Genomic DNA, 57,671 nt, shown 5'->3' on the forward strand with positions numbered 1-57,671 from the left:
TATATTAGGATTAAGTCCGTTTGATGATAGACCTGATGAAGGTTTATTTGGAGGCTGCAAAACTGCAAGTTGTACAAAAGCGGAAGTGATCAATCAAGTTATTTCTGACCGCTGGAATAGCGGGGCTATGAAAACTGATGTAATAAATGGCATCATTAATAACACAACTGGCAATATGTCAAACACAGCAGCAATCGCTACTCCAGTCTTAACAACAAAAGCTCGACCAAATGCTATTGCAGGTCTTGCTGGTACTGGAGTAAATGTATTAATCGGAGCAACAGATCCAGGCGTAGCTCAAGGAGCACATGTTTTAATTCAATTGAGGCCTGAGCGGATTCAAATTTGAAGTGCAACTTTCCATAACAGAAAAAGGCCAGTATGCGGTAGCATACGGCCTTTCCTGCAAGAAAGATTGCCATGAGCTACACACAACTGACCCAAGACGAACGATACCACATCCAATACCTATCCCGCCACCACACCGTCACCTAAATCGCCAAATGGCTTAACCGCCATAAAAGCACCATCAGCCGCGAAATCAAACGGCACTGCCCACAAGGGCAGCAATACAGTGCCGAAAAAGCCCAACAGCAAAGCCGGCTTACCAAGCAGCGCAAAAGAAAGCCCTATAAGCTCCATTCCCGGCTGATTCAACACATCGACACCCTCATCCGCCGCAAACTCAGCCCCGAGCAAGTGTGCGCCTATTTGCACAAACACCACCAAATCACACTCCACCACAGCACCATTTACCGCTATCTGCGTCAAGACAAAAGCAACGGCGGCACTTTGCGGCAGCATCTCGGAATAGCCGGCAAATCCTACCGTAAACGCTACGGCAGTACATGGAGCAGAGGCAAAGTACCCGACCGCGTCGGCATTGAAAACCGACCCGCCATCGTCGACCAAAAATCCCGCATCGGCGACTGGGAAGCCGACACCGTCGTAGGCAAAGATCAGAAAAGCGCATTACAGACCTTGGTCGAGCGGGTTACCCGCTACACCATCATCTGCAAGTTGAAGAACTTCAAAGCCAAAGACACTGCCAACGCCGTCATCAAGGTATTGAAGGCGCATAAAGCCAGAGTCCATACCATTACCATGGATAACGGCAAAGAATTCTACCGACACATCCGAATAGCCCAAGCATTGGAGGCAGAAACCTATTTTTGCCGCCCCTACCGTTCTTGGGAGAAAGGGCTGAATGAAAATACTAACGGACTCATCCGCCAATATTTCCCCAAACAAACCGATTTCCGCAACATCAGCCATCGGGAGATACGCAGGGTTCAGGATGAACTGAACCATAGGCCAAGAAAAACACTTGGCTATGAAACGCCAAGTGTTTTATTCTTGAATCTGTTCCAACCTCTACTGCCTGAGTGTTGCACTTGAAATTCGAATCTAAGCCTGTCTGAAAAGTTTCAGACAGGCATTGTTTGCATGATGAAACAGGCAGCGTTTACGAAGCTTGTTGTTCAGCCAGCAACACGGGCACGATTTTGTTTAAAGCGGCCTGCCAGTCGGACATGTTTAAACCCAGCGATTTGATTTTGTCACAGTTCATTACGCTGTAAGGCGGGCGGGCGGCCGGTGTGGGGTATTCGCTGGTGGTGATGCCGTTGGTGATGGGTACGCGGAAATCGCGGCCGCTTTGTGAAGCGGTTTGGAACGTGGCACGGGCGAAGTCGCACCAGCTCACGGATTTGTCGCCGCAATAGTGGTAGAGCCCGATGGGGAAGTTTTGCAGCTTCAGGGCATCGATGATGGCTTGTGCCAAGTCGCCGGCGTAGGTGGGGTTGCCGATTTGGTCGTCGACCACGCCTAAGGTGTCGCGGTCTTTGGCAAGGCGCAGCATGGTTTTGACAAAATTGTTGCCGTATTCGGAAAATACCCATGCCGTGCGGATAACCATGCTGTTGGGGTTGGCAGAGAGGGCAAGCAGCTCGCCGGCAAGTTTCGATTTGCCGTAAATGCCGACGGGGTCGGGCGAGTCGGTTTCAGTATAGGGGCTTTTGGCGTTGCCGGGGAAAACGTAATCGGTGGATACGTGCACGAATTTTGCGCCCACGGCTTGTGCGGCGGCGGCCAGGTTATAGGTGCCGGTGGCGTTGATGGCGAAGGCTTTGTCGCGTTCGCTTTCGGCTTTGTCCACGGCGGTGTAGGCGGCTGCGTTGACTACGGCATCGGGTTGGAAATTCTTTACCATATTCATCACGCTTGCGGCATCGGTAATGTCGAGGGTTTGGGAATCGGTGGCGATCAGTTCCCAGTCTTCCGGAAGGCGGTCTTTAAAGCAGCGGCCGAGCTGGCCTTTGGCTCCGGCGAGCAGAATTCTCATTTGTTGTATCCTTTTTTTGCGTGTAATCGTTAGTAATTTGGGCGACTATTGTAAAGCCTATTGGCAGAATAATACAGTAGCAGTTTGGTTTTGTGTTATCAGGCGGGATAAAATAGTTTTGATAAATGCCTGTCTGAAAAGGATATAGATGGATAACGTGAAAATGCTGGTGCTGTTCGGTATCACGGCGGTCATGGAAATTTTGGGCTGTTGGCTGCCTTATGTGTGGCTGCGGCAGAATGGGCCGCCGTGGCTTTTGCTGCCTGCGGCGGTTTGTTTGGCGGTGTTCGCTTGGTTGTTGACGCTGCACCCTGAGGCAAGCGGGCGGATTTATGCGGCTTACGGAGGTGTGTATGTGAGTGTGGCTTTGCTGTGGCTTTGGCTGGTTGACGGCATCCGTCCGCAGCCCAGCGACTGGTTGGGGGTGATTTTGTGTTTGAGCGGGATGTTGGTGATTATGCTCGGTTCCGACAAAGCTTGATTTTGCTTAATTTTTAGGCAGAATTGAAATTGTGAGATGTTTCAAATGTTAAAGCGGCTTATCCACATATTGTGCACATGGCTGCCAACATTTACTGTATATAGCCTGAATGCCTGTCTGAAAAAGCGGCATAAAAGTTATCTTAAAGCATATCAAGGGCTTGAACTCGTTTGATTTGCGGCTATGTTAATCATTGACTAAGAATATATGAATCACTAGGAAGGAGCTGCCATGCAAAACGTGCCGACTTTATCTGCCGAAGTGCGCACAGCCAATGCGCGCGCGCGTTTGCGTAAAAGCCGTATGTTTGCAACGGGTCTGCTGGTGTTCGCGTGTGTGCTGTTTGTGGTTGCCACGCTCTATATGGGGCACTATCCCGCATTGGGCTATTTAAAAGCGTTTGCCGAAGCGGCGATGGTGGGCGCGCTGGCCGACTGGTTTGCGGTAACGGCTTTGTTCCGCCATCCGCTCGGGCTTCCTATTCCGCACACGGCTATTCTGCCGAAAAACCAGCACCGTATTGCGGAAGAGCTGGGGCGGTTTATCGAACACAATTTTTTGCAGGATAAGCCGATTGCTTTAAGGGTTTATCAGGCCGAGCCGAGTGAAAAGCTGCTTTATTGGTTGAGCAAAAACAGAAAGCAATGGCTGCCCAATCTGGCTGCGCAAGTGCCGGCCTTGCTGAAAACGGCCAAGCCGGAGCAGGTCGCGCGCTTCGGCAGCCAGATGCTGATGCAGCAATACAGCGGCGACAAAATCGGCAAAACGCTCGCCGATATATTGGTTTCCATCAAAAGGCAGGGCTTGGACGATGTGTTGCTTTGCGCTTTGATGAAGCAGATCAGGCGCTGGTTGAAGCATCCCGAAACGCGCGCGATGCTGGAGCAGAGTTTGAACGAATGGGCAGTCAAAATCGAACGCGATGCGCCGAGCACATGGGACAAAATCAAAGCTTCGCTCAAAGGCACGCTGCTGGAAAAAGTGGACGGCTGGGTTTCGGAAAAAGCGTTGGACTGGGCAGACGGTTATCTGGCCGCAGCATTGGCCGACCCGCAGCACAGGCTGCGTCATTCCGCTTCGGAACAGATAGACCGGATTGCCCGCGCTCTGAGACATTCACGCCTGTGGCATAAGCGCTTGGAAGCCACAAAACGGGAGCTGGCGGCATCTCCCGCCTTGCAGGAAGCGGTAACAAGCTTGTGGCAGGGTTTGCAGCAATGGTCGCAAAGCGATGTGAAAAAAGCTGATTCGCTGGTGCAGGCGCAAATGGAAAAGCTGCTGGAGCATATGCTGCGGCAGGCGGCTGAATATCCGCAATTTATGCGGCGGATGGATGTGCGCATTTCGCTTATGGTGCGCGACTTTGTGCATAACTATAAAGACCGTGCCGCGGCTTTTGTAACCGAAAAGGTGAAGAGCTGGGACAGCGTGCAAATGGTGGAAAAGCTGGAATTGAGCGTGGGCAAGGATTTGCAGTTTATCCGCATCAACGGCACCTTGGTCGGCGGCCTGGTAGGGCTGGTGATTTATTGTGTGTCGGAATGGGTTTTGAAATAGAAAATAGAGTGGAATAACGAAGGAAAAATATCAATTATCCATTAATATTACAAGATTAATTTTATTGCTACTTTCGCTGCTTTTAATAAAACTGCCTCTTTTAAGCCGGAACACAGCAACTCCATAGCAAAGATTACGTTTCTTTGCTATATTAAAAACATTTGGAATCAGGTTAAAAGCGTTCTGGAAAAACACAACGGAATTGCCCCTTGCTTCCCGCTAAAGATGTAGATTTCATTTTAATTTTTAGCACACAGGCAAAACCGTTAAAACTCTGCATTTTTTAAGGTGTGGTTTAAAGCTCAATATAAAGCAACCTATTATTTATTTTAAGATTTTTTCAGACAGGCATCGACTATTTTCACGAAAGACAATATGCAAGACAACAGCTTAACCATCGCCCTATCAAAAGGCAGAATCTTTGAGGAAACCCTGCCCCTTTTAGCAGCGGCGGGCATTGTTCCGGCCGAGGCGCCCGAACAATCCAGAAAGCTCATCATAGAAACCAACCATCCCGAAATCCGCCTGGTTATTGTAAGGGCAAGCGATGTGCCGACTTATGTGCAATACGGAGCGGCGGATTTTGGCATTGCCGGCAAAGACGTGTTGATAGAGCACGGCGGCGAAGGCCTTTACCAGCCGCTGGATCTGCAAATCGCCAAATGCCGCATGATGGTTGCGGTGCCCAAAGGCTTCGATTACGCGGCCGCATCAAAGCCGGGCTGCCGCTTGCGCGTTGCCACCAAATACCCCGATATTGCCGCGGAGCATTTTGCAGCAAAAGGGGTTCATGTAGATATTATTAAATTATACGGCTCAATGGAGCTTGCACCTCTTGTCGGCCTGAGCGATGCCATTGTGGATTTGGTTTCAACCGGCGGTACCTTAAAAGCAAACAATCTGGAAGCAGTAGAACATATCGTGGATATTTCCAGCCGGCTGGTTGTCAACAAGGCTGCGCTGAAAACCAAATACGAATTAATCGAACCGATCATAGAAGCTTTTGCAGGAGTAGTGGCAAACGGCAAATAAGCTTTAAATTCAAACTGCATTACTATAAAACATAAGGCAAAGGAGATTTGGGATGAGCTATTTAATTGTCGATTTAAGCAAGTTGTCATTAAAAGGATGCAAAACCCGCATAAAAAAACAGGAAGGCAAAGTATTTCTTTTTGCCAAAAGCAAGAAGAAGCTGAAAAAAGCCAAGCGCTTTTCGGAAAAACACAAAAGCATTGACGTTATCCGCCTGCCTGAAAAAAAAGCTTCGGCGGCAATTGCAAAACATATCCGCAGCTTATTAAAAAATAACCCGCGCGCTAAAATTCTTGTGGTTTCACCGAGGAAAAAGCTGAAAAAACGCTGTAAAAAGCTGCAAAAGCTTTATTCGAAAGCGTGCATCCGCATACAGAAAAAATGCTGTCTCTCAATGAAAGACAAATTAAAAAACGATAAAAAAGCCGATAAAGATCAAAAAAATCAACTTAAACAACCTTTGTTTAAAGAATGTGAAACAGAAAAAGCGTCTAAAAACCTGCCAAAAGTTTCCGTAGAGCTGGAAGCCGAAAAGGTTTTAAAAGCAGTAGAGCATGTTTTGGATGACAGTTCTGCCGCTGAAATAAAACATGCAGAGTCCGAGCAGTTACAAGACGCCGAATTGGCCATCAAGAAAAACCAACCTAAAAAGAAACATGATTTACTGCTCTATTTGATTCAGAGCGTCAATGTAAACGAAGAAGCAGCAGCCGATTTAATTGACCAGCTGCAAAATACCGGCAAAATAACCATCGACGTAACGGAAAGCGTTAAATATTTATAAGCACCTGCTTAACGGCTTTAGACAGGCCTATGCCTGTCTGAAAACATTCAATCCATTATTATCCATCTAAGATGAAATAGATCATGAAGTTTCTCAGCACCCAATCCCCCAACTTCCAAACCGAGCTGAAAGCGTTGCTGGCTTTTGAAACCGCGCAAGACCCGAAAATCGATCAAATTGTTGCCGACATCTGTGCCGACGTACAAAAGCGCGGCGATGCGGCGCTAATCGAATACACCAACCGTTTCGACGGAATGAATGCACAAACTATGGCCGATTTAACGCTGAGCCAAGCCGACTTGCAGGCTGCTTTCGAACGTATTGCCCCCGAAGTTCAGACGGCCTTGAAAACCGCCGCCGCCCGCGTGGAAAGCTACCATCAACGCCAAAAAATGGCATCGTGGAGCTATACCGACGAAGACGGCACGCTGCTCGGCCAGCAGATTACCCCGCTCGACCGTGTGGGCATTTATGTTCCCGGCGGCAAAGCGGCTTATCCCAGCTCGGTGATTATGAACGCCATGCCCGCGCATGTGGCGGGCGTGCCCGAAATCATCATGGTAGTGCCCACGCCCCAAGGCGAGCGCAACGATATTGTGTTGGCGGCGGCATTTGTGGCCGGCGTAACCAAAGTGTTTACCGTCGGCGGTGCGCAGGCGGTGGCGGCTTTGGCTTACGGCACCGAAACCGTGCCGCAGGTCGATAAAATCACCGGCCCCGGCAATGCGTTTGTGGCCGCCGCCAAACGCCGCGTGTTCGGCGTGGTAGGCATTGATATGGTGGCGGGGCCGTCTGAAATTCTGGTGATTGCCGACGGCACCACGCCTGCCGATTGGGTGGCGATGGATTTGTTCAGCCAAGCCGAACACGACGAAATCGCCCAAGCCATTCTGATTGCCACCTCGCAGCAATATTTGGACGACGTTCAAGCGGCCATGAACAGGTTGATCGAAGACATGCCCCGCCGTGCCATTATCGAGGCTTCTTTAAACAACCGCGGCGCGATGATTCTGGCCAAAGACCTCGATGACGCTTGCGAAACCGCCAACTATATTGCGCCGGAACACCTGGAATTGTCGGTAGAAAATCCGCAGGAATGGGCACCAAAAATCCGCCACGCCGGTGCGATTTTCATGGGCAAATACACCAGCGAGAGCTTGGGCGACTATTGCGCCGGCCCCAACCATGTGCTGCCCACCAGCCGCACGGCGCGCTTCTCTTCGCCGCTGGGCACTTACGATTTCCAAAAACGCAGCAGCCTGATTCAGGTTTCCGAACAAGGCGCGCAAAAGCTCGGTCGGATTGCCGATGTGTTGGCACAAGGCGAAATGCTTACCGCCCATGCCAAAGCGGCGGAATTCCGTTTGAAGAAATAGTCCGGCATACTGATTTATTGAAACAAACAGTGCCCTCTATAATACGGAACACGCCTGACCACACTCAAAATCCTTTAAATTTTTAAAGGGTTTTGGGTATTTTGAATAGAAACACCGTGTCAGCCAAACTTGCTTTTGCTGCATCGTCGCAGCAACCCTCAAAACTTTGTATCCAAAATAAATTTATCTGCTGCGACTTCAGTACTCCGATTTTCCACGTCCCTAATCTGTTAGGAATTTTCGTGTTTAAACTCTGCAAACATTATTTTGACGGCATCGACGAAAACGGCAATGCCCTGATTGCCTATGCAGCAGAATTATCATTATTAGGCATCCGCCTGCCTTATTCTTCCGTGATGTTGCACAACGCAGATAATGTATTGTATGAACATGCCTGTCTGAAAGCTGCCCAACTCGGCGAAAACCAACGCGCGTTTATGCAGCCGCAATTATCCGTATCGGCGCAATGGCAGGCTTTGAATGCGCCTCTCAATCCGGCCGATTTATTGAATGCCGCCGCTTTTACAGACACAAACAAAGATGTGCTGTGGCATTGCCACACGCCCAAAGCCCGATTTTCCTGCACATTAAACGGGCAATTTTTTCAGGGATTGGGCTACGCAGAAACCCTGACGCTCACTTTGGAACCGTGGCGGCTTCCTTTGGACGAATTATATTGGGGGCGTTTTCTTTCCCCGTCCCACACGCTGGTGTGGCTGGAATGGCGCGGTAAAAATCCCTTGAAACTGCTTTATCTGAATGGAAAGTGCTATCAAGACTTTGTATTGAACCGACACAAACTGCTGCTGCCTGAATGCGGTTTATGTTTGGATTTTGCCGAACCCGCTATCGTGAAAGATGAGCCTTTGCTGGCTCTGGCTCAGCGCTTTCCCATACTCAACAGGTTGTTCGGCAGAGATTTTTTAAAAACCCGGGAAACAAAATGGAAAAGCCGTGCCCGGCTTGTTATGTCTGACGCACCGCCGGAAACCGGCTGGGCGCTTTACGAAAAAGTATTGTGGCGTTCTTAAATACCGCAACCCTTAAGCCAGCAGCACAAATTATTTTATTTGAAGAAAAACATGCCTCTAATCTTACAGAAAATACTTTACGCCGCCGTGTTTTGTTTAATTTTGCCCGTATTGTTGTGGCAGTGGGCGGTATATGCCGATGATTTTGTGACCCTACCCTTACCTGAAGCACAATGGATGGGCGGCATTATTGCTTCAGCGGGGGTTTCTTTGACGCTATGGGCCATGCTCGGCCTGTGGCGTACAGGAAAAGGCTTGCCGATGAATGCCTTTCCGCCGGAAGAATATGTATTTTCAGGCGCATACCGCGTATGCCGCCATCCGATTTACGCAGGCGCCGTGATGTTGTGCTTGGGTTTGGCCTGGCTGAACGGATCTCCGGCTGGTTTTTGGCTGGTTACGCCTCTGTTCACGCTTATGATCATAACTTATGTGTATGGATTTGAACGTGAAATCATCGAGCAGCAATTCGGCGCAAAACCTTTATTGCACAAAACATGGCTCAGCTTACCTCCACCAAACCTACGAAAGCCAGGCCTGTCTGAAAAAATACGCGCAGCCTTGCTGGTATTCCTGCCGTGGCTGTTCGGGTATGAGCTATTTGTTTGGGCGGGTATGCCTTCGGATGTGTTGTACAGTAACACCGTCGTTGACGATTATGTGCCGCTGCTGCCCTTTACCGTATTGTTTTATTTGCTCTCTTATCCGCTCATAATTTCGGTACCGTTTATTATCGGCAGCAACCAACGCCTACGCGAATGGATGACGGATGCTTTTTGGGGCATGCTCTTGATTTTTTACAGCTATCTGGTTATCCCGGCTGCGGTAGCTTACCAATCGTTACCTGATTCCTTGTTCAACAATATCATCGAATGGGGGCGGCAACATGATTCACCCATGGCTTCGTTCCCGTCTTTCCATATATTTTGGGCACTCATTGCCATACATTATTTTAACGACGCCTCCAAGCAATACCGCCCTTACCTTAAAGCCGCCGGTTGGTTGGTTATTTTAAGCTGTCTCACGACCCATAATCACACGCTCGCAGATGCCGTGGCCGCTGTTTTGGTTTATTGGCTGGCTCGGTATAGAAAACCGATTTATATCAAAATGCTGTATGTGTGCGAACGGATTGCCAACTCATGGCATGAATGGCAGTTTGGCAAAGTGCGCCTGATTAACCACGGGTTTTATGCGGCGATAGGCGGTTTTTTCGGCTTTTTAATGATGGCCTATTTGTTGCCAAACGATTTATGGGCAGTTTATCTGATTGGTTTTTCGGGATTTATCGGAGCAGGATTATGGGCCCAATGGGTAGAAGGATCTGCCGCTTTATTGCGCCCGTTTGGCTACTATGGCAGCGTTATCGGCATTTTGGCTGCGGTGTTCGCAGCAGGGTTGTTCGGAGCAGATATTTGGTCATTATTGGCAGCGGCGGCTCTAGCCGCATGCCCTATTCAGTTTTTCGGCCGCTGCCGCTGCCTAGTTCAAGGCTGTTGCCACGGGAAACCGACTGATGCAGCGGCAGGCTTACGGTTTACCCATCCGAAATCGCGGGTAAACAAACTGGCCGGTTTGTGCGGGGAAAATCTCTATCCGACCCAGCTTTATTCAATGGCTGCCAACTTTTTCACTTTCTTTCTGCTGTGGCGGCTTTATACATTGGAAATGCCCGCATCATTCTTGACCGGTATCTATTTCATTCTCACCGGCATCTTCCGTTTTGTAGAAGAATCGCTCCGTGGAGAGCCGCAAACGCCTTATTTTATGGGTATGCGCGTTTACCAATGGCTGGCCATTGCCTCTGTTTTGCTCGGTATCATGATGACATGTATTTCCTCAACCTCTTTGGATGCAGGCAATTTGAGTATCGGATTATGCATTCAAGCCTTCTTATATGCCTTGTTGATTTGGTTTGTATACGGAGTCGATTTCCCGGAGAGCAACCGCAGATTTTCAAGGCTAACCCAAGACTAAGCCAAAGAGTAAAGGATCAAAATCAGATTATGCTGCTTTCGGCTCTTTATCGGCAGGATGATTCATCAAATCTGTTTCTTCCCGCAAAATATCCAAAAGACCCAAACCAATCCGCTTGGCATAATTAATATCGTTCATTAAAGAAGTGGTCTGCCAGCTGTCGATTTCCCCTGCACGCAGCTTTTCCAACACGCTGGTTCGGAAAGCGGTATCCAGCATTTCTACATGCTGCGCCAATAACGCAATATTGTCGGTGCGCTCGGGGGAGTTGGCTTCGAGCAAAGATGTTTGGTAGAAATACTTCAAAGTATCGAACAAATGTGCCCGTAAATCTAAATATTCTTGATAAACAGGAGATTGCGGCTGTTGCAAATAATGCTGCATATTTTTTTGAATATGTTTGCTGCCTTTCACAATCTCCACCATTTGCATGGCAACCATGTGCGCATTCATCAACAATATTTGTCTGTCATCACGTTCGTCAATATCGGTTTTGCTGGTAAATTCGACCAACTCACCATAAAGCGGCTTAATGCGGTCTTGATAAAGTGTTTGAACATCAACTTTTTGCACTTTTTCAGGCAGGCCTAATTCATTGGAAGATACGTTCTCGTAAAGCTCTTGCTCAGAAATAAACAGCGCCTGGCAAATCACTTCCAAACTCAAGGTGTTTAAATGCTCGATTTCTTTGCACACCGCACGCAAAGCCGTGTCTCCCGAACGCAGCATGTTTTCATTCAGATACAGGGCATGCCGTTTGTTTTCCCTTTTCGGCTCTTGTAAACCCGCTTGGGCGCTGTCGGGCAAACGGCGCAACAGCTCGTCTGCCAACTGATTTTGAAACTTCCAAAACACAATCAAACCCAACACATTGAATATCGTATGGAAAAATGCCAATTGAAGCAGATTGCTCATACCTAGCCAATTACCTGCCGCCTGAACGGCAGATGTAATCGGAATCCACAGCAATAAAGATAAAAACGCCGTCACAACGTTAAACAGCAAATGCGCCATCGCAAGCCGTTGGCCGCCGCGATCACTGCCCAGCATACCCACGAAAGCCGTAGAAACACTCGTTCCGACGTTCGAGCCTATCGCAATCGCAAAAGCCTGAGCCAAACTGATTTGCCCGCCGGCCAAAGCCGCAAGTGTAAGAATCAAGGTTGCATGTGTGGATTGCAACACAATAGTCAGCAACAAACCGATGAAGCTGAAAATAGCCACTTCGGCAGCCCCTTGAACTTGAACCGAAGCAAAATCAAACGTGCTGCCTACACTCTGAAAACCGTCTTTAATCGCATCAATGCCTAAAAATATAAGCGAAATGCCGACCAAAACTCTGCCAAACCCCTTCATTTTGCCTTTAAAAAATCCGGCTAAAATGCCGAATACCAACATAGGCACGGCAGCAGGACTTAAGCTGATGCTTTGTCCAGCCAAAGCCAACAACCAAATACCGCTGGTAGCCCCCAGATTCGTTCCTAAAATAACGGCGATGCCTCCGGCTAAAGTAATCAAACCCGCACTAAGAAACGCCATAGTAAGCAAAGAAACCAATGTGCTTGATTGCAAAACGAATGTTGCACCCATGCCGAACAGCATACTTCTCAAAGGCGTAGCCGTGCTTTTAGCCATCAGCCGCTCCAACATACCCCCTGCCGCGTTATGCAAACCTTCTTCGATACTTTGCATACCGAATAAAAACAAAGCCAATCCGTAACAGAGCTTCAACCACGCCGGGCTGTACCAGAAGCTGATGGCCAATACTATCGCTACTGCGATGATACTTATTATTTTTAAAGGATTTTTGCCCACAACTATTTCTTTCGCTTTTTCTTGAACACAGGAACAACTCTGTATCTGATTATTAATCTGCGCTTTTTATACTTACAATCAAGGCCGGAAGCCGCCACTAAACCACCAGTACTCTTTTTCAGACAGGCATATATAAAACATGCTTCAAACTCTCAAACACAACACGTTGAATTAATAAAAAATGATGCCTATCTGAAAAAATATTGCCATACCCGCCAGACCGATTTTACCGAAGAATTATAAAACAAAACGGCCTGAAACGATAAACGTTCAGGCCGCTGCTTTTTCAAGAAAATTATGCTTCTTTGGAATCGGTTGCTTTTTGACGCAAACGCAAATTCAATTCGCGCAGTTGTTTATCGTCAACCGCATTCGGCGCATTAGTCAACAAGCATTGGGCGCGCTGGGTTTTCGGGAAAGCAATCACGTCGCGAATAGATTCGGCGCCGGTCATCAAAGTGACCAAACGGTCTAAACCGAATGCCAAACCGCCGTGCGGCGGCGCACCGAATTTCAGGTTGTCCAGCAGGAAGCCGAATTTGTTTTGCTGCTCTTCCGGAGTGATTTTCAGGGCGGCGAACACTTTTTCCTGAATGTCGGCACGGTGGATACGGATAGAACCGCCGCCGATTTCCCAACCGTTCAGCACCATATCGTAAGCGCGCGCCAAGCAGTTTTCAGGATCGCTTTCCATCAAATCTTCATGGCCTTGTTTCGGCGAAGTAAACGGATGGTGCATGGCGGCATAGCGGTCGTTTTCTTCGTCGTATTCGAACATCGGGAAATCAACCACCCACAACGGTTTCCACTCGTCCACAAAGTAGCCGTTTTCCGCGCCGTGTTCGTGGCCGACTTTGATACGCAATGCGCCGATGGCTTCATTCACAATCTTGGCTTTGTCGGCACCGAAGAAAATGATGTCGCCGTTTTGCGCTTCGGTTTTGGCAATGATTTCTTTCAGGCAGTTTTCAGACAGGAATTTCACAATCGGAGATTGCAGGCCGCTGTCTTCGCCGTTGGTGATGTTGCTCACGTCGTTGACTTTGATGTAAGCCAAGCCTTTCGCGCCGTAGATGCCGACAAATTTGGTGTATTCGTCGATGTCTTTGCGGCTTAATTTCGCACCATTCGGCACGCGTAAAGCCACCACGCGGCCGCCTTTCATGTCGGCTGCGGCACGGAATACTTTGAATTCTTCGGTTTTCATCAAGTCGGTCAACTCGGTGAATTTGAGCGACACGCGCATATCGGGTTTGTCGGAACCGTAGTAGAACATGGCTTCGGAGAAAGGCATGCGTGGGAAGTCGCCTAATTCCACACCCAATGCGTCTTTAAACACCTGTTTGGCCATGCCTTCGGTGATGTCCATGATTTCGTTCTCGCTTAAGAACGAGGTTTCAATATCGATTTGGGTGAATTCGGGCTGGCGGTCGGCACGCAAATCTTCATCGCGGAAGCATTTGGTGATTTGGTAATAACGGTCGAAACCGGCCACCATCAGCAGTTGTTTGAACAACTGCGGAGATTGCGGCAAAGCGAAAAACTCGCCCGGATGCACGCGGCTGGGCACGAGGTAGTCGCGCGCGCCTTCGGGAGTGGAACGGGTCAGCATCGGCGTTTCGATATCGATAAAGCCTTGTGCATCCAAATAACGGCGCACACCCATAGCTACTTGGTAGCGCAGGCGCAGGTTGCGCTGCATTTGCGGACGGCGCAGGTCGATAACGCGGTTGGTCAGGCGCACGTTTTCGCTGATGTTTTCGTCGTCGATTTGGAACGGAGGTGTGGCGGCGGTGTTTAAAATCTCGATTTCTTTCGCCAAAATTTCAATCTTGCCGGAAATCATTTTATCGTTGGCCGTACCTTCAGGGCGGTTGCGTACTTTACCGGTAATGCTTAACACGTATTCGTTACGGGCTGAATCGGCGGTTTTGAAGGCTTCCGGCGTATCGGGGTCGATAACCACCTGCACGATGCCTTCGCGGTCGCGCAAGTCGATAAAAATCACACCGCCGTGGTCGCGGCGGCGATGCACCCAACCTTTCACGGTAACGGTTTGGTCTAAGTATTGTTCGCTGATTAAGCCACAATAATTGGTACGCATAAATTCACCTTGTTGATCTGTTTTGATTTAATTAATGATTCAAGCCGTCCGAATGGTTTTCAGACAGGCATAAATTACTCAAGTCTTGTTTTCAAATAATGCAACTGTTCAACGTTGGTTTTCCCATAGATATAGCTATCAACACCCCCTTTCGCATCAGGGTAAACTGGCGCTATAAAGGCCAAAGCAACTTAACTGAACAGTAAAATACGTTTCATCGGTTTTGCAAATTTATCTGCTATTCTGCTATCGGCTTTTTTTCGGGCAAATGTTTTACAACTGGTTCGTCAGGCATAACCATACCCAAAGAAATCACATATTTCAAAGCTTCATCTACACTCATGTCCAGCTCGCGTACATCACTTTTTTTCACCATAATGTAATAGCCGCCGGTGGGGTTTGGCGTGGTCGGCACATATACGGCAACATATTCTTCCCCTCCGTTTTCAGACAGGCCTTTTGCTACCGAAGGCGGAATGTTGCCCGACACAAACGCAATCGTCCATATATCGGGCTGCGGAAACGGCACCAACACCGGTGTTTTGAAAGAACGCCCATTATCTGAAAACAAAGATTCAGACACTTTTTTCACACTGGAATAAATTGATTTGACCACCGGAATGCGGCCAAGCAGAGCGTCCCATGCCTCCAGGATTTTTCTGCCCAACACATTGGCACCGAATACACCGGTAACAAAAAGCACCACAATAGCAACAATAACGCCCAAGCCCGGAATTTTAAAGCCTATATATTGTTCGGGGCGCCAATGCAAAGGTAAAAGGTTTACCAACCTATCGGAAGCGCCGACAATATAGGTAATTACCCAAACGGTAACCACAATCGGCAGCCACACCAAGACACCGGTAATCAGATATTTTTTCAATGCCTTACCGATTCCGCCGCTTTCCGGTTTTTTTTCCGCCATTATTTAATTTTTCCGTAAATATAACTGCCCAACAGCGTATTATACGCATTCGCGCTTAAAGAAACGAGATTGTTAAACAATCAAAAACCGTCCCAATCATTAAACATCACGCCTATGCCGATGCCGCTTTGTTTGTGATTATAATCAATCAGGCTCTCGCCATATCCGTGAAAGCCTCTTACATAAGCTTTCAGCTTTCCTTTTACCGGAAATGCATAGCCGGCTTCTACCGCACCTTTACCTGTTTTAGGGTTATAGCGCAAAGTGGTTCCTAAAGTTTGCTGGTCGTTAAAACGGTATTGGAGCTTCAAATCACCATAACCCATGTAATCCATAATGTCGGGATTATCATCTTTTTCGCCGCTCATATCGAAAGCACGCATCCATATCCTTGGAACAACGGTCAGATTGCCCCATTCCATCCCTGCCATACCATAAATGCGGTTCCACGAGCGTGATTCAGGGCGGCTTTGCCCGTTCGATTGGTGCGTAACCCCTGCACCTAATACGCGCAATTTCCCGCCAAACGGCAAATCGGCTTTTACCGGCTGCGTGATGAGCAGCTCAGGCATGTAATCACTGTTGCGGAAAGGTGCCGATTTCCTACCTTGACTCCACACCTGCCAGTCTGATTTTTGGGTATAGCCAAACCATACATCCGCACGGGTTTTAAACAAATCTTCCATAATCTTGGTTTTGAAAGAAATTTGCATTTTGGTTTCCATGCGTTTTTGCTCGGTGAACTTTTCCGCATTTGTTTCACCACGCGTAGAACTGTGCGGTTTGTAATTCGGGCTGCTGTTATACCATGCAGGCAAGATATACATAGGGTTATGTTCCCGCAAGGATAAAATGCCGCTTTCATTATTTTCATCTAAATCATAAAGCTGGCTGAGCGGCGTGTAGGCATCGGCAGCTTCAATCAAATCCGAAGAAGGCGCTTGTGTTGATGCATCGTCAAAAACCACAACCGTTTCTTTTTTATCGATACTGTTCTCAAACGATTTAACCAAATCCACTGATTTAGGTTGGCGTTTGGGCTCTTGAGGCAAATTTTGCGGTGGGAATTGGGCTGCATATACCTTGTCGAAACAAGCCAGGCGGGCGGCATTGTTTTTCACAAGTGTACACTGCAACGCGGGATCCGCGGCATGTGCTGCCAATGGCAATATGCCCATACAAACCAATACACTATACTTAAACCGATTCATAATGCAATTTTCAATAATTATATTTATTTCAAAGTGATAGCCTGTATTCTTTATACTTCGCCCATCCAACGCAGCTGAAGAAAAACGATGCCCCCAATATAAACCTACGGGCTATCTGGGGGCATGTTTACTGCGTTGAACCAGCTGGATGTCTGTTGAAATTAAGCCATTGCTTTAATTTTAGCAGACAGGCGGCTTTTGTGGCGTGCAGCTTTGTTTTTGTGGAACACGCCCTTATCGGCGATACGGTCAATAATTTTAACGCTTTCTTGGTAAACCGCTTGGGCAGCAGCTTTGTCACCTGCTTCAACAGCCTTCAATACTTTCTTAACCGCAGTGCGGAAAGCAGTACGCAGGCTGGCGTTATGTGCACGGTTTTTAACAGCTTGGCGAGCACGTTTGCGGGCTTGTGCGCTATTTGCCATATTTGATGTCTCCTGAAATAAATCTGAATTTTCGTAAACAAGTAATTTTAATTACTTAACTTGGCAAAAGCAAGTTTTTTCACAATAATTCGGTAAAACGGTCATTTGACAAGTGTAGCCGCAGCGAAAAAGCCGCATTTAATGCTTATGTAAATAATGCCTGTCTGAAAACTTTGAATACATCATTTCCGACCAATATCTTTAAAGATAAACCCTGTTATGAATACTTTCTGCCCCTGCCAATCCGGCCTGCCTTATGCAGACTGTTGTGCGCCTTTGCATCAGGGCAAGCGTAATGCAACGGATGCCGAAGCGCTGATGCGTTCGCGCTATGCGGCTTATGCTTTACAGCAAACCGACTATATCGTATCTACTACCGTGCCTGCGCAACAGGCATTATTAAACCGCCCGGCGATTGATGCATGGAGCCGCGGTGCAGAATGGTTGGAGTTAACTGTTTTAAGGCACCGCCCCCAAATAGGCAAACATCATGCCCAAGTAGAATTTAAAGCACGGTTTTGCGAGCAAGGCGAAATCCGTGTTCATCGGGAATTGTCTGCTTTTGTGAATATAAACGGCTCTTGGTATTTCATTGACCCTACTGTGCCGTTACCCGGCATGAAAACGCCTTGTTTCTGCGGCTCGGGGAAAAAATTCAAGCAGTGCTGCGGGCAGTTTTTTAGAGAATGAACATGCCTGTCTGAAAGATTTAGCGTAACATCTTTTCAGACAGGCATCAAAAAACCTCTGCTTTATCAGCAGAGGTTTTAATTTTGAGCAGATTTCGATTATTTGATACGCATGTCGCCTGTTTCAACAAAACGTTGATGCCATGACAGGGCTTCGTTCAGCAAATGCGGCGTGTGTAATCCGCCTGCTTTTTCCGCGCGATCGAAATAATCGCGGAGCATATCACGGTAATCAGGATGGGCGCAGTTTTCGATAATCAACTTGGCGCGTTGGCGGGGTGATTTGCCGCGCAGATCGGCCATACCTTGCTCGGTAACGATAAACATTACGTCGTGTTCTGTGTGGTCGTGGTGCGACACCATCGGCACGATGCAGGAAATCGCGCCGTCTTTCGCCACGGAAGGGCTCACGAAGAATGAATAGAATGCGTTGCGGGTAAAGTCGCCCGAACCGCCGATACCGTTCATCATTCTGGTGCCCATAACATGGGTTGAGTTTACATTACCGTAAATATCGGCCTCAATCATGGCGTTCATGCCGATTACGCCCAAGCGGCGGATAAGCTCGGGGTTGTTGGTGATTTCCATCGGACGCAAAACGATTTTGTCGCGCAGAAACTCGATATTGTCGTTAAAGCGTTGCAAAGCATCCGGGCTGAACGACAGTGCGGTTGCAGAAGCAGATTTCATTTTGCCGGCGATGATCAAGTCCAACATACCGTCTTGCAACACTTCGGTGTAGCCGGTCAAATCGTCAAACGGTGCATCCAGCAAACCGGCCAATACCGCGTTGGCTACGTTACCCACGCCGGATTGCAGCGGCAGCAGGTTGGCAGGCAAGCGACCTGCTTTTACTTCGTGCGAGAAGAAGTCGATAATTTGGGCGGCAATGCGTTTTGAATTTTCATCAGGATCGGCGAATTTGCTGTTGCGGTCGAAAGCATCGGTCAATACGATGGCGACGATTTTGTTCAGATCGCATTCCAAATAAGGTGTACCGATACGGTCGTCTGCCTTTACCAAAGGAATCGGTTGGCGGTTGGGCGGCGTGCCGATATCGAAATACACATCGTGCATGCTTTCCAACAGCGGGTTTTGCTTAGCGTTCACTTCGATGATAACGTGTTTGGCGGCTTTCAATACTTCATTACAGTGGCCGATACCCATTGCAGGAATGATTTTGCCGTCGGCGGTGATGCCGGTTGCTTCGATAATGGCAACCTGCATGTCGCCGTAGAAGCCTTGGCGGATCTGCTGCTCAACGTGCGACAAATGCATATCTTGATAAGCGGTGTTGCCGGCATTGATGCTTTTACGCAAAGCGGGGTCTGACTGGAAGGGGTTGCGGAAGCTGATACAGTTGGCTTCTGCCAATACGCCGTCACACTCCGGGGCAGTAGAAGCGCCTGTAATCATGCCGAATGCAAATTCCTCGCCACGCGCATGGGCCGCTTTCGCGCGCTCCGCGATGGCTGTAGGCACGGCTTTCGGGTAGCCTGCGCCGGTAAAGCCGCTGATGCCGACCACCATACCGTTTTTGATAAATTCGGCCGCTTGCTCGGCCGACATGATTTTGCTGCGCAGGCCTTCGTGTTGGATGCGTTCCGCTGCCTGGTTTGTCATAAATGTTCTCCTAATTTTGGTAAAGGATTTACCTTTTTGGATTTTCAGAAAAGCCCGGAATTATGAGTGAGTGTTATCCAAGCGATAATGTTTGTAGTCGGCCGTAGCCGATTTTCTGAAATATATAATAAACGCTGAAGAATGAAAATGCTTTTATGCATTTTATTGCGGTTTTCAGACAGGCGTTGCCGACATTTCCCCTTTATTTAAAAGCAGCATAACGATAATATGCTTTTTTACTGTGCCTGCCCGCCATACCATGCCTGCTGCTTTTAACTGTTTCCCCTCCCTCCTGCAACTGCTCATCGCCGCCGAATCGCACCGACATGTTGTTATCTGTCTGCCCGATTTGTCGCAGCCCGAGCTATGCCTGTCTGAAAACCCTCAGGAGGCCGAGCTTCGTCTCGCCCGGCTGTTACGGCAAAAACTTTCCTGCCTGCAATTTAGCGGGCCGAATGTTTTGCAAAACGTGTTGCCAAACAGCCACTTATGGCTGCTGCCGCCCGATATTGCGCCCCGTTTGAACGAATATTTCGACGAGCCTGTTGAATGGCAAACCGAAGCCGTGCCGCAACTGCCGGAAAAAACGCAAAAATCCTGGTTTATTCCGCCGCCTCCGCCCAAACCGGAACATGTGGCCGTGATTGGTGCAGGCATAGCCGGCGCAGCCACGGCACGGGCATTGGCTGAACGCGGCGTGAAAGTGAGCGTTTTGGAAGCGGAGAAACCGGCGCAGGCTGCGTCCGGCAACCGGCAAGGCTTGCTCTATGCCAAAATCTCGCCGCACAACACCGAACAAACCGAACTTCTGCTTTGCGGCTACGGCCATACCCGCCGCCTGCTCGAGCAGTTGTTGCCGGAAAAATGCAGCTGGGGCGGCAACGGCGTTTTGCATCTCAACCACAATCAAGCCGAAATTCAACGCAACACCTTGCTCGGGCAACACATCCATCATGCCCACCTCTACCGCGGTGTCAGCGCGGAAGAGGCCTCCTCGCTTGCCGGCATAGCTTTAACGGAGGGCGGTTTGTTTTGGCCGCAAGGCGTATGGCTCAATCCACCGGCCTTTGTCGACGCCCTGCTTACCCATCCCAATATCACCGTGTATTCCCATTGCCCATTGCAGAATGCGCACCACAACGGCAAACATTGGCAGCTTACCTCTCCCCACACCACCATCGAAGCCGACTGCATCATTTATTGCACCGGCGCATCGGGCAGCCGAATGCCGCCGTTGGATAGCCTGCCGCTCAGATTAATCCGCGGCCAAACCGCTTTGGCGCCGGCCACATGCCTGTCTGAAAACCTGCGCACGGCCCTTTCCGGTACCGGCTACATTGCACCCGCATGGCAAGGTGTCCACTGCTACGGCGCCACATTTATCCAGCACTGCAACTCAAGCAAATGGCGCGAAGCGGAAGAGCAGGCCAATCAAGCCATGCTTCGCGAACTGCATCCCCGGCTGTCCGACAGCCTGCTTTCAGACAGGCATTCCCTGCAAGGCCATGCCGCCGTGCGTTGCGACAGCAGCGACCATCTGCCGCTCGTCGGCGCGCTGGGCGACAGCGAAGCCATGCGCAAGGTGTATGCCAAGCTCGCACTCGACCGCAACTACCGCATCCACACACCCTGCCCCTATTTGCCCAATGTCTACGTCAATACCGCACACGGCACACGCGGTTTGGCCAGCGCACCCGTCTGCGCCGAAAGCCTCGCCGCAGAAATACTCGGCCTGCCCAACCCGCTCTCCCGCCGCATTCGCGAATCACTGCACCCCAACCGCTTCATCGTGCGCGCCATCGTGCGCAGCGGCAGCCAAAAATAAACCAGACAAATCAAACTTATTCAAACAATGCCTGTCTGAAAAACCTTTCAGACAGGCATTGAGTCTATTACACACCGTTCACGCTATAATTAAGCACTATGAATACACAGACCCCCACCGCCCACATCGCCAACCAAAACACGCTGATCGAACAAATGATTCAGCGCGCTTCCGGCGCCCGCCCGTCTTGCAGCAACGAAATCACCATCCTGCTCGACAGCACCGAAAACTTTCCGGCTTGGGAAGCCGCATTACGTTCGGCCAAAGAAAGCATCTGCATCGAAATGTATATCTTTGCGCCCGACACATTCGGCAAAACCATACGCGATATTCTGCTGGAAAAACTGGCCGAAGGCGTGGCCGTTGCCCTGGTCTACGACTGGCTGGGTTCGATAAACACCCATCTGCGGGGATTTTTCAAACCCTTAACCCAAGCCGGCGCCGAAGTTAAAGCATACAACCCGCCCGGCTGGTTCGGCGGCTTGGGCGTATTGTCGCGCAACCACCGCAAGTCCATCATCATCGACGAACACACCGCATTTGTGAGCGGATTGTGCATTTCATCAGCATGGGAAGGCAGGCCAGAAAAAGGCATTTCCGTTTGGCGCGACACCGGCCTGCAATTAACCGGCCCGATTGTGCACGACATCCTGAGCGCCTTTGAAGACACTTTGCGCTCACAAAACGGCACAATGCCCGCCCGGATGCGTAATTATGAAAGCGGCGAATCCGTCCCTTCCGGCACATCCTGCGCCCGGGTGCTGGCCACTACCCCGGCCAACACCAATACCATGCGGTTGGATTTAAACATCATCGGCCTGGCCCGCCAAAACCTCTGGATTACCGACGCCTATTTCATGCCTACGCGCATGTATGTGCAGGCATTAATCAACGCCGCCAAAGCCGGTGTCGACGTGCGGATTCTCGTACCGCGCACATCCGACATCAAATGGATAGGCACGGTATCGCGCACACAATACCGCCAACTTTTAGAATCGGGCGTGCGCGTGTTTGAATGGGACGGCACCATGATTCACGCCAAAAGCGCCATCATCGACGGCCAATGGGCACGCGTGGGCAGCACCAATTTAAACCTGTCGAGCTGGTATGCCAACCGCGAGCTGGACATTTCCATCGAAGACCCCGCCACCGTTTACCAGCTTGAGCGCATTTTTCTGAAAGATTTGGAAAACGCCACCGAAGTCGTGCTGGATCAAAAGGCACACGCGCAACCTTGCGCTGACCGCAAGCCGGCATACCGCCATCACAAAGCGCTGCACCGCAGCCATGTAAGAGGCATGATGCGCCAAGTGATGCAGTTAAGCCATGTGTTCGACACCAATATCTCGCAAACCCGCCTGGTCGATCAAAGCGAAGCATGGGCTTATCTGGCCATCGGCACCGTTTTGCTGCTTACCGCAGTATTACTCTGGTTTGTGCCGCAAATTCTGTTATGGCCCCTGCTTCTGCTGCTCTTAATCGGCGGTGCAGGCACCAGCCTGAACGCCATACGGCAAATTATGCGCTTCAGAAAAAAAGCCAAGAAAACCGTTGAATAAAAATATGATAGCGTTCGTCCGAAACCTATTTGCCATGAAATCCAGATTGTTAAAATATTGTAAACAACATACAATATGAATAAACAATATTTTAAAACACGAGGGTACGATAAATGCGAATCAGCAAAACGGTTTTACTGCTTGTAGGGCTCCCCATTGCAGCACTCTATTGGGTGCAGAATACACCGGGCATGGAAGAAAAAATCAGCAAAACATTCAGCCGCGCGGAGCTTTTTGAAGTGAAGTTCAAGGATAAAGAAAAGCAAAAGGAATACGAAAATAACAAAGCGCCGCTGTTCCAAAGCTCGCAAAGCGGAAAAGCAAGCAACGCGCAAAATAAATCTGAAAATTAAACCACCCATCACTGCAATGCCTGTCTGAAACTCTTCAGACAGGCATTTTTATCAACACACAAAGTTAATTAGCAAATAAAAAGCGGCTTTTGAATTTAAGCCGCTTTAGCCATATTTACAACACTTTCACAATGCTTTCGCACAGATAGCGGATATTGTCTTGTGTGATGCCCGCCACATTGATACGGCCCGAACGCACGGCATAAATCGCGAATTCGTCTTTCAAACGGTCAACTTGCTCAGGCGTTAAACCGGAGAATGAAAACATACCGTTTTGTTTCACGATAAAGCTGAAATCCTGTTTTGCACCGTATTCTTTCAACAAATCCACAAACTGCTGACGCATCTCTTTAATACGGCCGCGCATTTCGTCCAATTCGGCAATCCACTGCGCTTTCAAAGCTTCGTCTTTCAATACCAAAGCCACGGTTGCGCCACCGTGAGAAGCGGGGTTGGAATACAGCGTGCGGATAATGGTTTTCACTTGGCTGAACGCGCGGTTGGCGGTTTCTTCATCGGCTGCAACCACAGTAAACGCGCCTACACGCTCGTTATACATACCGAAGTTTTTAGAATAAGAGCTGGCCACCAGCAATTCTTTATTCAGCTTGGCAAAAGCCCTCAAACCGTAGGCATCTTCTTCCAAACCGTTGGCAAATCCTTGATATGCGAAGTCAAACATCGGCAACCAGCCTTTTTCGGCAGCCATTTTTGCCAAAGTTTCCCATTGTTCCGGCGTGGGGTCGATACCGGTGGGGTTGTGGCAGCAGCCGTGCAGCAGCACCACGTCGCCCGCTTCGGCTTGGCTCAAATCTTCGATCAAGCCGTCCCAATCCAAACCGTGCGAGGCTTTATCGTAATAACGGTAATCGCGAATGTTGATGCCCACTGCTTTGAAAATCGCATTGTGGTTCGGCCAAGTAGGCGATGAAATCCAAATGTTTTTGGCGTTGGTCTGGCGTTTGATAAACTCGGCAGCCACACGCAAAGCACCGGTACCGCCCAAGCTTTGCGCGGTTTTGGCACGCTTGGAAGCAATGATTTCGCTATCCGCGCCAAACAGCAGCTTTTGCGTTTGCGCATTGTATTCGGCTACACCGTCGATAGTGAGATAATTTTTGGTATTCTCGGTTTCCAGCAAGCGTTTTTCAGCCTCTTTCACGGCTTTTACAATAGGGGTTTGACCTTGCGCATCTTTATAAACACCGATACCCAAGTTAACTTTATTTTCACGGGTTTCCGATTTAAATGCTTCGCCCAAACCCAAAATAGGATCGGCAGGTGCTGCTTCGATTTTGTCAAAAAACATGGTAAATACCTTTTTTACACAGATGAATAACGATTAACGATAATGCTTGTTCGGTTATACTGCTAAACAGGTAAACTTGACAAGCCACTACATCAAATTACTTAATTTTTTCAGACAGGCATTAGTATCCGCAAAAACCCCAACCCCAACCACAAAAGGAAAAAAATTATGCGTAAAACCATCGCCTTACTGCTGCTTTCATTGGTTGCCGCCCCGACACTTGCCGAACCGTTAAACTACAACGTGGTTTCTTTTTCAGAAAGCGCGAGCACTACTGCCGATAATGATTTGATGCGCGTCATTTTTTCAATCGAAGAAGAAGGCAGCAACCGCCAAGCTGTCAGTAACCGCATCACCAACCGCCTCAACGCGCTTAATGCACGGATTTCGGCCAATAAAGCTTTCAAAGGTGCCGTAATCAACCGCAGCACGCAACCCAATTACAACGAAAAAGGCAAAATAACCGGCTGGTACGACAGCGCCCAAGTCAGCGTAGAAAGCAAAGATTTTCAAGCATTAAACAAATTAATCGCCGCCAGCCAAAATGATGCGGCAGTACAAAACCTGAGTTTTACCGTATCCCGGGAAAAACGCAGCGAAATTACCAATGAGCTGAGCAAACAAGCCTTGAAAAATTTTAAGCAGCGTGCCGAAGTCATCAGCCAAACATTAGGCTTCAGAGGCTATAAAATCGTGAATATACAAATCAACAGCAATTTCCATACCCGCCAAGCATCCGTTACCATGAAATCGCACATAATGGACGCAGCAGCTGAAGCCGCACCGGAAATGACGGCCGACAACCCGGGCACGGAAGAAATCACGCAAACCGTAAGCGGTTCCATTCAAATGTAATGGCATAATCCCGATTTGAATGAACGAGCCATACCAAGCTTAACGCTAGTGGCAGGCATACCGCTTTTAAATTTATTTGCCATATAACTTTTTACCAACAAAACATGATATAAACTGTTGGTTGATGCAATGCCCCTCCAACTTAGGATATGGATTTTGATGCGTACCAAACACTCCGCCACACAAGCTTTGGCATGCTCTTTCGCCCTCTTGCTGCTAAGCGGTTGTCATGTTGTTGCAGAAATGGCCGGCCACAACACCGCTTCCCTGAACCAAACCGCAGCCAAACAATACCGTCAAATGATGCAGATTGCCGACGGGCGCTATTTGGTAGATACGGAATCGGAAACCGCCCGCCGTGTACACCACATTTTTAACTGCATGAAACCTTATGCAGAAAAAGCCAACCAAACCGGTACGCCTTTTGACTGGCAGATGACCGTTATCAAATCCAAAGAATTGAACGCATGGGTCATGCCCGGCGGAAAAATGGCGTTTTACACCGGAATGGCAGACACGCTTAACTTAAGCGACGGAGAAATCGCTGCCGTTATCGGCCACGAAATGACCCACGCGCTGAAAGAACACAGCAAAAAGAAAACAGGGCAGCAAGTACTCACACGGCTCGCCGGCGCAACTGCGGGAATTGCCTTACAGGCCACCACCGGCATAAGCGGCGGATTTGCCAACCTCGGCACAGATGTCATTACCCATTACGGCTTTAAGATGACTTATTCCCGCAGCCAGGAAAACGAAGCAGACGAAGGCGGAATGCGCCTGATGGCACAAGCCGGCTACCACCCGCAGGAAGCCGTTACACTGTGGCAGAAAATGGAAAAACTTAAAAGCAACCACAACCTGAAAACCATGATTGCCTCGAGCCACCCCACCAATAAGCGGCGGATAGAAAACTTGCAAAAAATGCTGCCCGAAGCAACCAAACATTACCGCCCCGACGCCTCATGCGCCCCTAACCGACCGTACTAAGATTTTCAGACAGGCATTCAATCATCAATGCCACTATGCAGGAGCTTAATAAACATGAAAAAAATCACCCTCACCGTCCTAGTTGCAGCAATGAGCCTGAATCTGTCAGGCTGTACCGGAATCGCCGATGCAGTCGGCTACGATACGGCAACATTAAACCAGGCAGCAGCCAAACAATACACGGATGTTGTTACCACCGCCCGCAATAAAAACCTGATTGACAACACCTCCCAAACTTCGCGCCGCGTACATACCGTATTCAACCGCCTGAAACCCTATGCCAACCAAGCCAACAAAACCGGCGTGCCTTTCCTATGGCAGATGACCGTAATCAGATCCAACGAAATGAATGCTTGGGCCATGCCGGGCGGAAAAATGGCGGTTTATACCGGCCTCGTAGAGCGATTAAAACTCACTGACGACGAGATCGCTGCCGTAGTCGGCCACGAAATGACCCATGCCTTGCTCGAACACAGCAAAAAAGCCGTCGGCCAACAGATTCTAACCGGCTTGGCTGCCGACATCGGCGGCGCCGTATTACAGTCTTCAACCGGCGTCAGCGGCGATGTGATTAATTTGGGCACATCAATCGTCGGCGATTTGGGCATTACCAAACCTTTTTCGCGCAAGCAGGAAGACGAAGCCGATGAAGGCGGTTTGCGCCTGATGGCACAAGCCGGCTACAACCCCGAAGCCGCCATTACCGTTTGGGAAAAAATGAACCGCGTAGCAGGTAATAACAGCGGTTTCGGCACCATATTGTCCACCCACCCGTCCAACGACGCACGCATGAAAAACCTGCGCAGAATGATGCCGGAAGTTATGCCCGTTTATGAGCAAAGCAAAAAAGGCCGCTAATTTTTCACACAAAACCGCCCGAAACCAAACGGGCGGTTTTCTCTTGGCGCCCCTCCGCCAGCAAACACAACAGAGCCGTTTTCAAACCTGCACCGCAAAGTAAACGATCCGGCTTTTTTCCATCAACAACATAAGCTTTCAGACAGGCATTCCCCTCAAAACACCACTTTGTGAACCAAGCAAAAACTAAGCTTTATAAACTCTTCCTGTTTCGTTAAATTTAGTTTATGATAGCCGGTAAGTCCGCATGACTACATGCGGTTTCAGAAGAAAAACACGCAAAAGGAACAAATGATGTTAGAAGCTTATCGCAAAGCCGCCGCAGAGCGCGAAGCCCTCGGTATTCCCGCCCTTCCCCTTACCGCACAACAAACCGCTGATTTAGTAGAGCTATTGAAAAATCCGCCCGCAGGTGAAGGCGAATTCTTGGTTGATTTGCTCGCCAACCGCGTGCCGCCCGGCGTGGACGATGCCTCAAAAGTCAAAGCATCTTTCCTTGCCGCCGTTGCCGAAGGCAGCGTAACCAGCCCGCTGGTTTCTCCCGAGTATGCAACCAAACTGCTCGGCACCATGCTCGGCGGTTACAACATCCACCCGTTAATCGAGCTTTTGGACAACGAAAAACTGGCGCCTGTTGCCGCAGAAGGTTTGAAACACACCCTTCTGATGTTTGACGCTTTCCACGACGTTAAAGAAAAAGCCGACAAAGGCAATGCGCACGCAAAAGCCGTGTTGGAATCTTGGGCCAACGCCGAATGGTTTACCTCACGCGAAAAAGTGCCCGAAAAAATCACCGTTACCGTATTTAAAGTGGACGGCGAAACCAATACCGACGACCTTTCCCCCGCGCCCGACGCATGGAGCCGCCCCGACATCCCGCTGCACGCTTTGGCGATGCTGAAAAACCCGCGCGACGGCATCAATCCCGACAAACCCGGTGAAGTCGGCCCCATCAAATTGTTGGAAGAGCTGAAAGCCAAAGGCCATCCCGTTGCTTATGTCGGCGACGTAGTGGGTACCGGTTCTTCCCGTAAATCCGCCACCAACTCTGTAATCTGGCACACCGGTTTGGATATTCCTTTCGTGCCGAACAAACGCTACGGCGGCGTATGCTTGGGCGGCAAAATCGCGCCGATTTTCTTCAACACTCAAGAAGACTCAGGCGCGTTGCCGATTGAAGTTGACGTATCGCAACTGAAAATGGGCGATGTAGTCGATATCCTGCCTTACGAAGGCAAGATTGTGAAAAACGGCGAAACCGTTGCCGAATTCCAATTGAAATCACAAGTATTGCTCGACGAAGTACAAGCAGGCGGTCGTATCAACCTGATTATCGGTCGCGGCCTGACCGCCAAAGCCCGTGAAGCTTTAGGCTTGCCCGCATCTACCGAATTCCGCTTGCCGCAAGCGCCAGCCGAAAGCAAAGCAGGCTTTACCTTGGCACAAAAAATGGTCGGCCGTGCCTGCGGCTTGCCTGAAGGTCAAGGCGTGCGTCCGGGTACTTATTGCGAACCGCGCATGACCACCGTCGGCTCTCAAGATACCACTGGCCCGATGACCCGCGACGAGCTGAAAGACTTGGCTTGCTTGGGCTTCTCTGCCGACTTGGTAATGCAGTCTTTCTGTCATACCGCCGCTTATCCGAAACCGGTTGACGTAAAAACCCACAAAGAGCTGCCTGAGTTTATCTCTACCCGCGGCGGCGTGTCTTTACGTCCGGGCGACGGCGTGATCCACTCATGGCTGAACCGCCTGCTGCTGCCCGATACTGTCGGCACCGGCGGCGACTCGCACACCCGCTTCCCGTTGGGTATTTCTTTCCCCGCAGGTTCCGGCTTGGTAGCGTTTGCTGCGGCAACCGGCGTAATGCCTTTGGATATGCCGGAGTCTGTATTGGTACGCTTCAGCGGCAAACTGCAACCGGGCGTAACTCTGCGCGATTTGGTTAATGCGATTCCGCTGTACGCCATCAAACAAGGTTTGCTGACCGTAGCCAAAGCCGGCAAGAAAAACATCTTCTCCGGCCGCATCTTGGAAATCGAAGGCTTGCCGGACCTGAAGGTTGAACAAGCGTTTGAATTGTCTGACGCCTCTGCCGAGCGTTCAGCTGCCGGCTGTACCGTGAAGCTCAATAAAGAGCCGATCATCGAATACATGAATTCAAACGTTGTATTGATGAAGAACATGATTGCCGACGGCTATAAAGATCCGCGCACCTTGGAGCGCCGTATCAAAGCCATGGAAGCATGGTTGGCTAATCCGCAATTGCTGGAAGCGGACAAAGATGCGGAATACGCTGCCGTTATCGAAATCAATATGGACGATATCAAAGAACCGATTATCGCCTGCCCGAACGATCCGGATGACGTATGCTTCATGTCTGAGCGTTCAGGCACGGTAATCGACGAAGTGTTCATCGGTTCTTGTATGACCAACATTGGCCACTTCCGTGCGGCTTCCAAACTGCTGGAAGGCAAGAGCGATATTCCCGTGCGTTTGTGGGTAGCTCCGCCGACCAAGATGGATGCCCAAGAGCTGACCAACGAAGGTCACTACGGCGTGTTGGGTCGTGCCGGTGCGCGTATGGAGATGCCCGGTTGCTCGTTATGTATGGGTAACCAAGCACAAGTACGCGAAGGTGCTACTGTGATGTCAACTTCAACCCGTAACTTCCCGAACCGCTTGGGTAAAAACACCAACGTGTTCTTGGGTTCTGCGGAATTGGCAGCGATCTGCTCGAAACTGGGTAAAATCCCGACAGTTGAAGAATACCAAGCCAATATTGGTATCATCAATGAGCAGGGCGATCAAATCTACCGCTACATGAACTTCAATGAAATCGACAGCTACAACGAAGTAGCCGAAAGCGTTAAAGTTTAAGCAGCTAAGGTAAATACTTACCTTTCAGACAAGCATTCAAATGCCTGTCTGAAACAAAAAACGGGATAGTTTATATCCCGTTTTTTTTATAATTGATTTTAAAATAAAACGAAGATTTTGAAGCCGATATTTATTAAACTGTTAAAAAATACATCTTCATATTATCAGCCTTACTTGGCTACGCTGATTTTATTACTCAAATTAAACACTTGAGCAGCAAACCCCAAAATCAAGAATACTTTATCCAATCATCCCTCCAATCATTATTTAACCGATTAATTCCATCTAAAAATCAATTTTTTGATTGCCCCAACCCATCACAACAAAATATAATTACCGATTTTGAAAAAATCATTCTCGCGCTGCCCGAACGCTTGGAGGTTCCCTCGGAGAGCAATCAAACAGCTTTATTTTCACCCTCGCGAAATTCCGCTTTGCGGTACCCGTTTTACTGGAGTATTGCCATGACCACTGCGTCTGCCAACCAACCTTATCTGCAAATCAAGGGTTTGGTTAAGAAATTTGGTGACAATTACGCTGTCGATCACATCGACCTGAATATCGACAAACATGAAATCTTTGCTTTGCTGGGCAGTTCGGGTTCCGGCAAATCAACCCTGCTGCGTATGCTCGCCGGAATGGAAACCCCTTCAGAAGGTAGCATCATTCTCGACGGACAGGACATTACCAAGCTCGCACCTTATGAGCGCCCTATCAATATGATGTTCCAAAGCTATGCCTTATTCCCGCATATGACTGTGGAGCAAAACATTGCTTTCGGCCTGAAACAAGACAAAATGCCCAAAGGCGAAATTGCCGAGCGCGTGGAGCAAATGTTGCGTCTGGTTCAAATGACCAAATTTGCCAAACGCAAACCCCACCAGCTTTCAGGCGGTCAGCAACAGCGTGTCGCCTTGGCACGCAGCCTTGCCAAGCGCCCGAAAATCCTCTTGCTTGACGAACCTTTAGGCGCACTGGATAAAAAGTTGCGCCAGCAAACCCAGCTGGAACTTGTAGATACACTCGAAACCGTGGGCGTAACCTGCATCATGGTAACGCACGACCAAGAGGAAGCAATGACTATGGCTACCCGCGTCGCCATTATGTCCGACGGCCAACTCAAACAAGTCGACACCCCCAGCAATATCTACGATTTTCCCAACAGCCGCTTTACTGCAGAATTTATTGGTGAAACCAATATTTTTGAAGGCACGGTCGACAGCATCAACGAACATCATGCCTTGATAAACTGCCCGGAATTACCCAGCAAAATCTATACCGACCAGAAATTCGAGGGCAAAGAAGGGCAAACCATTTGGATCAGCATACGCCCTGAAGATATTGATTTGCATAAAGAAAAACCGGCTCATCGCGACAGCCACAACTGGGCGAAAGGCATTGTAAAAGACATCGCCTACCTCGGCAGCTTCGCCATCTATCATGTGCAAATGGAAAACGGCCGCATTATCAAAAGCCAAGTTCCTGCACCTTACTGGTATGTGCGTAATATCACGCCTCCTACCTGGGATGAAGAAGTTTATCTGGATTGGCCTGAAAACCAGCCTACCCCGTTAACCCGCTGAGGAAATGACCATGTCTGTCAACATCAAACGCCGCCTGCGCCCCGGACGCGGCCTTGTTATCGGTATACCCTATATCTGGCTGCTGGTGCTCTTCCTGATTCCGTTTTTTATCGTGCTGAAAATCAGCTTTGCCGAGCAAGAGCTGAAAATCCCGCCTTACAGCGATTTATTCATGCTAGATGAAACAACCGGCAAACAAACCCTGCATCTTGTTTATTACAATTATCAGGAAATTTTTGCCAATTTTACAGACACGCTCAAACAGATGTTCAGTCTGGGCGGTGAAGGTAATAATATATATTTGCGCAGCTACTGGCTTTCAATCAAAACCGCGGCTACCACCACGCTTATCTGCCTGCTTTTAGGCTATCCGATGGCCTATGGTATCGCCCGGGCGAAGCCTGCTTACCGCAATACTTTGCTGCTGGCTATTATGCTACCGTTCTGGACATCATTCCTATTGCGTGTCTATGCCTGGATGGGTTTGTTGAGCCAAAACGGCATCATTAATAATCTATTGATGAAATACAATATCATAGATGAGCCGCTGCAAATGTTTTATAACGCTTTCTCTCTCAATCTTGTGATGGTTTATGCCTACCTGCCGTTTATGATTCTGCCGCTTTACACTCAGTTGGTAAAATTCGACGGCCGTTTGCTGGAAGCCGCTTCCGATTTAGGCGCAGGCCCGATTAAATCATTTTTTACCATCACTCTGCCCTTGTCGAAAACCGGCATTATTGCAGGCTCTATGTTGGTATTTATCCCATGCGTAGGTGAATTCGTGATTCCCGATTTGGTAGGCAGCTCCGATAATCTGATGATCGGCAGAACCCTTTGGATGACTTTCTTCGATGCCAACAACTGGCCTTTGGCCGCTGCTTTGGCCGTTATTATGGTCTTGTTGCTGGTCGTGCCCATCGCCTTATTCCAACACTATGAAAACCGCGAATTGGAAGGAGGAGGCAAACATGGCTAATCAGAAAATGTCTTGGTTTCTCAAGATGATGCTGCTTATCGGCATGGCTTTCCTTTACATCCCTCTGATTGTATTGGTGATTTATTCATTCAACGAATCCCGCCTGGTTACCGTATGGGGCGGCTTCTCAACCAAATGGTATGCGCGCCTGCTCAACAACAGCGAAATTTTGGAAGCGGCATGGTTGTCTTTGCGTATCGCTGTGGTTTCTTCATTCGTCGCCGTTATTCTCGGCACTTTAGCAGGCTACGCGTTGGCGCGCATCAAGCGCTTTCGCGGCAGTACCCTCTTTGCAGGTATGGTGTCGGCTCCTATGGTGATGCCAGATGTGATTACCGGCTTATCGTTGCTTTTGCTGATTATTCAAGTGCAAGGCATGATACAAAGCATTACAGGCACCCAGGCCGAATGGCTTGACCGCGGATTTTTCACCATTTTTCTCGGCCACGCCACTTTGTGTATGGCTTACATTACCGTGGTTATCCGCTCACGCCTGATGGAGCTCGACCAATCGCTGGAAGAAGCCGCGATGGACTTGGGCGCGCGCCCTTTGAAGATTTTCTTTGTGATTACCTTGCCCTTGATTGCGCCTGCAATCGTATCGGGTTTTTTGCTCGGCGTGACGCTTTCTTTGGATGATTTGGTGATTACTTCCTTCCTCTCCGGCCCGGGCTCTTCCACGCTGCCGCAAGTTATTTTCTCCAAAATCAAGCGCGGTTTGGATCCTCAAATGAACGTGTTGGCTACCATCATGATTGCCATTGTGGGTACACTAGTAATTATCATCAATTGGTACATGATGCGTCAAACCACCAAACGGGAACGTGAAACCGCAGAGGCCGAGCGCCAGGAAAAACTGGCCGTAGAACAGGCCATTCACAATTAACTCAAGCCCGCTGCCCAAATGCCTGTCTGAAAATTTTTCAGACAGGCATTTGTGTTACTTCAGCATCAATATCCGCACTTTGCTGCCGGCTTCTATCAGCGTGTCCGGCGGCACGTCGCACAAGGCATTGGCGGCAACGCATGTGGCCAACATAGCCGAGCCTTGGTTGGGCAGCAGGCGGGCAACCGTTTCGCCGTTTTGCTCCGTTTCCACCCGAACCCGCAGAAACTCGCGGCGTTTGATGGCCTTTTTGGTGGTAAATGCGGCGGTAATATATAACTCCGTGAGCTGCCAATCTGCTTCATTTTTACCCATTAATTTATTCAACACCGGCAGCAGCAGCACCTGCCCGGTTACACACGCAGACACAGGATTGCCGGGCAACACAAATACATGCGCCCTGCCTGCTTCGCCCCAAGCAAAGGGCTTGCCGGGTTTGATGGCAATGCTGTGTTCGGTCAGCACGCCGATATTTTGCAAGGCCTGCTTCAGGTAATCCGCATCGCCCACCGATGCGCCGCCGCTGGTGATAATCACATCATATTGTTCGCCCGCCTGCTGCAAAGCGGTTTGGGTTTGCACCAAATCGTCGGGCAGAATGCCTCCGTCGTCGGTTTCGATACCCAAATTGCGCAGCCACGCAATCAGTTGGTAGCGGTTGGCATCATAAATTTTACCCTTGCCCAATTCGGCACCCGGCTCGGTGAGTTCGTTGCCGCTGGACAATACAACCGCCTTCATTTTCCGGTACACCGGCAGCTCGCGGCAGCCCTGCGATGCGGCCAAACCCACGGCTGCGGCAGACATCATACTGCCGCGCGCCAGCAAAATGTCGCCTTCTTCGATTTCCTCAGCTTTCAGCCGCATATGCTGCCCCGCTTTGATGGCCGTATCGACATGTAACTTGTCGCCCTCGACCCGGCAGTCTTCCTGTAACACCACCGCCGTAGCTTGCGGCGGCAACGCGGCGCCGGTAAAAATGCGCACGGCCTGCCCGTGCTGCAAAGGCGTGTCGCTGATTTCACCGGCCATAATCCGGCTGACTACAGTAAAGTCTTGCAAGCCGCCCTGATTGTCGCACACGGCATAGCCGTCCATCGCGCTGTTGTCGAACAAAGGGCTCGGGTAACGCGCAAACAAAGGCTCAGCCAATATCCTGCCCATGCTTTCAGACAGGCATACGGTTTCGCTGCCCAAGCTGCAGGAATGGGAAAGCAACAATCGGTTGAGCGCGGTTTCAAAGTCAAGCATGCGGTTTCTCCATATCTTGCAAAGTATTGTAGTTTCGGAATTCGGCTTCATTGGGAAAATACACGGGGCGTGCGTGCTGCCCGGCCAACCAGCCCTGAATGCTGCGTCCGCCGGCATCTAGATACGCGGCAGCAGAACCGAGCAAATCCGTGTGCACCAGCATCACGCCGTAATGCCGGCGCGCTTCGGTAGCGGCATAAAAGGCACGGCAATCGGGATTGTGTTCGGCCGCCTCCGTCAGCCTGCGGCATAAATCCTGCGGCAAATGCAAAGTATCGCAAGGCACTGTCAGCAGCCAGCCGGCTTGCGCCAATCCGGTTTCGGCCGCGCTGGCCAGCGCAGCCAGCGGGCCGCAGTTTTGGTAGGCCGGCAGATCGCCGAACACTTGGGCTGCGCGCTTTGCATATTCAGCCTGATTGCGGTTGGCGCTCACGGCGATGCGGGAAAGCGGCAGGTTCAAGCGGCGGATAACATGGTCGATAAACGCCACACCTTCATACATTGCCAGCCCTTTATCGCAGCCGCCCATGCGGCTGCCCTGCCCGCCTGCCAGAATTAATGCGTTCAGCGCCATTTATCTACGGCCTCTACATCGCTTTGTTTGGCTTCCACCCAGTGTTCACGCCCGTCTGAAAAATGTTCCTGCTTCCAAAACGGTGCTTGGGTTTTCAGATAATCCATCAGAAATTCGGCTGCGGAAAACGCTGCTTTGCGGTGTTCGCCCGCCGCCAACACCAACACGATTTGCTCGTCCGCACCCAACAGGCCGACCCGGTGGATAACGGTGCAGGCGGTGAGCGGCCAGCGCTTATCGGCTTCACGTGCGATTCGTTCGATTTCCCGTTCGGTTACTTCGGGGTAATGCTCCAGAAAAAGATGGGATAAAGGCGTGTCGGTATCCTTATCGCGTACCCGCCCGACAAAGGCCGCAACCGCACCGGTATTTTCAGTATCTTTCAGCAGCATGTCATATTCGTTTTGCAGATTAAAATCCGACTCCTGCACGCGCACGGTCAGCTTCATGTTCAACCTCCCGTTACCGGCGGCAGCAGGCCTACCTCGGCTCCGTCGGGAATTTCCGCTTCCCACGGGCTAATCTGCTTGTTGATTACGATGCGGAATATTTTGTCTTCCGCCAATGCGTCGTCCCATTCTGCTCCGCGGGCTCGCAAAATGGCAAGCAGATCAATGCCGCAGCCGCCTTTCCATTCGAGTGTTTCCCGTTCGGTTTTCAAACGCTGCTTCAATACGCCGAAATAAAGAATGCTGATCATGATAGCAATGCCTGTCTGAAAAAGAAGATAGGCCGATTCTACCTCATTTCGCAAGACCGGGAAGACGCCTTATCCTTTAGTAGGATTGAAGCTAATCCCTCTAAATGATACTTTCGGCCTAATCCTTAATAAGCTTACTGACGGCACGCTTATGAACCACCATATCAGCCTCTCCGGGCGATTGAAACTGCTAACGGCGCTTTGGGTAACGGCAGCATTGGTATCCATCGCGTTTACCCTGGTTTTGTCTTGGCGCATGGAAGGTGCGGGAGCAGCCATCAACGATGCCGGCAGCCTGCGTATGCGTACTTACCTGATGGCCTTCAAATTAACAGAACAGCCGCCGGTTAACACCATTGAGACCGACATTCGTGAATTTGACCGCATATTGGCCAACCTGCAAAGCGGCGACCCCAAACGCCCTCTCTTTTTACCCTCATCTGAAGATGTCGCGCAACAGATGGCACAGATAGTCAACTACTGGCAGCATCATACCCGTCCCATGCTGGCTTCTGCCGAAACAAACCGCCCCGCCCTGCATCAAACCCTGCAAAATTTTGTGGCTCAAATCGACAAGCTGGTGCTGCTGGCAGAACGGGAAAACGCACGCAACACAGAATGGCTGCGGCTTTTTCAGACAGGCCTGATGGTGATGGTGTTGCTGGGAGCAGCGGTGATGGTGGTATTGCTTTACGCTTGGGTAATCTTGCCCATCAACAACCTAAGCGCCGGAGTAAATGCCATCCGTGAAGGCCGGTTCGGCAAAAAAGTGGCTGTCGGCAATGTAACCGAATTCGCCCAACTTGCCATCGGCTTCAACCAAATGAGTACCCACCTGCAAAAGCTGTATGGCAGCTTGGAACAAAAAGTAGCGCAAAAAACCCATGATCTCGCCCGCAAAAACCACGAGCTGGAAACCCTCTACCAAACCACCCGCCAACTACACCAAACCCATGCCGCAGCAGAGGCCGCACAGGATTTCCTCAACCGCGTAATGCCGCAAACTTCCGCTGCGGCCGGCAGCGTGCGCCTGCTCGACTTCACCCGCAACAGAATGGATCTCGCCGCCAGCAAAGGCCTGCCTGAAAACTTACGCACAGCCGAGCAATGCGAACGTTTGGAAGCCTGTTTCTGCGGCCATGCCGCCAATAATCAAACCGGCGAACACATCGTACATTTTTTCCATGACGAGCCGCCGGAAACGGTCAACTTCTGCGAAAAAGCAGGGTTTAAAGATTTGGCCGTGTTTCATGTGCGCCATAAAGATCAGGAAATCGGCATTTTTACACTCTATTTCAACGAGCAATCCTCTTTGGAAGCCGCCGAATCCGAATTATTGAACACCTTGTGCGACCAGCTCGGCCTTGCCATTGCCAACATCCGGCTAATCGAAGAAAACCGCCAGCTTGCCGTTTTACAGGAGCGCAACCTTTTGGCGCAGGGTCTGCACGACAGCATCGCGCAAACCCTTACCTTTCTCAACCTGCAGGTACAAATGCTTGAAAGTGCTATGAAAACCGGCCAGTTGGAACAAATTGAAGAAAATATGAACTTTATCAAAGAAGGCGTGCAAGAATGCTATGACGACGTGCGCGAACTTCTGCTAAACTTCCGAACGAAAGTCAGCAGAAAAGACTTTACCGAAGCCGTTGAAACCCTGACCAAGCGGTTTACCCAGCAAACCCACATTCCCGTGGAAGTCAAATGGTCGGGGCACGGCTTACCGCTCAGCCCCGAGCAGCAGCTGCAAGTCATCTTCATTTTGCAGGAAAGTCTGTCCAACATCCGCAAACACGCCCGCGCAGACCATGTTGAAATATCCTTGCAAAACCATCAGGATTTCATTTTGAGCATCCGCGACAACGGCATCGGTTTCGGCATGGAAAGACTTGCAGCCATGAGCAGCAGCCATGTCGGCATCGGTATTATGTACGAACGGGCGCGCAGGATTCATGCCGAGCTCGACATCACTTCCGTGTTGGAGCAGGGCACCACTATCACACTGACTTTACATGAGAATAAGAGAGCAGCCACATGAGCATCAATATCGTACTGATCGACGACCACACCCTTTTCCGTAGCGGCATCAAAGCCCTGCTTTCCCGCCAGGAAGATTTCAATGTTGTCGGCGAGGCTGAAGACGGCCTTTCCGGCGTTAAAATTACCGAGCAGCTGCACCCCGATATCGTTTTGCTGGATTTGGACATGCCTGTTATGAATGGGCGCGAAGCATTGGAGCAAATCCTCAATGCCAACCCCGAACAAACCGTTGTGATGCTTACCGTATCGGAAGACAGCGAAGACCTTACCGAATGTATGCGCTTGGGCGCGCGCGGTTTTCTGCTGAAAAACATCAATGCCGATTTTCTGCTCGATTCCATCCGCAAAGCGGTGGACGGCGACAATGTGTTTTCCCCCGAAATGACTGCGCGGCTGGTTCAATCGCTGATTTCCCCCACGCCCGCTCCGAAAAACGACCAACTCGCAGGCCTCACGCCGCGCGAGCTGGAAATTCTCGGCTATCTGGCTGCCGGCCACAGCAACAAAATCATCGCCCGCCGCCTCGACCTGGCCGAATCCACCATTAAAGTGCATGTACAAAATATTTTGCGCAAACTGGAATTAAGCAGCCGCGTGCAAGCGGCCGTATATGCCGTGCAGCATAAAGTGCCGCAGCCGGATTAACCTGTTTGTACCGATGATTTGCAAGGAAACCATCATGCTGAACCTGAAACCTTTTTACCGCGCCGCCTGCTTGGGCGTGCTGACTGTTTCGCTTTCCTCTTGCGGCATTTTTTCTTCAGGCAAACCGAAAACCCATGCCTCCAAAAGCAGCGTAAAGCCTGTGCGCATCAAACACATCAACCAACAGGAAGGCGGCCGCGAGCTGATTCTGCAAAGCATGGATTTGGTCGGCACGCCCTACCGCTGGGGCGGCTCCACCGACACGGGCTTCGATTGCAGCGGCATGATTCAATACCTGTATAAAAACGCACTCGATGTGAACATCCCCCGTACATCGCGCCAAATGGCCGCCGCCAGCCGCAGCATTAACCCCAAAAAGCTGAAATCCGGCGATCTTGTGTTTTTCAACACTTCCGGCCGCGGTATTTCCCATGTCGGCTTATATATCGGCAACGGGGAATTTATCCACGCCCCCTCATCCGGCAGCGTCGTCCGCACGGAGAGGCTGGACAAACCTTACTACGCCAAACGCTTGGTCAAAGCCGGTACATTCTTTGATTAACGCCGTGTCAATAAATTGATTTCTGCGGCATTCTTACTTATCGAGCTTATCTGCCATATAAAACCAATGCCTGTCTGAATGTTTTTCAGACAGGCATTGCCACATGCGAATCACGCAAACGCTTTCGGCATCATTGTCAGCCGGCACCGTTTTGCCAGAATCGGTCCACTTCCTGCATCTGCTCGAAACCGGTCAAATCAATTTGCAGCGGAGTAACGGTAATAAAACCCGCCTCGCATTCTGCGAAATCGGTACCGGTTTCTTTATCGGAAATATCGCCGATCGGCCCAATCCAATATATCGGCTCTCCGCGCGGATTGCGCGAGGGAACAATGCTTTGCACATGATGCCGGCGCCCCAGCCGCACGGTTTTGATGCCTTGGATATCTTCAGGCGCCACGGCAGGAATGTTCACATTCCATAAAACAGGCTTTTGCGGCGGCGTTTTTACCAAACGGTCTATCATCATCCAAGCAGCTTTTTCGGCAGTTTCCCAATAACGGTCGCTGAAATCATTCAGCGAAAAAGCAACGGCCGGAATGCCTAAAAGATAAGCTTCCGTAGCCGCCGCAACCGTACCCGAATAAAGCGTGTCATCACCCATATTGGCACCATGGTTGATACCGGATAACACCAAATCCGGTTTGAACTCAGGCAGTGCGTGCAAACCGAGGTGGATGCAGTCGGTAGGTGTGCCGCTGACAAAATAAAAACCGTTTTCAGCTTCCCGTATGCTCAGAGGCCGGTCAAGCGTGAGCGAATTGCTCACACCGCTTCTGTTCCGCTCCGGAGCCACCACACGCACGTTGGCAAACTCGCCCGCCACACGCGCCAACACCGAAATACCCTGCGCGAGATAACCATCATCATTACAAACCAATATATTCATAAATTTACCGTTGCTCTGTTTTTGATAAGTGGAGGCTATTCTACGATTCCGCCTCGGCAAAATCCAGACATGGCCAGATTCAAAACCATATAACCCATCCACAGGCAGCAAGCCGAAAACTGCACGGGCGGCACCTGCTTCATCTTTGAGTTAAAGCTCAGCCCAAATTAAATTTCTTTCAGACAGGCATTATTATTCCAGGGCATGCTCTCAGAAGGTTTAACGGCAAACCGCTTGGGCAATCTGCCCGGTATATTGGCCTTTATTCCAGCCATCCGGCACGGGCACACCGTTTTCCACGCTTTTAACATTCGCCTGCAGGCGCTTTTTGCAGTCAATCAAAACCGGCCAGGTGTTGGCACTCATTCGTCGCTCGAAAAAATAGAGGTTGGTCTGCAATACCGTTTTATCATCATCCGCAAACAAAACTTTATCGGTATCCACCGCCACGAATTTCAATACTTGCGGCTTAATATAGCTCCACGGTTTGTAAAACGCCGTTTCCCCGATTTCAGCCACCACTACGGTATTTTTCGGCAATAAAGAGCGGGTGTGGTTGAACCAGGTATATTCGCTGTACACTTGAAACAATAACATCCCCAAACCTGCCGCGGCGGGAACCAGCCATTTGGGCGACTTTTTAAAAATAAACCTCAAACCCAACATTATACCGGCGGCACCCAATCCGGCAAAAACCGTAGCAATCAATTCCCAAACCATAAATTCTTCCCTTTATTAACATTCAAAAAGCAAGCCGTCTTTATTTCCGGCGTCCCCTAAACAATGCCTGTCTGAAAAACTGCAAACCCTATCGTTCAATCAAATCAATTTAAACATATTACTCCGGTGCTTCAAATAATGGGTTTAAATTAATCTGAGCATCATAATTCACGCGCAGATAAACAGTTTCAAATCTATACGATTTTAAAATTTTGGGCTTCCTTCCGGAAGCCCAAACTTAACAAGAGTCAGTTAGTGATCAACTGCCTGACCGGCACCACGCGGATAACGTACGCTTTCTACCAAATCTTGTACATCTTGCGGCGGCGCTTTACCTACGCTGGAAATCACGAATGCAACCACAAAGTTGATTACCGCACCCACTGTACCGAACGACAGCGGAGAAATACCGAACAACCAATTGGCTTCCACATTCTCAAAAGTGTTGGTACCGGGGATGAAGAACCAGCCCATATACAGGAAGATATACACACAAGTGGAAATCAAACCGGCCAGCATACCTGCCGTTGCACCTGTACTATTAATGCGCTTAGAGAAGATACCCATCATCAAAGCAGGGAAGATAGAAGCTGCAGCAATACCGAAAGCCAATGCTACTACTTGTGCTGCAAAACCAGGAGGATTGATACCCAACCATGTGGCAACGACAATCGCCAAGGTCATAGACACACGTGCTGCCATCAATTCACCTTTTTCAGTAATATCGGGTTTAAGCGTTTTCTTAATCAAGTCATGCGATACCGCTGAAGAAATGGCGAGTAACAAACCTGCTGCAGTAGACAATGCTGCCGCCAAACCACCCGCAGCAATCAAACCGATTACCCAGCTTGGCAAGTTCGCAATTTCAGGGTTAGCCAATACCAAGATATCGTTGTTTACAGTTAACTCGTTACCTTTCCAACCACGCTCTGAGGCAGTTGCTTCAAAAGCAGCGGATTTGTCGTTGTAGTATTGAATATTGCCGTCGCCGTTTTTGTCTTCAAACTTCAGCAAACCGGTGGTTTCCCAGTTTTTCATCCATTGCGGACGCGCTTCATAGCTCAAAGCCTGCTCTTGAGAGCCGTTCGGATACACGGTATTAACCAAGTTGATACGGGCCATAGAGCCTACTGCTGGAGCCGTGGTGTAAAGCAAGGCAATAAATACCAGCGCCCAACCGGCAGAAGAGCGCGCATCGGATACTTTAGGTACGGTAAAGAAACGGATGATTACGTGCGGCAAACCGGCAGTACCGATCATCAACGACATGGTAAACAGGAACATATTGAATTTATTGGGCACATCGGCAGTGTATGCAGTAAAGCCCAAATCGGTTACCAACAAATCCAGTTTTTGCAGCAAAGGCATGCCGGAAGCGGTATCCGTGCCAAACAAACCCAAAGGCGGAATCGGATTACCGGTTAAGTTGAAAGAAATGAACACAGCAGGAATGGTATAAGCAATAATCAACACAACGTATTGCGCAACCTGTGTGTAGGTAATGCCTTTCATACCACCCAATACCGCGTAGAACAACACCACTACGGCAGCAATCAGCAAACCGGTCGTATTACTCACTTCAAGGAAGCGTGAGAACGCCACACCGGCACCGGTCATCTGGCCGATCACATAAGTGGTTGAAGCCACAATCAAACAAGCCACGGCCACCAAGCGGGCGGTACGGCTGTAAAAACGGTCGCCGATAAAATCCGGCACGGTAAATTTACCGAATTTACGCAGATAAGGAGCCAACAGCAAAGCCAGCAATACATAACCGCCGGTCCAACCCATCAAATAAGCCGAAGCGCCGTAACCGTTCATCGCCAGCAAACCGGCCATGGAAATAAACGATGCGGCGCTCATCCAGTCGGCCGCTGTGGCCATACCGTTTAAAACCGGATGCACGCCGCCGCCGGCTACATAGAATTCCTTTGTGGAACCCGCGCGGGCCCAAATCGCAATACCGAAATACAATGCGAAAGACGCGCCCACAAAAATCAAATTAATTGCAAATTGGCTCATGGTTTACTCCTCATGTACACCGAATTCTTCATCCAGCTTATTCATTCTCCAAGAATAAAAGAAAATGATGGCGATGAACGTTAAAATGGAACCTTGTTGGCCAAACCAAAAACCTAAATCAGATCCCCCTATCTTAATTCCCGCAAGCAAAGGACGCAGCCAGATAGCAAAACCGTGGGAACACACAGCCCAGACTACCAAGCAAGTCAAAATAAGTCGGACATTGGCTTTCCAATAACCGGCCGCATCATGTTTGTGATTGGACATGATTGTTTCCTCCTAAATCTGTTCTTCTTTAAAAACTTCTTTTCGGTATCGATGCCGCACTTTAACTTGCAAACGAAACACCAAACCCGAATCGGCGAATTTCCAGTCAAAATACAGGCTACATCTGTCCTTCTTCAAATGTAGTCGTGTGTAGCAGAATAACATAGATTTACACTATTGCAATGTCTTTCGGCATCCTTTCCGTAAAAATAAAACCATCTGTATGATTTATATAAAAAAATATATAAGCTTATGAATTATATTAGAAAAAATAAAACAAAAAGCCATAAATAAAAATTATCGAAGCCCAAAGAAACACAGATAACCAAGCATATAAATATATTTACAATTTACTCTATTTTACAAATTAAAAAACATAACGGTAAAACCTTAATGTCATTACATGTAGTTTGGTGCAATAGCTTTCGGCAAAACTTTGCCAAACAGATCTTAAAACGCAAACCGAATCACAAAATTAATTTAACCAATTGAATTTTATATATTTTTATAAAATTATGAAAAATGTTTTATGCTTATTCCACAATAAAATTCCAGTTTTTGCTTACGAATATACCCCTAGCCCATCTATGGTTTTCCTATCAAAACGTATCTTCCCCTGCTTTTTCTTTAAAATATTAATAATCCAAACCTGCCTTGTTTCCGCAACAAATGAAAAATCAAGCGTTTCAAGCCAATTTATTCCCCGGATATGCGCCATATTTTTTGTTGGCGAAGCAACACAAAACGGTTTGGAAATAAATTTCCAAACCGTTAAAGTATCAATCTTAAAGATTTAAGATATGGTTTTGCCGAACCGGTAAATCAAAGAATGCCTGTCTGAAAAATATTTTCAGACAGGCATTCCCATTATTCCGAACAGCCTCTCTACATTTACCGGCTCACAACGATAGCCAGTCCAGCTTTCATAATAATTATAAGAGCATCGCACCAGTTTTTACCCGAATACGGCGAAACACAATGTTTCAACTTTATTCACACCGGCATTTAAGAACCCGCACGCCTCATTTCAGACAGGCCTGTCTGAAAACAACACCGTCAAACGCCTGCTAACTCTTTACGCATTTGGCTGATCACTTCAGCATAATCAGGTTTCCCAAAAATAGCAGAACCTGCCACAAAAGTATCCGCCCCTGCCGCCGCAATTTCAGCAATGTTTTCAGGTTTTACCCCTCCGTCCACTTCTAAAGAAATCCAACGGCCACTGCAACGCTCATATTCATCGAGCATGCTTCTCACTTTACCCAATTTGGTTAAAGTATGCGGGATAAAACTCTGCCCGCCAAAACCCGGGTTTACCGACATTACCAACACCATATCCAGCAGATCCAACACATTTTCCAACACATTCACAGGAGTGGCAGGGTTCAATACCAAACCTGCTTTACACCCTTTATCCCTAATTAAATTCAAGCTTCTGTCCACATGCCGGCTCGCTTCAGGATGAAAAGTAATCATGTCTGCGCCCGCATCGGCAAAAGCAAGAATCAAATTATCCACCGGCTCCACCATCAGATGCACATCTATCGGCACCCGGGAATAAGGTTTTACCGCAGCGCAAACCATTGAACCGAAAGTAAGATTCGGCACATAATGATTGTCCATCACATCAAAATGAATCAAATCAGCGCCCGCTTCCACCACCTTTTCCACCTCCTCGCCCAACCGTGCAAAATCGGCAGACAAAATACTGGGGGCGATACGGTAATCAACCATACTTTAACTCCAACTATATTTTCAGACAGGCATATTATTCCATTCATCCCCAACAGACACAATGACAACAAAACTACAACAAAAGCATATAAATATACCAAAAGAATAAAAATATTAAAATCAAATATATTAACGGAAGTTAACGCCCTAAATACTCTGCTTCACGCCAAAGTCCGCTATATTAAACCCGCTTTAATTCTGTCTTACTTAATGGAATCATGAAATGAAAATTTCCGGCTTTCCCTGCATCAAATATACTGCCGCAGCCGCGATATGCACTTTATCGCTACACGTTTCTGCCGCCGTATTGAGCGATTTTTATCCCAATTGCGATATGCGCTCACTGTCTTTAGATGAAGAGCAGCAAAAAGCACTCCGCCAAATCCGCAACACACACAAAAAAAACATAGAGAAAGTTAAAATCAGAAACCGAACCGCCCATTTCTCGCGCAAACAAGAATTAATCAGGGTTTTATCAATCAGCCCTTTCAATAAATACGAAGCGCGCCGCTATCTTCAAAAACGCTACGATTCCGATATGGATCTGGCCATCGAAGAGCTTTCAGTGCACCATCAGATATTTCAGGTTTTAACCCCACAACAACAAGAAAAATGGCTGGCCAACTGCGCCCGCTGAGCAAAAATGCCCGAATCCGTTTCGGGCATTTTTCATGCTCAGCCAATTCAGCCTGCCGCCGCAAGCCGCGTTGCCGAAAGCTTTTTTTTTCAGTAAAATTAGGGATTCCAACCGAGCGACAAACATCATGACTAAGTTTATTTTCGTAACCGGCGGCGTAGTATCTTCACTAGGTAAAGGTATCGCCGCCGCTTCCATTGCTACCATCCTCGAGTCGCGTGGCTTGAAAGTAACCATGCTCAAACTCGATCCTTATATCAACGTAGACCCCGGCACCATGAGCCCTTTCCAACACGGCGAAGTGTTCGTTACCGAAGACGGCGCCGAAACCGATTTGGATTTGGGCCACTACGAGCGTTTCATCAATTCCACCATGTCACGCCGCAACAGTTTCAGCGCAGGCCAGGTTTACGAGCAAGTTATCGCCAAAGAGCGCCGAGGCGATTACTTGGGCGGCACCGTGCAGGTTATCCCGCACATCACCGACGAAATCAAACGCAAAATCCACGAAGGCGCGGCAGGCCATGATGTTGCCATCGTCGAAATCGGCGGCACCGTGGGCGATATCGAATCCTTGCCTTTCTTGGAAGCCATCCGCCAAATGCGCAGCCAACTCGGCCGTAACAACACTTTATATGTACACCTGAGTTATGTGCCCTACATTGCCGCAGCGGGCGAAATCAAAACCAAGCCGACCCAGCATTCCGTTAAAGAATTGCGCGAAATCGGTATCCAGCCCGATGTGCTGATCTGCCGTATGGACCGCCTGCTGCCGGAAGACGAAAAACGCAAAATCGCCTTATTCTGCAATGTGGAAGAGCGGGCGGTTGCAGGCAGCTATGATGCAGACAGCATTTACGAAATTCCTGAAATGCTGCACGAGCAAGGCATCGACACCATTATCTGCGAGCAGCTTCAGCTTAATGTCCAACAAGCCGATTTAACCGAGTGGAAGAAAATCGTTTACGCGATTAAAAATCCGAAACACACCGTTAAAATCGCTATGGTAGGCAAATATGTCGACCTAACCGAATCCTACAAATCGCTCACCGAAGCTCTGAAGCATGCCGGTATCCACACCGAAACCGATGTTCAGATTACCTATATCGACAGTGAAACCATCGAAAAAGAAGGCGATGCCTGTCTGAAAGACATGGATGCCATCTTGGTGCCCGGCGGATTCGGCATCCGCGGAGTGGAAGGCAAAATTGCCGCCGTCAAATATGCGCGTGAAAACAACGTGCCTTACTTGGGAATCTGCCTCGGCATGCAAATTGCGCTGATTGAATATGCACGCAACGTTGCCGGCATGAAAGGCGCCAACTCGACCGAGTTCGATTTAAAATCTCCTTATCCCGTGGTCGGCTTAATCGATGAATGGCAAACGGCAGACGGCAGCATAGAAAAGCGCGATGAACACGCAGATTTGGGCGGCACTATGCGCTTGGGTGCGCAAGAAGTCGATTTGAAGTCCGACAGCCTTGCCGCGAAAATCTACGGCGCCACCTCAATCAAAGAGCGCCACCGCCACCGCTACGAAGTAAACAACAATTTCGTGCCCGCGCTGGAAAAAGCGGGCTTGGTTATCGGCGGGGTATCCGCGGGCCGCGAGCGCTTGGTGGAAACCATCGAGTTGCCCAACCATCCGTGGTTTTTTGCCTGCCAGTTCCATCCCGAGTTCACATCCAATCCGAGAAAAGGCCACCCTTTATTCAGCTCGTTTGTGAAAGCAGCGCTGGCTAAAAAAGCCTGATACCGTGTAAATAGAAAATGCCTGTCTGAAAAATCGCTTTTCAGACAGGTATTTGTTATCGACATCCTGAGACCTTTGCAAAACTCCTCTCACGCCCCCCTAAATTCCCTCCCAAGACATTTAGGGGATTTTTCGTGCGCACCTTCTTTCAGCAAATCACACAAGCCATGATTGCCAAACACATCGACCGCTTCCCCCTGTTGAAACTTGAGCAGGTGATTGATTGGCAACCGATCGAGCATTACCTCAGCCATCAAAGAACCCGTTACCTTCGAGACCATCGCGGTCGTCCAGCTTATCCCCTGCTGTCCATGTTCAAAGCCCTTTTACTCGGCCAATGGCACAGCCTTTCCGATCCCGAACTCGAACACAGCCTCATTACCCGCATCGATTTCCATCTGTTTTGCCGTTTTGACGAACTGAGCATCCCCGATCACAGCACCTTATGCCGTTACCGCAACTGGCTGGCGCAAGACAACACCTTGGCCGAATTACTGGAGCTGATTAACCGCCGGCTTAAAAGTAAAGAAAGCATCCGCCGCCATCGTTGACGCTACCATTATTCAGACGGCCGGCGGCAAACAGCGTCAGGCCATCGAAGTGGATGACGAAGGGCAGGTCAACAGCCAAACCACACCGAGTAAAGACAGAGATGCCCGTTGGATGAAGAAAGACGGGCGATACAGGCTGGGTTACAAACAACATACCCGTACCGATGCCGAAGGCTATATAGAGAAACTGCACATCACTGCCGCCAATGCCCATGAGTGCAAACACCTGCTGCCTTTGTTGGAAGGCCTAGCTAAAGACACGACTGTTTATTCCGATAAAGGCTATGACAGCATGGAAAACCGGCAACATCTGAAAGAACGTCGGCTGCGGGACGGCATCATGTGTAAATCCCACCGCAACCGCCCGTTGACGGAAGCACAAACCAAGCGTAACCGACACTTATCGAAAACCCGATATGTGGTCGAGCAAAGCTTTGGTTCGCTGCACCGTAAATTCCGCTATACCCGGGCAACTTATTTTGGTCTGAGCAAAGTGAGTGCGCAAAGCCATCTGAAGGCGATGTGTTTGGACCTGTTGAAAGCAGCCAACAGGCTGCGTGGGCCTGTTGTTGCCTGAATAGCAGCTCAGATACCCGATTATTGGGTATCTGAGGAGAATAGAGAGATGATTTAGAACGGAAAACAACCGAAACCCTGTGTTTGGGTTTCGGTTGTTGAGCAAATGGGCTATTTTGCAAATATCTCTGTCTGTCTGAAAAGGTTTCAGACAGGCATGGTTCGTTTTAATCTAAGCATCACAGCCACAAAGCGTATCCCCATCTACTCGGCTCATGCCGAATAACAGACCTGAGACTTTTGCAAAAATAGTCTATTAACGAAATTTGACGCATAAAAATGTGCTAAAATTTTCAACTGACTAAAACCTTTCTGATTTTGACTAAAAAGTAGGCAAAATAAGAAAGGTTTTTCATTTTGAGGATTTATTTTAGCATAAAATTTTAGTAACTTATGTTATTGAAAAGATCTCGGCTTGTGATATACCCATATCCTTGATATCAAGCACGATACAGCGGGAAGAAATTAGAATTTTCATCCAACTCACCGGCTTCACGGCGTATCTCCAGAAGCTTATTGTATATTTCCTGATTGAAAATCTTATTGCCAATATAGAAATCATACAAGCCTTCTGGCGCAAAGCCTTTTTTAAACCGCAGCAAATCATCATTGCTGCCATAGCCGCCGCCGATAACAAACTTTTTAAACCCATTTGCATGAGACCAGGCAATCATTTCGCTCATCAAAAGATAATTGGGCGATTCTTTCAAATACTCGCGGGAAGTGCTGCTTAGGAAGCAGTATGTGTTCTCATTTCCGCCGATAAGCAGATTCACCGCACCCACTTTGCCTTCTTTTTCCGCGAAGAAATAATAAATCGGGCCGCCCAAGTTATGCAGTGTTTCAAAAAACTCTTTATCGAAATAATACATAGACCGCGCATCATTGCGATCCATTGTGTCATAATAAACAGGCAGGAAAGTATCAATATCTTCCTTTGTGTTACCCACACGCACAGACCAACCGCTCTTTTGAATTTTACGCACCTTCTGGCGGGTTTTACCCTGATAACGGCCGAACACATCTTCCCAGCTGCCCGATAAATCGCATACAACATTCACCATCGGGCTCACGGCATAACCATCGTACCGCTGTGCATAGTCGGTAAACAGATTAAAGCGCAGAAACTCACAAATATAACCTGTTTCCAAACAATATTGATTGTAAGCCTGCTGCACTTCTTCGGGAAACGAATCGGTATTGTAGATAAAACCACCGTACCCGTAAGGAGAAGACAAATCAAAATAAGTGTTTTCAGGAATTTTACCGGTAAAAGGCTGGCTTAAAGCAATATCGCGGCGAAACATCACAGTAGCTGCTTTCACGTCGCCATTTTCGTAATACAATAAAACAGGTTCGCTGTCTTTATTGTGCCCGGCTAAAGCCTTTACATAAGCATTCAAATAGAATGGCTCATAAACAGGTAAGCTTCGGATCGTTTTATCCCATAATTCATTATCCTGAATACAGATTTCAATTAACGTCATGCGTCCGTCCTTTTGTTGAATCCATGAATTTCAATAGTTATTTTTATATGTTATTTGAAATAAGCAAAATCAAAACCGGCCTTACAGCAACCGATATCCAGCCTGATTTACTCTAGCCAGCCATCCGACTTGGGTTGCTTTTAAAATCAAACCAGGCCTTTCATTTACACAGTCTTTACTAATATTTCTTTTTTTCACAGTATATCAACAAAACTATTTTTCCATTGATTTATAAGAAAAACGGTCTTTTTTTTAGGAAACTCGGTTGTTTTTGTCTATTTTCAACTATCTCTTAAGTTATAAATAAAAACCCTTATCAAAAACATGCAGACAAAATACAGAGGGCTTGGTTCATTTTTATCACAAATATCCCATAAAATTGCCAGGTAAATTTAAGCGGCTTTAAATATTCCCGCTGCTTGAAAGGCGCTATAAAAAGCCGGATAATTCCAAGCCTATTGCAACCACAACATAAGGATCAAAACATGGCATCCCCTTTAGCAAACGCCATCCGCTTTTTATCAATAGATGCAGTGCAAAAAGCCAACTCCGGCCACCCCGGTGCGCCGATGGGCATGGCGGAAATGGCTGAAGTGTTGTGGACAAAATTTTTAAACCACAATCCCTCCAACCCCAAATTCTACAACCGCGACCGTTTCGTCCTTTCCAACGGCCACGCATCGATGATTCTTTACAGCCTGCTGCACCTTACCGGCTACAACGTATCCATTGAAGACCTGAAAAACTTCCGCCAACTGCACAGCAAAACCCCCGGCCACCCCGAATACGGCTACACCGACGGCGTGGAAACCACCACCGGCCCGTTGGGACAAGGCATTGCCAACGCAGTGGGCATGGCGTTGGCCGAAAAAATCCTCGCCGCCGAATTCAATAAAGACGGCCTCGATATCGTCGACCACCACACTTATGTGTTCTTGGGCGACGGCTGCCTGATGGAAGGCGTGTCGCACGAAGCCTGCTCGCTGGCCGGCACTTTGGGCTTGGGCAAACTGATTGTGCTCTACGACGACAACAATATCTCCATCGACGGCAAAGTCGACGGCTGGTTTACCGAAAACATTCCGCAACGCTTTGAAAGCTACGGCTGGCATGTGGTGCCGAACGTAAACGGACACGATACCGCCGCCATTCAGACGGCCATCGAAGTGGCCAAAGCCGAAACCGGCAAACCTTCCATCATCTGCTGTAAAACCTTAATCGGCAAAGGCGCGGCCACCAAAGAAGGCAGCCACAAAACCCACGGCGCACCGTTGGGAGCCGAAGAAATCGAAGCCACCCGCAAACATTTGGGCTGGAACCACGGCCCGTTTGAAATCCCGCAAGACGTTTACGCCGCGTGGAGTGCCAAAGAAAAAGGCGCGAAACTCGAAGCCGAATGGAACGAAAAATTCGCCCGTTATCAAGAAAAATTCCCCGCCGAAGCCGCCGAGTTCGTGCGCCGCATGAACGGCACTCTGCCGGAAAACTTCGATGCCTATGTTCAGACGGCCTTAAAAGAAGTGTGCGACAAAGCCGAAAAAATCGCCACCCGCAAAGCCAGCCAAAACAGCATTGAAATCCTTGCCAAAGTCTTGCCCGAATTTGTAGGCGGTTCCGCCGACCTTACCCCGTCGAACCTCACCGATTGGTCGGCAAGCAAAGCCGTAACTGCCGAAAACGGGGGCAACTATATCCACTACGGCGTGCGCGAATTCGGCATGGCCGCCGTCATGAACGGCATGACCCTGCACGGCGGCGTGAAACCCTTCGGCGCAACCTTCCTGATGTTCAGCGAATACGCCCGCAACGCCCTGCGCATGGCCTCGCTGATGAAAATCAACCCGATCTTCGTGTTCACCCACGACTCCATCGGCCTCGGCGAAGACGGCCCCACCCACCAACCCGTCGAGCAAACCGCCACCCTGCGCCTGATTCCCAACATGGCCGTATGGCGGCCGTGCGACACAGCCGAATCACTGGTGGCATGGGCAGAAGCCGCCAAAGCGGCTGACCATCCGAGCTGCCTGATTTTCAGCCGCCAAAACCTGCCGTTTATCCCGCGCAACCAAGCCCAGTTGGACGACATCAAACGCGGCGGCTATGTCATCAGCGAAGCCGAAAACGGCCAAGCCCAAGCCGTGGTAATTGCCACCGGTTCCGAAGTCGAGTTGGCTCTGAACGCACAAAAAGCATTGGCCGAGCAAGGCATTGCCGTAAACGTCGTTTCCATGCCTTCCACCAATCTGTTCGATCAACAAGACGATGCTTATAAAAATACCGTTCTACCTCCGCATCTGCCCAAAGTAGCCGTTGAAGCCGGCGTAACCGATGGCTGGTATAAATATGTAGGCACGAAGGGTAAAGTTGTCGGTTTAAACCGCTTCGGCGAATCTGCTCCGGCAGAAGAGCTGTTTAAAGAATTCGGCTTTACCGTAGAGAATGTTGTTGCAGCCGTGAAAGCGGTTTTAGCTAATTAAAATATTGTTTTTAAAATGCCTGTCTGAAGTTTCAGACAGGCATTTTTTTGCTTCAAACAAATAAACATCCGCCCGAAAAAGCCAAATATTACGCAAACATTTCTTGACATTTATTTGTTAACAAAACATTATACCAACTTAACACAAAGCTTATTTTGCAATTCCTCATGGTGAAAAACATGTCAACAATACATCAAGACCCTTATGCAGGCTACCGCGAACTGACTTTGCGCGGCATGGTTCTGGGTGCGCTGATTACTATAATTTTCACGGCATCCAACGTGTATTTAGGCTTGAAAGTCGGGCTTACTTTTGCCTCTTCCATTCCTGCCGCCGTCATTTCCATGGCCATTCTTAAATTTGCCAAAGGCAGCAATATTCTTGAAAACAATATGGTGCAGACGCAGGCTTCGGCTGCCGGTACGCTATCCACCATTATTTTCGTGTTGCCCGGCTTGCTGATGGCCGGATATTGGAACGGTTTTCCTTTCTGGCAAACCACCTTGCTGTGTATGGCCGGCGGTATTTTGGGCGTGATTTTTACCATTCCCCTGCGCTATGCGATGGTCGTAAAAAGCGATCTGCCTTACCCCGAAGGCGTTGCGGCGGCTGAAATTTTAAAAGTCGGCAGCGGTGAGCATAACGAAACGGAAGAAAAGCAAACCGGCGGCAGCGGCATTAAAGAAATTGCGGCTGGCGGCATTTTGGCAGGTGTGTTGAGCTTTTTAACCGGCGGTTTGCGCGTGGTTGCCGATAGCGCGAGCTATTGGTTTAAAGCAGGCGCTGCGATTTTTCAATTGCCCATGGGTTTTTCTCTGGCTCTGCTTGGCGCAGGCTACTTGGTCGGCTTAACCGGCGGCATCGCCATTTTGCTCGGTATTTTGATTGCGTGGGGCGGCGCCGTTCCTTATTTTTCCGCAACGCTTCCGCAGCCGGCCGATATGGATATGGCAGCTTACGGTATGCAGCTTTGGAAAGAAAAAGTGCGCTTTATCGGCGCAGGCACCATCGGCATTGCCGCCATTTGGACTTTGATTACTCTGCTGAAACCGATGATGGAGGGCATGAGGCTTTCATTTAAAGCCATTCGCGGCGGAGCAGAAGTATCCACCGAGCGCGTGGAGCAAGATTTATCCCCCAAAGCCATGATTTTATGGGCGCTGGGCATGATGGTAACGCTGGGCTTTTGCTTCTACCACTTTATTGAAGCCGCTCAAATGCCCGCAGGCATTGCGTGGACTTTGGTTGCGGTATGTACGCTTTTGGCTTTCGTAATCGGCTTTCTGGTTGCGGCTGCCTGCGGTTATATGGCCGGCTTGGTCGGCTCTTCATCCAGCCCGATTTCGGGCATCGGCATCATCTCGATTCTCACGATTTCGTTGGTTTTACTGCTGGTTGGTGAATCGGCCAACTTGTTTGCCGACGAAGGCAACCGCCAATTCCTGCTGGCATTAACGCTGTTTTGCGGCTCTGCGGTTATTTCCATCGCCTCGATTTCCAACGATAACCTGCAAGACTTGAAAACGGGTTACTTGGTTAAAGCCACTCCGCGCTTGCAGCAAATTGCGCTGATTATCGGCTGTATCGTCGGCTCTATCGTGATTTCTCCTGTGTTGGAGCTTTTGTATCAGGCTTACGGCTTTACCGGTGCCATGCCCCGCCCGAATATGGACGCATCGCAAGCTTTGGCTGCACCTCAGGCCACTTTGATGACCACCATTGCCCAAGGTATTTTCGCGCATAATCTGCAATGGGATTATATTTTCTTCGGCGTGGGCATCGGCGTAGCCTTAATTATTGTGGATTTGGTGTTGAAGAAAAGCTCTTCCGCCAAACTCAGCCTGCCGGTTTTGGCTGTGGGCATGGGCATTTATTTACCGCCTTCGGTTAACATGCCCATCGTATTCGGCGCGTTTTTGGCTGCGTGGATTAAATACCGCATCCGTATCCGCCACAACGGCAACTCCGAGCTGCGCTTAAAAAATGCCGACCGCATCGGTACATTGTTTGCTGCCGGTTTGATTGTGGGCGAAAGCCTGATCGGTGTGATTTTAGCGTTTATCATTGCCGTTTCGGTAACCGGCGGCGGCTCTGAAGCTCCGTTGGCGCTCAATCTGGAAAACTGGGGCGCCGTCGCCTCATGGTTGGGCTTGGCAGCGTTTATAACCGGTATGGTGATTTTTGCCAAACGTGTGTCCAACGCCGCACGTTAAGCATTAATCAACACAATGCCTGTCTGAAAACGAGTAACACAAGTTTTCAGACAGGCATTGTGCTTTGCAATGGTTTCAAATAATCAGGTTTACCAATCACGCTCCAGCTTATCCAAACGGGCATGCAAACGCGCCACATCATCGCGCAGACGGTCTACCTCATCCGCCCATTCGTCAAACTCTTCCTTCGTGATAACGGGCGCGCTCTGCTCTTTTGCATAATCCGATGCTTGCCCCATCAAGCTTTGACCGATTTGTTTTAATGTTGCTCCCAGTTTCTGGGTTCGCATCATGATGCTGCCGGCAGCCGCATCGCCAAATATCCGGCTTAAATCGTCGCTGGCATAATAACGCAGGCTGCCTAAAAGCGGCAGCAGGTTGAAGCCCAGCTCGTGATCGCCTTCTATTTTGAAGTCGCCCACTCCCGGCATTTCCCGACGCAGGATTTTCTGAATCGCACTTTCATGAAAAGTTAACACGGTGTCGGCAGGTTTATCCGACTGCACCAGAAAACCGTTCTGGTCAAATTGGCCGTGTATGCGCAAGCCGGCCAGATTCAAATCAAGCACAATGCCGTTATAGCCGGCCAGTTGTGCCTGAGTTTCAGGGTTTTGTTGGATTAGATGGTTAATAATCGGTAAAGCAAACATTGTTTTTTAAATCTTTCAGACAGGCATATCCGACAGGTTGCCGGACACGCCGGTTATTCTCTTGCGATAAAGCTTGCGGTTTTGCCGGGCTTTATCAATCAATATCGTCAAACAGAGTATGCACGATCTTGCCGCTGCCGTTACCCGTTTCAAACTCGGGAACCGGCAAGCCCAAGCTCTGCGCCTCTGCCGTGTAAAATTCGCGTTTGGTAGGATGATGCTGCGCCACAATATTGCGGATACGGATGCCGTTCGGGTTTGCAGCCGCATGAAACAAAGCGGATACCGCCGCATCCTGATGCACCATATTGACCCGCTGGTTTGCATTCGGTATGAGCTTACCTTGTTGCAATATGCGGTTTAAAGGGTGGCGGCTTGCGGAATAAAGCCCGCCCAAGCGCAGAATATCCACATGTTCAACCCCGCTTTGCAGGAACACATTTTCCGCCGCCGCAACTTTACGCGCGCTTTCTGTTTCAGGTTCAAGCGGGCTTTGTTCATCGCATTCACGCGCCCTGCTGCCATAAACGCTGGTGCTGCTGGAAAACACCAAATGCTTGATGCCATATTCTTTCGCCAAACCGCACCAGCTTTTCAGACAGGCATCATAAGCAGCAAAAGGCGTGGGCGGCAGCAAACAAATCCACACCGGTTTATCGGCCCAAGTTTGGTCGAATACCGCCCGGTGTTGCGCGGTATCGTTGAAGTCGGCGCATTTCAAGCTGACGGGCAGATTGACATCATCGGAAGACAAGCTTCTTTTTACCGCCGCTACCCGACAGCCGCTCAAATACAGCCTCTCTGCCAGCGACATGCCCAAATAGCCCAAACCTAAAATCCCTGCATCCTGCATCATACGTTTTCCCGCAATCAAATCACGGCCAGCGGGTACGCACCCACCACTTTCACAAACACATTACGCTCGCGGAATTTTTGCAACACCGCCTGCACTCGCTCTTCATCCACATGTCCTTCGATGTCGATAAAAAACACGTATTCCCACAAACCCGTTTTGCTCGGGCGGCTTTCAAATTTGGTCATCGAAATACCGCCTGCGGTAAACGGCTCAAGCAAAGAGCTGACTGCGCCGGCCTTATTCGGCGTAGAAAACACCAGCGAAGTTTTGTCCTGCCCGCTCGGCACGGTTTCTTGATAACCCAACACCAAAAAGCGGGTGGTATTGTTGGGATCGTCTTCGATATTCGAACCAAGCTTGAGCAGGCCGTAAATTTCAGCCGCGGTTTGGCCGGCAATCGCTGCTGCCGAGTCATCCAAAGCGGCCAAGCGCGCAGCCTCGCCATTGCTGGATACCGGAATGCGCGCCACCGTATCGGGCAAATGTTTGCCCAACCAAGCTTGGCATTGCGCCAAAGCCTGCGCATGTGCATACACTTTTTGCAGACCTTCCATGCCTTCACGCTTGCGCAAAAGATTATGATGAATACGCAAAATCACTTCACCGCAAGCTTTTAGCGGACTGGCAACCAACAAATCAAGAGTACGGCCGACCGAGCCTTCTGTTGAGTTTTCCACCGGTACCACCGCATAATCGGCCTGTTTCGCCTCCACCAAGCGCATACACTCGTCCACCGTAGCGCAAGCTCGCGTATGCGCCGCGTGGCCGAAATGCTTGATGGCTGCCTGCTGTGTAAACGTGCCTTCGGGGCCGAGATAGGCAATCGTCAACGGCCGCTCCACCGCCAAGCACTCGCTCATAATTTCGCGGAACAGTCGCGCCACCGATTCGCCGGAAAGCGGCCCGCGGTTCAATTCTTTGATGCGCAATAAAACCTGTGCTTCCCGCTCGGGGCGGTACACTACGCCCGTGCCTTTCAGCCCGCCGATTGCGCGCGCGTGAACCGCACGCCGGTTTAGCAAATCCAATATTTCTGCATCTATCTCATCAATTGCCTGCCGGTGCGGCAGCAGTTTCTCATCGGAAGACATACAAACTTTCTTATACGGTTTATCGTCAAACATTTTACATGATTAATGCCTGTCTGAAAGTGTTCAGACAGGCATTTTATCAATCAACGCGCTTTGCCAGCCAAACATCACGCGAATAAAGCCAAAGCAGGCTGATGCCGCATATGCTGGAAGCCAGCATCATACCGGCCATCACATGCGCGCTACCATCGTGCAACAGCGTGGTCAGCCAACCCATAAACGCAGCAATCAAGGAGCTGGAAGCCATCAGCAAAGCATTCGCCGTTCCGCCTTCAGCCTTGAAATAGCTCATAAAACAGGTTTGCGTATTGGCGGTAATCAGGCCTTGCGTTCCCACCGAAATCATCGCCAAGCCAACCAATAAAGCCATAGGCGGCAAGCCGAAGGCAAATACAGAAAATGCCAAACCGATATTGGCGAGTATCTGAACCAAAACGCCCCACTTCAAAATGTCTTCTGCATTTTTACCCGTTTTCAACTGATAAGCCGTTAAACGGTTAAACGCCGCCATCGTGATAATGTTGCAAC

General features: G+C 49.3%; 48 protein-coding genes and 2 pseudogenes (2 of these 50 cut by a window edge). 28 read left to right on the plus strand and 22 right to left on the minus strand.

Translation table 11 applies throughout. From position 1 onward, the window contains the following. On the plus strand, positions 1-349 hold the 3' portion of the coding sequence (locus tag EL143_RS10370) for an RHS repeat domain-containing protein (RefSeq protein WP_085417590.1). Its footprint begins 701 nt before the window's first position; the window shows 349 of its 1,050 coding nt (coding positions 702-1,050); the start codon falls outside the window, past its left edge; its stop codon occupies positions 347-349. 71 nt (positions 350-420) lie between these two features. Then, positions 421-1,398: pseudogene (locus EL143_RS10375) on the plus strand (IS30 family transposase). 67 nt (positions 1,399-1,465) lie between these two features. Here EL143_RS10375 and rfbD read toward each other — a convergent pair. Further along, a complete protein-coding gene (rfbD, locus tag EL143_RS10380; protein ID WP_085416995.1) occupies positions 1,466-2,344 on the minus strand; it encodes a dTDP-4-dehydrorhamnose reductase in 879 nt (292 codons plus the stop codon). 148 nt (positions 2,345-2,492) lie between these two features. Here rfbD and EL143_RS10385 point away from each other — a divergent pair, with 148 nt between their 5' ends. From EL143_RS10385 to EL143_RS10415, 7 genes are all read left to right on the plus strand, one after another. Then, positions 2,493-2,825: a YnfA family protein gene (locus EL143_RS10385; protein WP_197719595.1), complete on the plus strand. Its 333-nt coding sequence runs from the start codon at positions 2,493-2,495 to the stop codon at positions 2,823-2,825. A gap of 231 nt (positions 2,826-3,056) precedes the next feature. Continuing rightward, positions 3,057-4,382, plus strand: a complete 1,326-nt coding sequence (locus EL143_RS10390) for a DUF445 domain-containing protein (protein ID WP_372338552.1) — start codon at positions 3,057-3,059, stop codon at positions 4,380-4,382. A 375-nt stretch (positions 4,383-4,757) separates the two neighbouring features. Then, entirely contained in the window at positions 4,758-5,414 is a 657-nt protein-coding gene (gene hisG, locus EL143_RS10395) for an ATP phosphoribosyltransferase (protein WP_085416996.1), read from the plus strand. Between the two features lie 52 nt (positions 5,415-5,466). Next, positions 5,467-6,198: a hypothetical protein gene (locus tag EL143_RS10400; RefSeq protein WP_085416997.1), complete on the plus strand. Its 732-nt coding sequence runs from the start codon at positions 5,467-5,469 to the stop codon at positions 6,196-6,198. A gap of 83 nt (positions 6,199-6,281) precedes the next feature. Beyond that, positions 6,282-7,574 (plus strand): histidinol dehydrogenase, encoded by a 1,293-nt coding sequence (gene hisD, locus EL143_RS10405; protein ID WP_085416998.1) that lies wholly within the window; start codon positions 6,282-6,284, stop codon positions 7,572-7,574. A 242-nt stretch (positions 7,575-7,816) separates the two neighbouring features. After that, entirely contained in the window at positions 7,817-8,605 is a 789-nt protein-coding gene (locus tag EL143_RS10410; RefSeq protein WP_085416999.1) for a hypothetical protein, read from the plus strand. 51 nt (positions 8,606-8,656) lie between these two features. After that, on the plus strand, positions 8,657-10,582 hold the full coding sequence (locus tag EL143_RS10415) for a prolipoprotein diacylglyceryl transferase family protein (protein WP_085417000.1): 1,926 nt from the start codon (positions 8,657-8,659) through the stop codon (positions 10,580-10,582). A gap of 27 nt (positions 10,583-10,609) precedes the next feature. Here EL143_RS10415 and EL143_RS10420 read toward each other — a convergent pair whose 3' ends face one another. The 5 genes from EL143_RS10420 to rpsT form a co-directional block, all read right to left on the minus strand. Continuing rightward, positions 10,610-12,397 carry a Na/Pi cotransporter family protein gene (locus tag EL143_RS10420; RefSeq protein ID WP_085417001.1) on the minus strand — a complete coding sequence of 596 codons (1,788 nt, stop codon included), beginning with the start codon at positions 12,395-12,397 and terminating at the stop codon, positions 10,610-10,612. 295 nt (positions 12,398-12,692) lie between these two features. After that, on the minus strand, positions 12,693-14,501 hold the full coding sequence (aspS, locus tag EL143_RS10425; RefSeq protein WP_085417002.1) for an aspartate--tRNA ligase: 1,809 nt from the start codon (positions 14,499-14,501) through the stop codon (positions 12,693-12,695). Positions 14,502-14,739: 238 nt separating this feature from the next. Continuing rightward, positions 14,740-15,426, minus strand: coding sequence for a DUF502 domain-containing protein (locus EL143_RS10430; RefSeq protein WP_085417003.1), 687 nt, complete (start codon positions 15,424-15,426; stop codon positions 14,740-14,742). Positions 15,427-15,506: 80 nt separating this feature from the next. Further along, complete coding sequence (locus EL143_RS10435; RefSeq protein ID WP_085417004.1) at positions 15,507-16,637, minus strand: phospholipase A; 1,131 nt, start codon at positions 16,635-16,637, stop codon at positions 15,507-15,509. A 161-nt stretch (positions 16,638-16,798) separates the two neighbouring features. Continuing rightward, positions 16,799-17,062: a 30S ribosomal protein S20 gene (gene rpsT, locus EL143_RS10440; protein WP_085417005.1), complete on the minus strand. Its 264-nt coding sequence runs from the start codon at positions 17,060-17,062 to the stop codon at positions 16,799-16,801. A 219-nt stretch (positions 17,063-17,281) separates the two neighbouring features. On the opposite strand from rpsT, the gene EL143_RS10445 reads away from it, so the two are divergent. Continuing rightward, positions 17,282-17,752 (plus strand): YchJ family protein, encoded by a 471-nt coding sequence (locus EL143_RS10445; RefSeq protein WP_085417006.1) that lies wholly within the window; start codon positions 17,282-17,284, stop codon positions 17,750-17,752. A 98-nt stretch (positions 17,753-17,850) separates the two neighbouring features. On the opposite strand, the gene EL143_RS10450 is transcribed toward EL143_RS10445, so the two are convergent. Continuing rightward, entirely contained in the window at positions 17,851-19,374 is a 1,524-nt protein-coding gene (locus tag EL143_RS10450) for an acetyl-CoA hydrolase/transferase family protein (RefSeq protein WP_085417007.1), read from the minus strand. A 259-nt stretch (positions 19,375-19,633) separates the two neighbouring features. Here EL143_RS10450 and mnmC point away from each other — a divergent pair, with 259 nt between their 5' ends. The 3 genes from mnmC (at position 19,634) to EL143_RS10465 (ending at position 23,111) form a co-directional block, all read left to right on the plus strand. Continuing rightward, positions 19,634-21,199 (plus strand): FAD-dependent 5-carboxymethylaminomethyl-2-thiouridine(34) oxidoreductase MnmC, encoded by a 1,566-nt coding sequence (mnmC, locus tag EL143_RS10455; RefSeq protein WP_085417008.1) that lies wholly within the window; start codon positions 19,634-19,636, stop codon positions 21,197-21,199. 98 nt (positions 21,200-21,297) lie between these two features. Beyond that, a complete protein-coding gene (locus EL143_RS10460; protein WP_085417009.1) occupies positions 21,298-22,758 on the plus strand; it encodes a phospholipase D-like domain-containing protein in 1,461 nt (486 codons plus the stop codon). 113 nt (positions 22,759-22,871) lie between these two features. Continuing rightward, positions 22,872-23,111 (plus strand): hypothetical protein, encoded by a 240-nt coding sequence (locus EL143_RS10465; RefSeq protein ID WP_085417010.1) that lies wholly within the window; start codon positions 22,872-22,874, stop codon positions 23,109-23,111. Positions 23,112-23,226: 115 nt separating this feature from the next. Here EL143_RS10465 and EL143_RS10470 read toward each other — a convergent pair whose 3' ends face one another. Then, a complete protein-coding gene (locus EL143_RS10470; protein WP_085417011.1) occupies positions 23,227-24,420 on the minus strand; it encodes an amino acid aminotransferase in 1,194 nt (397 codons plus the stop codon). A 168-nt stretch (positions 24,421-24,588) separates the two neighbouring features. On the opposite strand from EL143_RS10470, the gene EL143_RS10475 reads away from it, so the two are divergent. The 7 genes from EL143_RS10475 to EL143_RS10505 all read left to right on the plus strand — a co-directional run bounded on the left by EL143_RS10475 (position 24,589) and on the right by EL143_RS10505 (position 33,448). After that, the gene (locus EL143_RS10475; RefSeq protein ID WP_085417012.1) at positions 24,589-25,275 is read left to right on the plus strand and encodes an SIMPL domain-containing protein; all 687 of its coding nucleotides are present in this window, start codon (positions 24,589-24,591) and stop codon (positions 25,273-25,275) included. 159 nt (positions 25,276-25,434) lie between these two features. Further along, complete coding sequence (locus EL143_RS10480; RefSeq protein ID WP_085417013.1) at positions 25,435-26,262, plus strand: M48 family metallopeptidase; 828 nt, start codon at positions 25,435-25,437, stop codon at positions 26,260-26,262. 54 nt (positions 26,263-26,316) lie between these two features. Beyond that, positions 26,317-27,120, plus strand: a complete 804-nt coding sequence (locus EL143_RS10485) for a M48 family metallopeptidase (RefSeq protein ID WP_085417014.1) — start codon at positions 26,317-26,319, stop codon at positions 27,118-27,120. Between the two features lie 294 nt (positions 27,121-27,414). Next, positions 27,415-30,000 (plus strand): bifunctional aconitate hydratase 2/2-methylisocitrate dehydratase, encoded by a 2,586-nt coding sequence (gene acnB / locus EL143_RS10490; RefSeq protein WP_085417015.1) that lies wholly within the window; start codon positions 27,415-27,417, stop codon positions 29,998-30,000. Between the two features lie 458 nt (positions 30,001-30,458). After that, on the plus strand, positions 30,459-31,583 hold the full coding sequence (locus EL143_RS10495) for an ABC transporter ATP-binding protein (protein ID WP_197719637.1): 1,125 nt from the start codon (positions 30,459-30,461) through the stop codon (positions 31,581-31,583). 4 nt (positions 31,584-31,587) lie between these two features. Then, entirely contained in the window at positions 31,588-32,562 is a 975-nt protein-coding gene (locus EL143_RS10500; protein ID WP_126326761.1) for an ABC transporter permease subunit, read from the plus strand. After that, positions 32,555-33,448 carry an ABC transporter permease subunit gene (locus EL143_RS10505; protein ID WP_085417018.1) on the plus strand — a complete coding sequence of 298 codons (894 nt, stop codon included), beginning with the start codon at positions 32,555-32,557 and terminating at the stop codon, positions 33,446-33,448. The genes EL143_RS10500 and EL143_RS10505 overlap by 8 nt, the downstream gene beginning before the upstream one ends. A 54-nt stretch (positions 33,449-33,502) precedes the next feature. Here the strand turns inward: EL143_RS10505 and EL143_RS10510 are convergent, their stop codons facing one another. The 4 genes from EL143_RS10510 to EL143_RS10525 are packed head-to-tail and all read right to left on the minus strand — an operon-like array spanning position 33,503 to position 35,973. After that, positions 33,503-34,699 carry a molybdopterin molybdotransferase MoeA gene (locus EL143_RS10510; RefSeq protein WP_085417019.1) on the minus strand — a complete coding sequence of 399 codons (1,197 nt, stop codon included), beginning with the start codon at positions 34,697-34,699 and terminating at the stop codon, positions 33,503-33,505. Further along, entirely contained in the window at positions 34,692-35,273 is a 582-nt protein-coding gene (locus EL143_RS10515) for a molybdenum cofactor guanylyltransferase (protein WP_085417020.1), read from the minus strand. Before EL143_RS10515 ends, EL143_RS10510 begins: the two co-directional genes overlap by 8 nt. Then, complete coding sequence (locus EL143_RS10520; protein WP_085417021.1) at positions 35,264-35,722, minus strand: molybdenum cofactor biosynthesis protein MoaE; 459 nt, start codon at positions 35,720-35,722, stop codon at positions 35,264-35,266. Before EL143_RS10520 ends, EL143_RS10515 begins: the two co-directional genes overlap by 10 nt. Positions 35,723-35,724: 2 nt before the next feature. Next, on the minus strand, positions 35,725-35,973 hold the full coding sequence (locus EL143_RS10525; protein WP_085417022.1) for a MoaD/ThiS family protein: 249 nt from the start codon (positions 35,971-35,973) through the stop codon (positions 35,725-35,727). Between the two features lie 151 nt (positions 35,974-36,124). Here EL143_RS10525 and EL143_RS10530 point away from each other — a divergent pair, with 151 nt between their 5' ends. Genes EL143_RS10530 through EL143_RS10540 form a run of 3 tightly spaced genes read left to right on the plus strand, consistent with a single transcriptional unit; the run spans position 36,125 to position 39,220 of the window. Next, positions 36,125-38,011, plus strand: coding sequence for a type IV pili methyl-accepting chemotaxis transducer N-terminal domain-containing protein (locus tag EL143_RS10530; RefSeq protein WP_085417023.1), 1,887 nt, complete (start codon positions 36,125-36,127; stop codon positions 38,009-38,011). Beyond that, entirely contained in the window at positions 38,008-38,658 is a 651-nt protein-coding gene (locus tag EL143_RS10535) for a response regulator (RefSeq protein WP_085417024.1), read from the plus strand. The genes EL143_RS10530 and EL143_RS10535 overlap by 4 nt, the downstream gene beginning before the upstream one ends. Positions 38,659-38,701: 43 nt before the next feature. Further along, positions 38,702-39,220, plus strand: coding sequence for a C40 family peptidase (locus EL143_RS10540; RefSeq protein WP_372338553.1), 519 nt, complete (start codon positions 38,702-38,704; stop codon positions 39,218-39,220). A gap of 136 nt (positions 39,221-39,356) precedes the next feature. On the opposite strand, the gene surE is transcribed toward EL143_RS10540, so the two are convergent. The 5 genes from surE to rpe form a co-directional block, all read right to left on the minus strand. Continuing rightward, positions 39,357-40,109 carry a 5'/3'-nucleotidase SurE gene (gene surE / locus EL143_RS10545; RefSeq protein WP_085417026.1) on the minus strand — a complete coding sequence of 251 codons (753 nt, stop codon included), beginning with the start codon at positions 40,107-40,109 and terminating at the stop codon, positions 39,357-39,359. Positions 40,110-40,328: 219 nt separating this feature from the next. Then, positions 40,329-40,829, minus strand: coding sequence for a hypothetical protein (locus EL143_RS10550; RefSeq protein WP_085417027.1), 501 nt, complete (start codon positions 40,827-40,829; stop codon positions 40,329-40,331). A 252-nt stretch (positions 40,830-41,081) separates the two neighbouring features. Beyond that, complete coding sequence (locus EL143_RS10555; protein WP_085417028.1) at positions 41,082-42,851, minus strand: sodium:solute symporter family protein; 1,770 nt, start codon at positions 42,849-42,851, stop codon at positions 41,082-41,084. Between the two features lie 3 nt (positions 42,852-42,854). Then, positions 42,855-43,118: a DUF4212 domain-containing protein gene (locus tag EL143_RS10560; protein ID WP_009116612.1), complete on the minus strand. Its 264-nt coding sequence runs from the start codon at positions 43,116-43,118 to the stop codon at positions 42,855-42,857. A gap of 1,056 nt (positions 43,119-44,174) precedes the next feature. After that, positions 44,175-44,852 (minus strand): ribulose-phosphate 3-epimerase, encoded by a 678-nt coding sequence (rpe, locus tag EL143_RS10565; protein ID WP_085417369.1) that lies wholly within the window; start codon positions 44,850-44,852, stop codon positions 44,175-44,177. 223 nt (positions 44,853-45,075) lie between these two features. Here rpe and EL143_RS10570 point away from each other — a divergent pair, with 223 nt between their 5' ends. The 3 genes and pseudogenes from EL143_RS10570 (at position 45,076) to EL143_RS10580 (ending at position 48,370) form a co-directional block, all read left to right on the plus strand. Next, a complete protein-coding gene (locus EL143_RS10570; RefSeq protein ID WP_085417370.1) occupies positions 45,076-45,489 on the plus strand; it encodes a Spy/CpxP family protein refolding chaperone in 414 nt (137 codons plus the stop codon). 127 nt (positions 45,490-45,616) lie between these two features. Next, positions 45,617-47,242, plus strand: coding sequence for a CTP synthase (locus tag EL143_RS10575; protein WP_085417386.1), 1,626 nt, complete (start codon positions 45,617-45,619; stop codon positions 47,240-47,242). Between the two features lie 134 nt (positions 47,243-47,376). Then, positions 47,377-48,370 (plus strand): annotated as a pseudogene (locus EL143_RS10580) (IS5 family transposase). A gap of 439 nt (positions 48,371-48,809) precedes the next feature. Here EL143_RS10580 and EL143_RS10585 read toward each other — a convergent pair. Beyond that, positions 48,810-49,856: a GNAT family N-acetyltransferase gene (locus EL143_RS10585; RefSeq protein WP_085417371.1), complete on the minus strand. Its 1,047-nt coding sequence runs from the start codon at positions 49,854-49,856 to the stop codon at positions 48,810-48,812. A gap of 485 nt (positions 49,857-50,341) precedes the next feature. On the opposite strand from EL143_RS10585, the gene tkt reads away from it, so the two are divergent. Continuing rightward, on the plus strand, positions 50,342-52,333 hold the full coding sequence (tkt, locus tag EL143_RS10590; protein WP_085417372.1) for a transketolase: 1,992 nt from the start codon (positions 50,342-50,344) through the stop codon (positions 52,331-52,333). A 179-nt stretch (positions 52,334-52,512) separates the two neighbouring features. After that, positions 52,513-54,546, plus strand: coding sequence for an OPT family oligopeptide transporter (locus EL143_RS10595; RefSeq protein ID WP_126326763.1), 2,034 nt, complete (start codon positions 52,513-52,515; stop codon positions 54,544-54,546). Between the two features lie 89 nt (positions 54,547-54,635). Here the strand turns inward: EL143_RS10595 and EL143_RS10600 are convergent, their stop codons facing one another. From EL143_RS10600 to EL143_RS10615, 4 genes are all read right to left on the minus strand, one after another. Next, positions 54,636-55,196, minus strand: coding sequence for a ubiquinone biosynthesis accessory factor UbiJ (locus tag EL143_RS10600; protein ID WP_085417374.1), 561 nt, complete (start codon positions 55,194-55,196; stop codon positions 54,636-54,638). 94 nt (positions 55,197-55,290) lie between these two features. Beyond that, on the minus strand, positions 55,291-56,049 hold the full coding sequence (locus EL143_RS10605) for a Rossmann-fold NAD(P)-binding domain-containing protein (protein WP_085417387.1): 759 nt from the start codon (positions 56,047-56,049) through the stop codon (positions 55,291-55,293). Positions 56,050-56,066: 17 nt separating this feature from the next. Further along, entirely contained in the window at positions 56,067-57,143 is a 1,077-nt protein-coding gene (gene pheA, locus EL143_RS10610) for a prephenate dehydratase (RefSeq protein WP_085417375.1), read from the minus strand. 79 nt (positions 57,144-57,222) lie between these two features. After that, positions 57,223-57,671 carry the 3' portion of a multidrug effflux MFS transporter gene (locus EL143_RS10615; RefSeq protein ID WP_197719597.1) on the minus strand. The gene runs 769 nt beyond the window's last position, so 449 of the gene's 1,218 nt are visible here — the last part of the coding sequence; the start codon falls outside the window, past its right edge; it ends in the stop codon at positions 57,223-57,225.

It is taken from the genome of Neisseria canis (assembly GCF_900636765.1).
Taxonomy (GTDB): Bacteria; Pseudomonadota; Gammaproteobacteria; order Burkholderiales; family Neisseriaceae; genus Neisseria; species Neisseria canis.

Excerpts from the sequence above, each read along its gene's own strand:
- tkt (WP_085417372.1), top strand. The coding sequence starts at position 50,342 with ATGGCATCCCCTTTAGCAAACGCCATCCGCTTTTTATCAATAGATGCA.
- EL143_RS10505 (WP_085417018.1), top strand. The coding sequence starts at position 32,555 with ATGGCTAATCAGAAAATGTCTTGGTTTCTCAAGATGATGCTGCTTATC.
- EL143_RS10465 (WP_085417010.1), top strand. The coding sequence starts at position 22,872 with ATGCGAATCAGCAAAACGGTTTTACTGCTTGTAGGGCTCCCCATTGCA.
- EL143_RS10560 (WP_009116612.1), bottom strand. The coding sequence starts at position 43,118 with ATGTCCAATCACAAACATGATGCGGCCGGTTATTGGAAAGCCAATGTC.
- acnB (WP_085417015.1), top strand. The coding sequence starts at position 27,415 with ATGTTAGAAGCTTATCGCAAAGCCGCCGCAGAGCGCGAAGCCCTCGGT.
- EL143_RS10530 (WP_085417023.1), top strand. The coding sequence starts at position 36,125 with ATGAACCACCATATCAGCCTCTCCGGGCGATTGAAACTGCTAACGGCG.
- EL143_RS10480 (WP_085417013.1), top strand. The coding sequence starts at position 25,435 with ATGCGTACCAAACACTCCGCCACACAAGCTTTGGCATGCTCTTTCGCC.
- EL143_RS10575 (WP_085417386.1), top strand. The coding sequence starts at position 45,617 with ATGACTAAGTTTATTTTCGTAACCGGCGGCGTAGTATCTTCACTAGGT.
- hisG (WP_085416996.1), top strand. The coding sequence starts at position 4,758 with ATGCAAGACAACAGCTTAACCATCGCCCTATCAAAAGGCAGAATCTTT.
- hisD (WP_085416998.1), top strand. The coding sequence starts at position 6,282 with ATGAAGTTTCTCAGCACCCAATCCCCCAACTTCCAAACCGAGCTGAAA.
- EL143_RS10430 (WP_085417003.1), bottom strand. The coding sequence starts at position 15,426 with ATGGCGGAAAAAAAACCGGAAAGCGGCGGAATCGGTAAGGCATTGAAA.
- EL143_RS10415 (WP_085417000.1), top strand. The coding sequence starts at position 8,657 with ATGCCTCTAATCTTACAGAAAATACTTTACGCCGCCGTGTTTTGTTTA.
- EL143_RS10550 (WP_085417027.1), bottom strand. The coding sequence starts at position 40,829 with ATGGTTTGGGAATTGATTGCTACGGTTTTTGCCGGATTGGGTGCCGCC.
- EL143_RS10435 (WP_085417004.1), bottom strand. The coding sequence starts at position 16,637 with ATGAATCGGTTTAAGTATAGTGTATTGGTTTGTATGGGCATATTGCCA.
- EL143_RS10500 (WP_126326761.1), top strand. The coding sequence starts at position 31,588 with ATGACCATGTCTGTCAACATCAAACGCCGCCTGCGCCCCGGACGCGGC.
- EL143_RS10385 (WP_197719595.1), top strand. The coding sequence starts at position 2,493 with ATGGATAACGTGAAAATGCTGGTGCTGTTCGGTATCACGGCGGTCATG.
- EL143_RS10535 (WP_085417024.1), top strand. The coding sequence starts at position 38,008 with ATGAGCATCAATATCGTACTGATCGACGACCACACCCTTTTCCGTAGC.
- EL143_RS10520 (WP_085417021.1), bottom strand. The coding sequence starts at position 35,722 with ATGAAGCTGACCGTGCGCGTGCAGGAGTCGGATTTTAATCTGCAAAAC.
- EL143_RS10555 (WP_085417028.1), bottom strand. The coding sequence starts at position 42,851 with ATGAGCCAATTTGCAATTAATTTGATTTTTGTGGGCGCGTCTTTCGCA.
- EL143_RS10470 (WP_085417011.1), bottom strand. The coding sequence starts at position 24,420 with ATGTTTTTTGACAAAATCGAAGCAGCACCTGCCGATCCTATTTTGGGT.
- EL143_RS10390 (WP_372338552.1), top strand. The coding sequence starts at position 3,057 with ATGCAAAACGTGCCGACTTTATCTGCCGAAGTGCGCACAGCCAATGCG.
- EL143_RS10585 (WP_085417371.1), bottom strand. The coding sequence starts at position 49,856 with ATGACGTTAATTGAAATCTGTATTCAGGATAATGAATTATGGGATAAA.
- EL143_RS10460 (WP_085417009.1), top strand. The coding sequence starts at position 21,298 with ATGAATACACAGACCCCCACCGCCCACATCGCCAACCAAAACACGCTG.
- rfbD (WP_085416995.1), bottom strand. The coding sequence starts at position 2,344 with ATGAGAATTCTGCTCGCCGGAGCCAAAGGCCAGCTCGGCCGCTGCTTT.
- EL143_RS10445 (WP_085417006.1), top strand. The coding sequence starts at position 17,282 with ATGAATACTTTCTGCCCCTGCCAATCCGGCCTGCCTTATGCAGACTGT.
- EL143_RS10485 (WP_085417014.1), top strand. The coding sequence starts at position 26,317 with ATGAAAAAAATCACCCTCACCGTCCTAGTTGCAGCAATGAGCCTGAAT.
- EL143_RS10510 (WP_085417019.1), bottom strand. The coding sequence starts at position 34,699 with ATGCTTGACTTTGAAACCGCGCTCAACCGATTGTTGCTTTCCCATTCC.
- EL143_RS10475 (WP_085417012.1), top strand. The coding sequence starts at position 24,589 with ATGCGTAAAACCATCGCCTTACTGCTGCTTTCATTGGTTGCCGCCCCG.
- rpe (WP_085417369.1), bottom strand. The coding sequence starts at position 44,852 with ATGGTTGATTACCGTATCGCCCCCAGTATTTTGTCTGCCGATTTTGCA.
- mnmC (WP_085417008.1), top strand. The coding sequence starts at position 19,634 with ATGCCTGCTGCTTTTAACTGTTTCCCCTCCCTCCTGCAACTGCTCATC.
- EL143_RS10600 (WP_085417374.1), bottom strand. The coding sequence starts at position 55,196 with ATGTTTGCTTTACCGATTATTAACCATCTAATCCAACAAAACCCTGAA.
- EL143_RS10400 (WP_085416997.1), top strand. The coding sequence starts at position 5,467 with ATGAGCTATTTAATTGTCGATTTAAGCAAGTTGTCATTAAAAGGATGC.
- aspS (WP_085417002.1), bottom strand. The coding sequence starts at position 14,501 with ATGCGTACCAATTATTGTGGCTTAATCAGCGAACAATACTTAGACCAA.
- EL143_RS10525 (WP_085417022.1), bottom strand. The coding sequence starts at position 35,973 with ATGATCAGCATTCTTTATTTCGGCGTATTGAAGCAGCGTTTGAAAACC.
- rpsT (WP_085417005.1), bottom strand. The coding sequence starts at position 17,062 with ATGGCAAATAGCGCACAAGCCCGCAAACGTGCTCGCCAAGCTGTTAAA.
- EL143_RS10450 (WP_085417007.1), bottom strand. The coding sequence starts at position 19,374 with ATGACAAACCAGGCAGCGGAACGCATCCAACACGAAGGCCTGCGCAGC.
- EL143_RS10515 (WP_085417020.1), bottom strand. The coding sequence starts at position 35,273 with ATGGCGCTGAACGCATTAATTCTGGCAGGCGGGCAGGGCAGCCGCATG.
- EL143_RS10605 (WP_085417387.1), bottom strand. The coding sequence starts at position 56,049 with ATGCAGGATGCAGGGATTTTAGGTTTGGGCTATTTGGGCATGTCGCTG.
- pheA (WP_085417375.1), bottom strand. The coding sequence starts at position 57,143 with ATGTCTTCCGATGAGAAACTGCTGCCGCACCGGCAGGCAATTGATGAG.
- surE (WP_085417026.1), bottom strand. The coding sequence starts at position 40,109 with ATGAATATATTGGTTTGTAATGATGATGGTTATCTCGCGCAGGGTATT.
- EL143_RS10595 (WP_126326763.1), top strand. The coding sequence starts at position 52,513 with ATGTCAACAATACATCAAGACCCTTATGCAGGCTACCGCGAACTGACT.
- EL143_RS10570 (WP_085417370.1), top strand. The coding sequence starts at position 45,076 with ATGAAAATTTCCGGCTTTCCCTGCATCAAATATACTGCCGCAGCCGCG.